Here is a 55,989-nt window from a genome sequence, read left to right as displayed (position 1 = left end):
CCGCCGCGGGGGAGCCGCCGCCCTCGCTCTCGCACACGATGCCCTGGACCCGTACGAGCTCCGCCTTGGGGGCCACCCCGTACTTCGCCCCGCCGATGACGCCCGCGACGAACGTGCCGTGGCCGGTGCCGGCCTCGCTGAAACAGTCACCGGAGTCCTTCGGGCCCACGAAGTCGGCGCCGAGGCGGGCGCGTCCGCCGAACTCCTTGTGGGCGATGTCCATTCCGGTGTCGATCACGTAGACGTGAACGCCCTTGCCCGTGGCCGTGGTGGTGAACTTCCCGTTGAGCGGCCGCGACCGCTGGTCGAGAATGTCGAGATTCCACGGCACCTGCCGAGTTGTGGCCCTCGCTGCGGCCGGCCCGGTCCCGGACGACATCCCCACGGTGCCGTGGGACGTCGGAGCCCAGCCGGAGGACGGCTTGTCCCCGAAGGGCGTCACGGTCGCCCCCTCCTTGTGCGAGGAGGGCGTCCCGCCTGCCGCCGCGCCGGCGTCCCCGCCGCAGGCGGAGGCCCCGAACACCGTTGCCATGGCCACCACCAGGAGACCGGCCTTCGTCACGTTTCGCGTCACAACTTCCCCCATGTTCCCGCCACGTACACAGTCAGCGCACAAGACGACCACAGCGGGCGGGCGGTTCCGACGGGGCGTGGGACGGGTCCGTCCCGTGCTCGCGGCCGATCCTGGAGCGCGCGGCCTCCCGGGTGGTGACGTGACGCCTACCAGTAGGTGCGCGTGACCTTGTCGGGCAGTCGCCCCTGCCGCTCCGCCTCCCGGAGGATCGCCGATGCGACGACCAGGAACGCACGGCCGAGTTCCGGGTCCGGGTCGGGGTTCTCCACGTTCCCGACGTTCTTGTCGAGGATCATCCCGCCGAGGGACATTCCCTCCGGTGTGCAGGCGCGGGCGACCGATGCCTGCGGATCGATCAGGACGTTCCCGGTGGCGCCCTCAATCGTTTCCCACGCGTAGACGGATCCCGCTTCGAAAGAAAGGATCTTCCTGCACGCCATTGATGCGGTCACGGCAATGTCCACCAGTTCACTCGTGCCAGGGACTTGATCACCTGAATCCTATGCAGTCCGCCGCGGGAGCCGTCTGGCCGCCGCGGACCCGCTCATGGGCTCTGCCCGTCGGCGGCATCGCGCAGTAGTTGCCGGACTCCGCGAACAGGGCGGTATCCGAAGGCGTTCACCGCGGCGGTCGAGTCGTAGACCCGGTCCAGACGATCCGGCACAGGCCATCCCCGGTCGCGGAATGCCTCGAAGACGTCCGGAGCCCGGCCGGCGAGGACCGCGCCCGCGTCATGGTGAAGGGCAAGGCAGTCCTCTCGGCGAAACGGGTGCGGCCCGGAGATGTTGAACCTGCCGGTCACCGAGGAGTGCGTCACGGCCAGCACCCCCGCCGCCGCGACGTCGGCCACGTCGACAGCCCGGTGCAGCAGGTGGCGGGCCCGTACAGACGGCGGCTCCGGAAAGCATCGCGCTATGCGCAGCGTGACCGAGGAAACGCCGCAGGCGGCGACCAGATCCTCGGCGGCCAGTTTGGTCTCGTCGTAGATGTCCCGGGGAAGAGGCATGAGCTGCTCGTCCACCCAGACCGCGCGGTCGGTGGGTACCAGGGCGTGTCCGTAGACGCTCGTGCTGCTGATGTAGAGGACACGCCGAACGTCGAACCGGGCGGCGTCGTCGAGCAGTTCTGCGGTCACGCCCACATTCACGGCGCGGAACTCCTCATCGGCCACGCGCCCGACGTGCGGGGCGTGGAGCGCGGCGGCATGGACCAGGACGTCGGCCGACCGTAACGCGGCCCGCCGCACGCGGCGATCTCGCAGGTCCGCGACGGCACTTGTCCAAGGTCCGGGCACCCGGTCCAGGCCACGGACCACCCAGCCGGCCGCGTCGAACGCCGCTGCCAGAGCCGATCCGACCCGGCCCGAACTTCCGGTGACCGCAACCACCCCGGCAGGGCCTCTTTTGCTCCGCTCCGAGCGCACCCACTGATTCTGTCACTCGCTCGCGCGGACGCGATCGGAGCAGGCCGTCCACCGCGGACCGGGCTGCTTCTCGCACACCTCGCTCACCCTCGCCGAACCGGTCGACGAACCGTCAGGTCCGCTCCTGATCGGCGTGTTTCGAGGGAAGGAGTTCACCTACGAGTGCTGCCACCTGTTCCACCTCGATGAGGAAGCCGTCGTGGCCGTAGGGAGATTCGATCAACCGGAGACCGTCGGCCGTGGAGATGCCTCCCGCCAGTTCCGCCTGCTGGGCCGGTGGATAGAGGCGGTCGGAGCCGACTCCGGCCACGAGGGTACGGGCGGTCACCCGCCGCAGAGCGGCGCGCACGCCACCGCGGCCCCGGCCGATGTCGTGGCTGTTCATGGCCTCGGACAGCACGACGTAGCTGCCCGCGTCGAAGCGCCTCACCAGCTTGGCCGCGTGGTGGTCGAGGTAGGACTCGACCTGGTACCGGCCGCCGTTCCAGGGGTCCTCCGCGCCCTGAGGCGTACGTCCGAAGCGGACATGGAGTTCCGGCTCGCTGCGGTAGGTGACATGGGCGATCCGCCGGGCCAGTCCAAGACCTGTGTGGGGGCCACGGCCGGTGTCGTGGTAGTTGCCTCCGAGCCAGTTCCGGTCGGAGCGGATGGTACGTAGCTGGATGTCGGCCCAGGCGATCTGCTCGGCGCTCGCCGAGGCGCTCGTGGCGAGCAGCAGGAGGGCACCGGTTCGTCCGGGATAGGAAACGGCCCATTCCAGAGCCCGCATCCCGCCCATCGAACCGCCGATCACCAGCGCCCAGCGGTCGATGCCGAGCGAGTCGGCGAGGCCTGCCTCGGCCGCCACCTGGTCGCGCTGTGTCAGAAAGGGAAAGCCACCGCCCCAGTGGCGTCCGCCCGGCGTGAGCGACGAGGGCCCGGTACTGCCTTGGCAGCCTCCGAGGACGTTCGGGGCCACGACGAACCAGCGGTCCGGGTCCAGGGCCCGTCCCGGTCCGACGAGCCCGTCCCACCAGCCGGGGGTGGGGTGCCCGGGTCCGGCCGGTCCGGCGACGTGACTGTCCCCGGTGAGAGCGTGCAGGACAAGGACGGCATTGGAGGCGTCCGGCGCGAGTCGTCCCCACGTCTCGAACGCCAGCCGCACACCCGGCAGTTCGCCGCCCGCCTCCAGCGGAAGAGGCTTTTCCAGCCTGTACCACCGGCGACGCCCCGGCGGGTCCCCCTCCCGCCAGGCACCGGTGGCCGGCGGGAGGGGTTCCTGATGAGGTGTCAGTACGGTGTTCAGGACGCGCCCTTGGCCGCGCGGAAGCCTGCCTCCAGGTCCGCCTTGAGGTCGGCGAGGTTCTCGATGCCGACCGACAGACGCACCAGACCGGGTGAGGTGCCGGTGGCCGCGAGCTGCTCGTCGTCGAGCTGGCTGTGGGTGGTGGACGCCGGATGGATGATCAGGCTTCGTACGTCGCCGATGTTGGCGAGGTGGCTGAACAACTCGACCGCGTCCACGAACCGTTTGCCCGCCTCCACCCCGTCCCGCAGCTCGAAGGAGACCACGGCACCGGCGCCGCGCGGCAGATACCTCCGGCCCGCCTCGTACCACTTGCTGGACTCGAGCCCCGGGTAGTGGACCGCGGCCACCTCGTCGCGCTGCTCCAGCCATTCGGCGAGTGCCTGGGCGTTCGCCGAGTGCCGCTCGATGCGCAGGCTCAGTGTCTCCACGCCCTGTAGCAGCAGGAACGAGGAGTGCGGGGAGAGCGCAGGTCCGAGGTCGCGCAACAGCTGCACCCGAAGCTTGACCGCGAAGGCACTCGGGCCGAGGGCCGGCCAGTACCGCAGTCCGTGATAACTCGGGTCCGGCTCAGTGAAGTCCGGGAACCGCTCGGCGTGCGCGCCGAAGTCGAAGGTGCCGCCGTCGACGACCACACCCGCGATGGTCGTGCCGTGCCCGCCCAGGAACTTGGTGGCGGAGTGCACGACGATGTCCGCGCCGTGCTCAAGGGGCCGCAGCAGATAGGGAGTCGGGACCGTGTTGTCCACGATCAGCGGCACGCCCCCGGCATGGGCGACGTCCGCGACGGCCCGTACGTCCAGCACGTTGCCGCGCGGGTTGCCCAGCGTCTCGGCGAACAGTGCCTTGGTGTTCGGCCGGATCGCCGCCCGCCACGCCTCCACGTCGTCGGGGTCGTCGACGAACGACACGTCGATACCGAACTTGGGGAGCGTGTGACGGAAGAGGTTGTACGTACCGCCGTACAGCGACGTACTGGAGACGATGTGATCGCCCGCACTCGCGAGCGTCAGGATCGCCAGTGTCTCCGCCGCCTGCCCGGAGGAGAGCGCGACGGCCGCCACACCGCCTTCCAGCGCGGCGATCCGCTGCTCGAAGACATCCTGGGTGGGGTTGTGGATGCGCGTGTAGATGTTGCCGGGTTCGGCCAGCGAGAACAGGTCGGCCGCGTGCCGGGTGTCCCGGAACACGAACGACGTCGTCTGGTAGATCGGCGTCGCCCGGGCGCCGGTCGTCGGGTCGGGCGTGGCTCCGGCGTGGATCTGCTTGGTCTCGAAGGACCATGCCGAGGTGTCAGGTCCGGCGGGTGCGTCCTCGGGGGTGTGGCCTGCGGTGACGGAGTCGATGGGCTGGCTCATGGTGCTGCTCCCTGTACGGAGGGTGAGAGAGGGAAGGCGCGAGGGAACCACGGCGCCGCGGACCACTGCCGGTACGGCAGCGGCGGGCAGCGTTATGCGGTGAGAGAGATGCTGGTCAGCAGGCCGGGCGTGACGTCAGCTCGCGGCGGGACAACCGGTGGTGGTGACACGCACGTAATCGACGTGGCGGCGGGTCACAAGGACGGTCATGAGCCCAGATAACCACATGACGGCGTCACGAACCAGCCGTACGGGGGTGTCTTGGGGGTGTCTCCTCCGTCGGAGTGCACGGTCGACGCGCTGTTCGGGGCGGGTGCCGAACCGGCGAGGGGACCGCCGTCCGCAGGTACGGGGCTCGGCGGAACGAGCCGCGCGTCTCGTTCCGCCCGCCCCGAGGACGGGCGCACGGGCCCGGGGCACGCCATCGGTCGGCGCGGAATCGATCGGCCGCTCCAAGGCGTCCCGGACAAACGGAGAAGCTCTCCGTGTCCGCCATGCAAGACCTGCCCCGATTTTCTTGACCACTGCTGTGGACGTCTGCTGAACTCCCGTCCCATGAACCCGCACGTGGACCTGACCCGGCGGCGCCACATCGATCTGGCGCTCGTCGCCAGCACGTTCTGTTGTCGCTGACCCGGCAAGTTGTCCCCGGCAGCGATCGGTGCGCATCGACTGCGCACGTCGGCCGGACGCGGTGTCAACCCGCCTGTGCCGCAAGGCTGTTCCGCGGGATCGTCGCATCCGGCTTCTGAGCCGTCGCTTGCACCGCCTGACCTCACACCTCTCTTTCCCGGCTGCGGGCAGAAGCGTGCGCAGCGCTGGGCGCGAAGGGGCGCGAAGGCTGTACGAGCGGGCAGAGACGGTCGTTGAAGAACGGGCGAGCCGTCAGCAGGTCTCAGGGCGATAAGACGGCCCGCCGTCGGGTTCGGCGAGCAGGCGTCAGCGTGCCGATGGTCCGACCTGCCCGGCCGCGCTTCCTGCGTGGCCGTCGGCTGCTTGTCTCCACGTCCTGACCGCCGGTGCCTGCCCCGACTCCGGTCGCACGGCCCGCGGGCCGGTCTGTCATCGCCGCCACCCATCCGCCGGCACACGGTGGTACGCCCACCTCCTCCGACAAGGACCTCCTCATGCCCGTGTCCCTCCGTAAGCTCACCGGCCGCATCGGCGCGGTGATCGAGGGCGTCGACCTCGCGGCGCCACCGGACGACCCCACGCTCACGGCACTGCGCGACGCCCTCAACGAGCACAAGGCCCTCGCCCTCGACAACGCGGCCCTCGACCATTCCGGACGCCGCAGCGAGCAACTCGTCGGTGAGGCCTCGCACTACACCAGGTTCCTGGCGGTGGCGGCATGACCGAGGTCCGCATTCCGGCGCCGGCCGTTCTCAAGGGCCCGGACGCCGCGACCGACAACGTGCGGGAACGCGAGGTGTTCCTTCCGCGCGACGCGCGCCGCCGGACGTCGCTCGCGACACTCCGTGACCGGCTGCGCTGGCCGCTGGGCATCTATACGACTCCGGTCGTGATCCTCGTGGTCTGGGAGGTTCTCGCCCGGGCCGGCGTGGTGACGAAGACCTACGCCCCGGCGCCGACCTCGATCGTGCGGTCCGCCGTCGATCTGTGGCAGCAGGGCGTGCTCGGGCCGGATGTGGCCGTCTCCCTGCAGCGGGCCGGTATCGGCCTCGCGATCGGCCTGTCGGTCGGCATCGTCACCGGAGTCCTCGGCGGACTGCTGCGCAGCGGCGAGTATCTGTTCAACGGCGTCGTACAGGTCCTCAACACGATCCCTCTGCTCGCGGTACTGCCCCTGATGATCGTGTGGTTCGGCATCGACGAGCTCACCAAGGTGCTGCTGATCTCCTTCGGCGCCGGCGTGCCGATGTACCTCAACCTGTTCGCCGCGATCCGCGGCGTCGACCAGCGGCTCATCGAGATGGCACGCACGACCGGAGCGGGCACCTGGCGCCTGGTGACGCGGGTGCTGGTGCCCGGATCGCTGCCGGGTTTCCTGGTCGGCCTGCGCTTCTCCCTCGCGTACAGCGTCCTCGGACTCGTCGCCGCGGAGACGGTCAACGCCGACAAGGGACTCGGCTTCCTCATCACCCAGGGACAGACCTACCTCCAGACCAACCAGGTCTTCGTGGGGCTGGTGATCTACTCGCTCCTCGGCCTGCTCGCCGATCAGTTCGTCCGTGCTCTCGAACGGGTGCTGCTGCGGTGGCGCCCGAGTTATGAGGCGTCATGAGCAGCACAGTCGCGACCGACCTCCGCCGGCAGACCGGCGTCGTCGTGGAGCGGGTCGTCCGGCAGTTCGGTGACCGGGTCGTACTCGACCGACTCGATCTCACCATCGAGGACGGGGAGTTGGTGATCCTGCTCGGCCCCTCGGGCTGCGGAAAGAGCACCCTCCTGCGGCTGCTCGCCGGACTGGACCGGCCCGACGGAGGACGCGTGGAGGTCCCGGCGAAGCGAGCGATCGTCTTCCAGGCCGACCGGCTGCTGCCGTGGCAGCGCGTCCTGCGCAACATCACACTCGGCCTGCACGGACCCGACGCGGACCAGCGGGCCCGCGACGTGCTCGCCGAGGTCGGACTCTCGGGCCGCGAGAAGGCATGGCCCAAGGAGCTCTCCGGCGGCGAGGCCCAACGAGTCTCGCTGGCAAGGGCGCTGGTCTCGGAGCCCGAACTCGTCCTGCTCGACGAGCCGTTCGCCGCCCTCGACGCCATCACGCGGCTGCGCATGCACGACCTCGTGCGCGCACTACGCACCAAACACCATGCCGCCATGCTGCTCGTCACCCACGACATCGACGAGGCGATCGCTCTGGCGGACCGCATCCTCGTCATGAGCAACGGCGGCATCGGCGCCGCACACACCGTTCACCTCTCCGCCGCGGACCGCGAAGCGAGTGTGGCGCGAGAGGAACTCCGCGCCCGGCTCCTGGAAGACCTCGGCCTCGCCGGGCAGCACTGACCCTCCCAAGATCCCCCAACACCCGTACCCAGCACAGAAAGCACAGGACATCCCATGCGCAAGACAACCTCCCGACTCATCGCCGCGGCCGCTCCCCTCGCCCTCGCAAGCACCCTCGTCGCCTGCGGATCGTCCTCCGACACCACCGCGCCGCTGAGCAACGCCGGCAACGCGAGCAGCGAGAAGCACCCCGAGTGGAGCAAGTACACCTTCACCATCGGAGACAACGGCGGTGACGGCAGCCAGGCCCTGGCGAAACTGACCGGCGTCTTCGACAACGCCCCCTACAAGGTGAAGTTCGCCCGCTTCACCTACGGCCCACCCCTCGTGCAAGCCGCGGCGTCGGGGGACATAGACCTAGGCAGCGTCGGTGACGTGCCGCCGATCACCGGTGCCGCGAAGGAGTACGGCTTCAAGATCGTCGCCGTGAACCGCTCGCTCACACCCGACCAGGCGGTGGAGAACATCATCGTGCCGAAGGGCTCGAAGCTGAGGACGGCCGCCGACCTCAAGGGCAAGCGGATCGCCGTTCCGCAGGGCAGTTCCGCCCATGGACTGGCCCTGAACGCACTGAAGAGCGTCGGCCTCGGCCCCAAGGACGCGAAACTGGTGTTCCTCGACCCGGCGGCCGCCGCGACGGCGTTCAACACCGGGAAGGTGGACGCCTGGTCGATCTGGAACCCGCAGTCGGCGATCGCGGTCAAGAACGGTGCGCGGATCCTGGTCAAGGGCCTCCCGCCGATCGACCAGACGAGCAGCTACTACGTCGCGAGTGACACGTCGCTGAAGGACAGGACCAAGCGTGCGGCCCTCACGGACGCCCTGAAGAGGCTCTCCCGCGAGTACGCCTGGGCCATCAAGCACCCTGATCAGTACGCGAAGGCACTCTCCCAGGAACAGGGCATCCCCCTGGCCGACGCCAAGACGTCCCTGGCCGCCTACTCGAACCGCGTGACCCCGGTCGAGAAGTCGGACATCGAGCTGGAGCAGAAGCTCGCGGACGCGTTCCTGGAAGCGGGCCAGATCACCAAGAAGGTCGACCTCGCGTCGATCACCGACAACCTCCTGCCCGCCGGGTACGACAGCTCCAAGCTGACCTTCAACTGACCCGCCATCCACCTCGACAAGCGAAGGAGACAACCCGTGACCCAGACACAGCGCCGGCTCCACCTCAACGCCTTCCTCATGGAGGCGGGCCACCATGAGGCGGCGTGGCGGCTCCCGCACAGCAACCCCCGGGCGGACTTCGACCTGCGGCACTGGATCGAGCTGGCACAGCTCGCCGAGAGCGCCAAGTTCGACTCGCTGTTCCTCGCGGACGGTCCGGCCCTCATGGGAACCGGCGAATTCCGGCCGCCGGGCCAGCTCGAGCCACTCACACTGCTGACCGCCCTGTCCCAGGCGACCAGCCGGATCGGCCTCATCGCGACCGTTTCCTCGACGTACAACGAGCCCTACAACCTCGCCCGCCGGCTCGCCTCCGTCGACCACGTCAGCGGTGGCCGCGCCGGCTGGAACATCGTCACCTCGGCAGGGGCGGACGAGGCCGCCAACTTCGGCCTCGACAACCGTCCCGGCCACGCCGAGCGCTACGCCCGTGCCGACGAGTTCCTGAAGGTCGCCAAAGCCCTGTGGGACAGCTGGGAGTCCGACGCCGTCGTTGCGGACCAGGCCGGCGGACGCTACGCCGACCCCGACGGGCTGCACCGGCTCGGCCACCAGGGCACGTACTTCAAGGTGGCCGGACCGCTCAACGTCCAGCGCCCGCCCCAGGGTTACCCACTGCTCGTCCAGGCCGGCTCCTCCGAGGACGGAAAGGAGTTCGCGGCCCGCCACGCCGAGGCCATCTTCACCGCTCACACGACCTACGAGCGCGCGGCCGCCTTCTACGCCGACATCAAGGCACGGACCAGGGCCGCGGGGCGCGACCCGGACGGCGTGATCGTCCTGCCCGGCATCGTCCCCTACATCGGGTCGACCGAGGCGGAAGCCCGGGCGCTCGCCCGGCAGTTCGACGAGCTGCGCGTCCCGGAGTACGGGCTGCGCCAGCTGGCAGCCGTGTTCGAGACCGAGCCATCGGCCTTCGAACTCGACGCGCCCCTGCCGGACTTCATCCTCGCCAGGCCGAAGCTGGAGGGGTCACAGAGCCGTTCCGACCTGATCATCGATCTCGCGGTCCGTGAAAAACTCACGGTTCGTCAGATCATCTCCCGACTCGGCGGTGGGCGCGGCCACTTCGAGTTCATCGGTACGCCCGAGCAGGTCGCGGACACGATCATCGCCTGGTTCGAGGGTGGGGCCGCGGACGGATTCAACATCATGGCGCCCGCCCTGCCCTCGGGCCTCGCGGCCTTCACCGAGCACGTCCTGCCGATCCTGCGCGGCAAGGGCCTGTTCCGCGAGGAGTACGAGGGCACGACCCTGCGCGAGCACTACGGCCTCCCGGTCCCGGCGAACCAGTTCCGGGCCTGACCGACCGCCGGGCTGCCCGATGGGTCAGCCCGGCACGTAGCCGAGGGAGGTGCCGAACAGGCGCCGGTGGCAAGGGTGTCGGTCGAGGCCGTGGCGGTCATCGGGGGTCCTCCGGCCGGAGCAGGGGCGGGTGCAGGGCGGTGGCCGGGCCGGCGCGATACAGCGCGGCGGGTTTGCCACGGCCGCCGGTCAGACGCGCGCCGCCGGGGACGGCCTCCACGAAGCCGGGGGTGGCGAGCACCTTGCGGCGGAAGTTGGGACGGTCGAGGCCCGTGTCCCAGACGGTCTCGTAGACGGCCTGCAACTCGCCGAGGGTGAACTCGGGCGGGCAGAAGGCGGGGGCCAGGCAGGTGTACTCCAGCCTGGCCCGGACCCGTTCACGGGCGTCGGCGAGGATGCGGTCGTGGTCGAAGGCGAGCGCGGTGGCATCGGCCTCGGCGAGCGGTACCCAGCGGGCCTGGGCGGCGTCCCCGCCCGCCGCGGGTTCGGGCAGATCGGGGATGAGCGCGGCGAAGGCCACGGAGACCACCCGCATCCGGGGGTCGCGGTCCGGGTCGCTGTAGGTGCGCAGTTGCTCCAGGTGGAGGCTGTCGACCAGGAGCTCCGGCAGGCCGGTCTCCTCGGCGAGTTCCCGGCGGGCGGCCTCCTCGGCCGACTCCCAAGGCAGCAGGAAGCCACCGGGCAGCGCCCAGGCGCCCGCGTACGGCTCCTGCCCGCGCCGGATCAGCAGCACGTGCAGGGAGGACGCTCGTACGGTGAGCACGGCGAGGTCGACGGTCACCGCGAACGGCTCGTACGCCGACGGGTCGTACGGAGCGGCGGCCGTCACCGGTTCTCCGGGAGCGGGTCGGCGAAGTGCCAGCCCTCGGCGAGCAGGCCGTCCACCGCCGCCACGGCGGTGCGCAGCCGCTCCTCGGGGCTGCCGGTGACCAGCAGGAACCGCCGGTCGGTGCGCTCCAGTTCCTCCCGGAACCGGCCGGTCATCCACGGGCGCAGGTGGGGCTCGTCGCGCAGGCCGTCGTCCTCGAAGGGCACGCCCTCGTGGTCGGTGAGCAGGTACAGGTGGCGCGGGGTGCGGGCGGCGACCGCCGCCACCTCGGGGCTGGGCGAGCCGAGGTAGCGCTCGTGCCAGATCGCGGTGGCGAAGGAGTCGGTGTCGCAGAAGAGTACGGGGGAGCCGCGGCGGGCCGCCCGCTGTTCGTCGTCGTCCTGGCGGCGGGCGATGACGGGGAACTCCTCGGAGGCGAACGCCACTTCGGACCAGTCGGCTCCGGGGTCGGTGGCCCGCAGGGCGGCGAGCTTCTCCTCGCTGTACGCGCGCCCGTACTCGGGCACCCAGCCGGTGTCCGTCCAGACGCCGCCGCGCGCCCGGTAGTGGGCTGCCAGCGCCAGGGAGAGGGTGGTGGTGCCGGTGGACTCGGCGCCGAGGACGACCACGCGCCGGGCGAGGGCGCCGCGCACGCCCGGGCCGAGGAACGCCCAGCTGCCCACCGGATCCTTGCGTACGGCCGTGCCGGAGACGGGGTACGTGGTGCGGTCCAGGTCCACGCCGACCTCGGCCGCACCGAACCGGCGGGCCAACTCGGTCCCGTAGGACTCGGAGGTGAACACGGCGTCCACCGGCTCCGGGACGGCCGTACGGAAGACCGTCATGTGGGCGTCCCACACCGCGGGGTCGTGCAGGTCGACCGCGTGGTCGTCGACGGCGCCGACGACCTCGGCCCCCGGGTGGGCCTCGCGCATCCACGCCACCCGGTCGGCGAGCGGCACCGATTCCACGGAGGCCGCGCAGACCAGAACGGTCAGCCGGTCGCACTGCGCCTGGGCGGTGCGGACGAGATGGTGGTGGCCCGCGTGCGGCGGATAGAACTTGCCGAGCACCAGGCCGTGCCGGTAAGGGCGGGCGGCGGTGCTCACGCGGTCACCGCCGTCACGGGCCGGGGGGCCGTGGCCACGAGGGTGCGCCGCCAGCCGACGAGGCCGGCCACGCACAGGGCGAGGAAGCCGACGTACAGCAGGGAGGTCAGGTAGAGGTCCTTGTAGGCGTACAGCGGGATGTAGACCAGGTCGGCGGCGATCCACAGCCACCAGGACTCCAGCAGCTTGCGGCACTGGCCGTAGGTGGCCGCCAGGGAGAGGGCGGTGGTGAGCGCGTCCCAGAAGGGGACGGTGGAGTCGGTGGCGCGGTCCAGCAGCAGCGTGAGGGCGGCGGTGCCCAGCACGCCGGCGGCGGCGAGCCAGGTCCATTCGGCACCCGTCGTACGGCGCACCGGCAGGGCGTCGGCGGCGGTCCGTCCGCTGCCGCGGGCCCAGGTCCACCAGCCGTAGGCGGCCAGCGCGATGAAGACGACCTGGAGACCGGCGTCGGCGTACAGGCCGGCCTGGAGGAAGAGCACGATGAAGAAGACGTTGTTGGCAATGCCCACGGGCCAGTTGGCGATGTGCTGGCGGGCCACCAGCCAGACACAGACGGCGCCGGTGGCGAAGCCGAGCGCTTCGGTCCAGCTGAGGTTCCAGTTCACGGGGCGACTCCTTAATAGTCGCCATGACTATAAATAGCGGGACGGGTGGAGGGCAAGGGATTTAGCCCGCGACGCCTGAGGCGGCGCGGGCCTCTCGGGGTGAGTCGGTCGGGTCTCGCTCGCGGTTGCGACCGTGGTCCGGGACGTGGTCGGGGGAGGGGACGGGAACTGCCGGACCTGCGTGGGGCGTTCCGGCGGCTCGGCTCGGCTCGGCTCGGCTCGGCTCGGCGCTGATCGCGAACGCGCCGGCGTCTGCGGTCGGACCGCCCGTCCTCGTGGGCGGTGCCGTCAGTGGCGGCTGGCAGCATGTCCCCATGACTCGCGAGGATCTTGACATACTGTTCGCCGACCCTGCGGCCCTGCTCGCCGCCGAGCCCGAGGCCCTTCGGGACCTGCCCGCCACGGGCGGGGGAGCGGGCCGCGAAGCCTACGCCCAGGCCGTCGCGATCCTCGACCGAGCCGAGGTGCCGCGGGCCGAGTTCGCCTCGTGGCTGCACTTCGGCGCGAAGATACTGGGCCACGACGCCTACGCCGACCTGGTCGCCGAGGCCGAGCCGGACATGCCGTGGCGAACCGTCTGGGCCTGGTGGCGCCCGGTCGGTGCCTACCGGGCCAAGCCGAACTTGAGCGGGGACGCCGATGTGGAGGTGCACGAGGCGTCGGACGGCCGTCTCCTGCTGAAGGTGTGGTCGCTGTGGACCCGGGAGCACTGGCTCGATCCGGCCACCGGCCGGCGGGTCCCCGCCCCCGCCGACGGCGAGTTCGGCGAACGGCCCTACGACGCCCCCGTCGAGGGACCCGTCCTCTTCGACCCGGACGACGACCACGGCCTCTACCAGCCCGACGCCTGGGAGGAGCCCGCACCCCTCGGAGACGACCGCGTCATGTTCTTCGACCCGCGCGGCGTGGTGGTCCTGGAGCGCAATGGCGCGGCGGCCGACGGGCCGACGGGTTCCGAGGCGGTTTCCCGGGGCCAGGGTGATCCCTGGTTCGCGGAGCCGACGGCAGCCGAAGCCCCGCTGGATGCCGCCCGCTTGGAGGAGGCGTTCGGTCCGGACGGGTTGGCGCTGCTGACGCGGGACCAACTGCCCGCCGCGCTGAAGCACGCGCCCACACGGGAGTTGGCCGCCACGGCGGGGCTGCCGACGTGGTTCGCCGCGGGAGTCGCCACGTTCACCCTGGCCTGGAAGGACGGGAAGGCGCGCGGGCTGGAGCCCGACGAGAACGGCCTGCTGCACCTGGGCACCTTCGAGCTGGCGTACGCCGACACCGGCCGGGTGCTCGTCCACTCCGAGACGGGCGCGGTGTCGATGGTGCGCAACGGCCAGGGCCCGTTCCCTCTCGCCCGGGACACCGAGACCTTCGTACGACTGCTGGAGGCCGTGTACCGCTTCATGGGTGCCTGCTGGAACCCCTACCCGGGCGAGTGCGGCACGCGGGACTTCCTTCGCGAGGCCGCCGCTCTCGAACCGCTCTCGGTGAACGGGGAAGCGCCCGCCCAGGACGTCTGGGGGCACCTGTTCGCCGCCATAGTCGAACTCAGCCCGTGGGGCTACTGACCGGGCGAGCGGGGCGGCTCGGTCGTCGTACGGGGAGCGGGATCCGCGGTTATGGCCGATCCTGTGGGGGAGACTCCGGCCCGATGGGATCGTCATGTCCGATGCAGCCTCGCGTGCGGAGCGGCGGGTCGCGCTGGTCCGGGACGACGTGCCCGGACGTCTGACGCTGGCGCAGGAGTTCTACACGCACTCCTCCGAGCCCCTGCGCCGGTACGGTCACGCCGAGCTGAGCTTTCTGCGCTGGTCCGCGGCGCGCGGGGTGCTCGCGCCGCGGTCCGCCGCCTGTCCGGGCAGCGCCTGGTGGCGTTCCGTGAACGAGGGGCTCCTCAGGGACAAGGTGGAGGCGGGCCTCCTGTGTGCCGGTGCCCCGGGGCAGGCGAGCGCCAGGAGCGTCGAGTACTGGGTGGACTGCGTGCGGGACCCGTCGCCCGCCGCCTGGTACCGCGCCCACAACGCCAGCATCGTCGCCGGATATCTGCGCCATGAAGACCTGGCCGTGCCGGAGTCGCAGGTGGAGCGGTTCATGATGAACGTCGCCCTGCTGCGCGTGCTGTTCACTCACGCCATGCTGCTACGGCCGCGCCTCGCGCTCGGATGGCTGGGGCCGCTCGGGCCGCGGCTGGTGGATCCTCGCTACCGGACCGTGAAGTGGTTTCTCGACCTCGGCCGGTCCTTCCCGGCGGTGTACCCCGTCACCCTGCCCACCGTGGACACGATCCTCGACGAGCACGCCGTCGCCCGGATGCTCGACTACGGCGTCATCGCCCCCCGGCTGTCGGCGCTGTACGCGTTCTCGGCCGCCGCACTCGAAGAACCCCGGCTGGTGGCCTTCCTGGACGCGGGTGTGCCGGCCTACGTCTGGACCGCGGCGGAGCGACCGCTCTGGTACGTCGGCAACACGGGCGCTCACCTGCGGTTCATCGCCCGGGTGACAGGCGCACGCCTGACCTGGCCTCCGTCACGGGCCGGCCGTCGCAGGAGTTCACGGCACGGGTCGACTTGACCCGGCCCTAGTGGACCGGGCTTGGAGGCAGTGCCCAACTGGTTGCCGGGTCGACTCCTCCGTCCAGACACCCCCTATGGGGTGACAGGGACGCGTGACTCACGCCCCGCAGTCCACACGGCAAGCAGGAGAGAAGCGCCCGATCCAAGGGCGCTTCTCTCCTCGCCGTTTCCGGCAAGTGGCAAGATCTCAGCACCGCAGAGGTGGGAGGAAGTCTGTGTCAAAGCAGGTCATACGTCCGAGCGATGTGAACCCCTCGGCTGAGATGGCTGAGTTCCAGTTCTGGAAGTGCCGTCAATGCGGAGCCGAGCCCTTGGGCCTGTTCGTCGACGAGCGGGGCCGGTACCACTACCGGCACGACGACCCTGATGGCCTGGACCCACACACGGATGTCGTAGCCCTCGGGTACGTGGACGGGGTACTGACCCGGTTCTGAGCACGGACACGCAGCGGCCCTGGATTGCCGAGGCAGCCAGGGCCGCACCCTTGGGCCAATGCTGTGACCGGGAAGGTCCACTGGGTCGCTTCGCTGGTCGCGCTCTGGGCTCGTAGCCTGGTCGGATGCCCGATGACTGTTCGCCCTGTGGCCCCTGGCGCCCGCATCTGAGACCGATTGGCTCGCCCGGCTCTCCCAGGACGACGGCCTCACTGGCTACGAAGCACCCGGGCTGCCCGACGCCGCCCGGGTGCTCGGCGGTATGTACGAGCGCGGGGGAACCGCGGGGATTCGGTCAACGACGCCCAGAGCCGGGACGAGCACCCCGGCCCGGGTTGGGAGCGGTTGCGCTGGGCGGAACTGATCGTTGCGGGCCTTGCGGCAGATACGCCGACGCAGGCCGAGACGCTGGCACAAAAGGCAGGAAGCACCCGTCACAACTCGATGGCTGCCTGACTGCTGCACCCCGAGAAGCCCCGGCAGGTCGTGGTCCGAGCATGCTCATGCGATCCGCCGGACTGGCCCCGTGCGTCGCTGCTCCCCAGCAGGACGATGTACGGGGCCTTTCGCTATCCGCGGGTCCCGTTGACTGCGGTCTGCCGCTCGGCCGGGACCGGCGCCCCAGCGCCGCAGCCCGGACGAACGGCAGACCCATCGCACTCGGAGGATGGAATGAGGGACTCGCATCAGACTCTGGGCAGCAGGACATCAGCTTGGGAAGCTCATGTGCCGAGTTGCCGACGATCACGTAATTCCTCACCGGTAGCCTCAACGTCCCTGCCCGAGCGTTCGATCTGGACGAGCTCATGCGCGTTCATCGCCCGGCGGGAATGGGCGCGATGTCGCCGTGCGGGGTTCGCTCCTCTGCGGCGGCCAGCCAGAAGAAGACCGGCGGCAGGCTGAGCTCGATGACCGCCAGCGCAATCTGGAACCAGTGTGGCCAGCCGTGCAGGGCGAGCGAGAGCAGTCGGCTCACGCCGCCCAGCAGGAAGACGCCGGCCAGCCAGCGCACCGTCCGAGCTGGGATCGGGCGCTGTCGCGCGGCCCAGAGCCAGGCCAGCCCGTAGCCGACGAAACCGGCCCCCATGAACCGGCCCCAGCTGTCGATCGTCGCGCCGGCGGAATCGGCGCCGGGGATCGCCGCGTTGCCGAGTGCCACGTGGAGCAGGCCGATTGTCACGCAGGTCCAGCCCATCAACTGCGTGAGTACGCGCAGAGCCCTGGCCATGATCCCTCCAAGTCGTCTTGGCGGAGCTTGATTGACATGTGTCTACTACAGTGGATGTGCCAGTAGACCCATGTCAACTAAACTTCGTGCGTGCCTCCCCGTAAGCGACTCACTCCCGCCGACCGCCGCGCCCAGCTCCTCGCCGTGGGCGCAGGGCTCTTCGCCGCACGCCCGTATGCCGACGTGTTGATGGAGGAGGTCGCCGAAGAGGCCGGTGTCTCGCGGGCTCTGCTCTACCGTCACTTCCCCAGCAAGCACGCCCTCTTCGCGGCGGTCTACCGGCAAGCCGCGGACCAGTTGCTTGCCGAGACGCGGCTCGACCCCGCCGACTCCCTGGTCGAGCAGCTCATCCAGGGCATGGACGTCCATCTCGACTACTTCGTGGCGAACCGCAACGCCGTCCTCGCCGCGAACCGGGTCCTCGCGGGCGACCCGGTGATCCAGACGATCATGACGAACGAGCTGGACGCGCTCCGTGCGCGGCTGCTGGCCGTACTCCCACTCGCGGACGATAGCTCCCGCGAGGCCGTGTCCGGCGTCCTCAAAAGCTGGCTGGTCTTCGTCCAGGTCCTCTGCGTCGACTGGCTCACCCAGGCGACCTGTACCCGCACCCAGCTCCGCGACGTCTGCGTCGGCGCGATTCTCGGCGCCCTCAGGCCACTGCTCGCCGAGGACCCCGCCCCCGACTGGCCGTCACAAGGGTCCGGCGCGGGCACCTGGAGCCTGCCCGCCGGATGAATGGCGCGTAGAGAGCGGTCCGCCGCCGATGGCGGTGAAGAATCACAGGCATAGGGGTAGGACCATCACGGGGGAGGGATCCAGATCATGGCTGATGTGCAAGTCCGTAAACACACGAAGCCTGTTGTCCAGAGCGCCGTGGCAAGTCTCGGCGGCTATGACCATGTGGATGCGGTGGCCGTGGATCTCCCCGCAGGTACCAGCGCAATCGAGTTCACTCGTATGGTCTTCACCGGGACTCCTGAGTGGGTGCACAGACTGCTCACCCTGCGCGACATGGTGATGGCGCCCTTCGGACTCCAGTCGCAGAAGCGCGTCCCGGTGCAGGACATCCGGATCGAGCCCGGTCTCAAGATGGGGCCCTTCCGATTGCTGACCGTGACCGAAGACGAGGTCTTGTGCGGAGACGACGACAAGCACCTGGACTTCCGTACCTCTTTCGCGGTTCGTCCGTCTTCCTCCGGTGAGGGGTGGGACGGCGTGTGCACGACGGTCGTTCGGTTCCACCGCCCAGTCGGACGCTTGTACTTCAAGGCGATCCAGCCATTTCACAACCTGATCATTCCCCGCGTTGTCGCAGGTGCGGTCCGTGTCTGACAGCGCTTTCTGTGCGCGGTCTACGTGCTCCAGTTGGCCGGCACCCGGGCCCGCAAGTTCGCCTTCGGCAAGGCCTGGGCCGTGGAGTCGCTGAGCGCGGCTGACGTCCGCCGCTTCCTTGCCCGGCCGGAACAGCAGACGACCGCGGCTACCGCGAAGGAGACGCACAAGGTTCTCCGTACGGCTCTCTCGGCCGCCTGCCGTGAGGAGCTGATCGCCGCGAGCCTCGTCACCCTCATCGACGCGCTTCTGGTCGAGCCCAGCAGGCTCGATCCCTGGAGCATCGCCGGGAGGTCAGCGACTACGTGTTCACCACGCGAACGGGGCGGCCGATCGAGCTGCGCAACGTCTACCGCTCCTTCCCGCGTGCTGCGGTTCGAGCAGGATGGCTCTTTGGTTGTGCTTGAGGGACTGCAAGACGGTCAGTAGCCGAAGAAGTGCGGGGCCGGGTCTCCGACCTGCACCCCTGCAACCGATCAACGCTGCGACCTGCGGCTTAGCCGTCGACGGTTGTCAGCGGTGGTCGTCGTTGAGCACCCTCGGACGGCCCAGGGACGGCCCGGAGGGTGCTCAACACGATGACGGATGAAGCCTCTCGATACCAGAGCCCTACCAAGAGAGATAGATCGCTCTTGTGGCGCTTCGCCACTGTCAGAGCTGAGTGGATCGGTCCACGGTTTCCCGCATGATCGGGCATGGCTGAGTCGTGAACCTCTTTGTCCCAAAGTCACTTGAGTGCCACACGACTCGGCAAACGGAGACCTAGGGTTCTCGTATGGGGGAGTTCGTAGTGATGGCGTTGCTCGGCGTGGTGTTCACCGGCGCCACCGTTGCAATGGGGCGCGATACTTGGCGAGTTCATAGAATTCGTCGGCGGGGGATCCAGGCGACTGGCATTGTCGTTGGCATTCGGGAATCGACGGACGATGATGGGGACACCCAGCTGTACCCTCAGGTCCGCTACGCGCTCGCTGATGGACGAGAGGTCACGGGTGAGAGTGGAGCACACACGGTGCACAGCCCACTGTCAGAGGGTGACGGGGTAGAGCTTCTGTATCGGCCAGAGGATCCCGAGCGGATCATCCTGATCGCCTACGACAAAAACATGAACATGTGGGTCTACGGTGGGCTCTCCCTGCTCCTGGGAGCCATAGCACTGCTCTGGGTGCTCTCGGCGATCGTCTCCTTGCTGCGATCCGCCTGAATCATGCTGTGTGTTCCCCTGTGTTTCTCATAGGCACCGGCGTCCGCCCGCGGGCTGCCCTTCCAACGACCACCGCTTTAGGAGCGAGGTTGGGCGATCCCAGGCGTGACCTGCGGATTCCCTGGCTTGGGAACAGGTCGGCGGTATTGCCCTGGCAACCCCCGACACCCCGTGAGCCCCCGTGCGTTCTGGCACGAGAGTGGCACGGCCCGGGACCGTGATCCCCTGGAGGACCTCAAGGTCGCCCCTTTTTGAATCGGCACTCAGTCCCGTGCGAGCCATCTCTTGACGTTATCGGCCTCATCCGTCGTGAGTTCGCCGTTCCTGAGCATGAACTGGGCAAAATTCCTGATCGCTGAAGCGCGGTGAGGACGCGGCACCGCCAAAACCGACAGGTCCTCCTGGTTCTTCGTTCCGACGATGATGACGTCCCCCGTCGGAGACATCGTGGCAAGTCCTTCCAACGCGGGCCCGTTGATGGTCTCCCTGTTGGAGCCGGCAACGGTCCATTGCGCCTGGAGTCGCACTCGCGCCCAGTAAAGGTCACTGTCGTATGGTTCGTCGTCGTGCAGATTGACCATGAGGAGGAACTCTCCGCTCTCCCCGAACAGCCCGAATCGCGATGCCAGACCAAACCAGGCGTCGTCGACCTCCTGGAGAGGATCGGGACTGTCGTATGCGACGACGATGTCGACGCGCCCGTCTTGCGGTCCACATGACGTTGCATGAGCCGCTTGGGGCGGACAGGAGGTCACCGTTCGCTCGACAGCGAGCAGAGTGACCCCCGACGAGGCAAGTATCCTGGACAGTTCCTCAAACGTCTTCAGGGCTGCCTCCCAGCAGAAGCGTGCGAATTCGAACTGCACGAGCTTCCCACAAGCGTGGCCCCAGACCGCCGTTCGCTTTCCTGCCACAGTGACGCCAAGGCGAACGGCATTCTCGGGTCCCGTCTCCTGGACCGCCTCTTCGGGGAGTGACCGCTCAAGCCGAGTCAAAAGGGCCGCCCTTCGGGCGCCCACTCGCCGTGGGAGCTCCCGCACGCGGGCGCCTACTGGGTAGCGGGTAGTGGGGTCCCCAGTAGAAATGCCCCAGTAGAGGCCTCGGAGCGCCGTGACTGGGGTGCCTACTGGGTAGTGGGGTGCCGTCCCTCATTACCCAATGGCCCCGCCAGGCCCGCTCTCTGGAGACACCCAGGTGTTTTCGGCGGGATGTATGAGAGCCAGTGGAACGGCGGATTCTGGAGCCACGTTGGGCCATCCGTGAGGGGAATGGACAACGGCACAGCATCATGATCGGCGGCGGAAACGGGAGCCGCCCCTATCGCAGGGCTTCGGCGTAGTCGGCGGGCGTCCGTTTCGTAATCACTTGAGATGAAGAGAGGGAGAGCGGGCGGTTCCTGCTCACGTCCCGTTGTGCCTCGGAGCGCTTACGTCTCCCCCTGCACCGTCGGGTGGAGCGAGCCGACTGCGTTAGGAGATGATCCCGTGCGTGGCTGAAGAGGCAGGGACAGATGCGGACGACGATTATGTATGGACAGATACGGACGACGCTTGTGCATGGGCTGAGCGACTGGGTTGGGCGTTCGGGCTCATCGCGGAAGACCCGGCTGCGAGAGGTGCAGCGCTCGTCCATCTGGCCGAGGCCCAGAGGAAGGTCACGGACGCCCTCGCCCGGTACCACGAGATGTGGCGACTGACGCAGCCCCTGGGAGTGGACGAGCAGTACCGGGAGCCGGCCTTTCGACAGGCACTCCAGAGGAAATGGCAAGCCCAGAAGCATTCGCTGCCTGACGGAGTGTGGAATAGCCCTGTGGGCAGGGATCTGGCGACGTGGCCGGGGCTGCCCTATGCGTTGCTCTTCCTGGAGTGGGAGGCGAGGTACCCGCTGGAGTGGACGCAGCATGCGAAGGCGTGGGGTACGAAGCAGAGCCTGATCCGTGAGGTGGCCCGTGCTGCCCAGGAGGAGGCGATCAAGGCGAAACTCACCGACCTGGTCGAGCTCGTCGTCCACCGGGCGTATCGCTGCAAGGATCGCGAATACGTGCGGGTAGCCCGGGCTGTCGACAGCGCTGACCTACGGGACAGGCTCGATCGGGCAGCCGATTCGGACAGTCCGTGGGCCCGGTGCCACGCCGGGTATGTGCTCTGGCTCCTGGACCGCCCTGACCTGCCGAACACCCTTCGTGTCTGGCAGACCTGGGTGGCGGGCGGGGCTGCGTCGTTGTTGTGACCGGGGGCGAATGCAGGAAAGGTTCACGTGATCATGGAGTGCTCTACGCCCCGTGCCCTGCCTGGAAGACCGTGCCTGCCGACGCATCACCCCTGATTCCGCCTGCCCTTGACCGGCTCCGCGAGCAGTCCGACGTCGGGCCAGGGAAGGTGCCCGGCCTGCTGGAGCGGCTGGCTCAGGTGCCGGATCCGCACGATCCGCGCGGCGTGCGCCATACCCTGGCCGTCGTGCTCACGCTGACCGCGTGCGCGGTGCTGACCGGCGCGACCTCGCTGCTAGCGGTCGGCGAGTGGATCGCGGACGCGCCGCCGCACCTGCTGGAGCGACTCGGCGTGCGCCCCGATCCGGTACTGCCCCGGAGGCTGGTGCCCTCGGAGGCGACGGTCCGCCGACTGCTCGCCCGCATCGACGGTGACGCCCTGGACAGGGCAGTGGGCGGATGGCTCGCCGACCGCCGGCCCGAGAACACCGGGCTTCGCGGACTGTCCGTGGACGGCAAGTCCCTGCGCGGTGCGGCGAAGGCCCAGGGGAGGAGGATCCATCTGCTTGCCGCGGTGGAGCACACCACCGGGCTGGTCCTGGCCCAGCTCGACGTCGGCGAGAAGACCGGTGAGGTCACCCGCTTCCAGCCGCTGCTCGACACGGTCGCCGACCTGGCCGCAACCGTGGTTACCAGCGACGCGCTCCATACGCAACGCGAGCACGCCACCTACCTCCTGAGCTGCGGGGCCCATTACATCGCGATCGTCAAGGGCAACCAGAAGAAGCTGCGCAAGCAGCTGAAGTCCCTTCCCTGGAAGGACATCCCCTTCCAGGGCCGCACCCGGGGCACCGGACACGGCCGCGCGGAGATCCGCCGGATCAAGGTCGCCACCGTGAACAACTTGCTCTTCCCCGGCGCCCGCCAGGCCATCCAGATCAAGCGCCGCCGCACCGACCGCAAGACCGACAAGACCACCATCACGACCGTCTATGCAGTCACCAGCCTGACCGCCGAGCAGGCCAACCCCGTCCAACTCGCGAGACTGATCCGCGACCACTGGAAGATCGAGGCCCTGCACCACGTCCGCGACACCACCTTCGCCGAGGACGCCTCCCAGCTGCGGACCAGCAACGCACCCCGCGCGATGGCGACCTGGCGCAACCTCGCCATCGGTGCCCTCCGGCTGAGCGGCGTCAAGAACATCGCCGCCAGCCTCCGTCGCAACGCACGCGACGCCCGCCGACCACTCGCACTCCTCGGCCTCGCATGATCACAAAACGGGTGCCCGCCGACTACGCCGAAGCCCTGGCCCCTATCGGGTGACTTCGGTCAGCCCGGTTTGCATGCGGGAGTGTCTGCGGCGGGGATGTGGCCTTGGGCCGGTAGCTTGTGGGCCCCGGGCCCTGCCGGTCCGTGTCCCTGACGGGCGCGGTCGGGGAGGGCCCGGCCTCGTTCTGCGGTGGCGAGTGGTGGGTCGGAGGTCCTAGGTCGGGCTTACGTCTCCAGCCCGTTACGCCACCGTGGCGTCCTGCCTACTATCCATGTCATGGATACGACAGGGACTCTGGATGAGGCGCTTGAACGACTGCACAACTCGGGGCCCGAGCGGCTTGGACGGCTCACCAATCACGCGCCGATGGCCGTCGAGGCCCTCGCTACTCGCGGACAGGCACATTCGGTGCACCGCTGGCTCGACCTGTACGCACGCAAGCTTGAGGAGTTCCCGTCCCGTGTCGAGCCAGTCACGGACGGCAGTTGGTTTTCCGCGCTTGGCGATCCGCGTCGCGCGGCCGACTGGATTGGCTACTTCGAGCGCGAGATCGCTGAGCGTCCGTGGCGCGAGGTGCTCACTCAGTGGTGGCCCCGTCTTCTGCCCGGCATGTACGGCGGCTCGACACATCCGGTGATTCGGGTGGGCCACGCCGTGCGCACATTGCTGTCCGGCGAGGTGACCGAACCTCGTCTGGCTGAACTTGCTCACGGTCTCGGCTACTGGGCCGCGCGCCACCGCCCCGTCGCGGTTCTTGCCCCGCTGCCCGGCGCCGACAGCGCAGCTGCCGCCCTCGACACGATATCGCCCATCGCCATACAGGACGGTGGCTTCTCCGCCCGGCTGGACCGCGTCACGGCCCTGCCGGTGTGGGCGGCCTCGGTAACGGAACCGAGCGACGCATACGGCCACCTCGCCGAACTGGTGCGGGCGGCAACACACCGATATGCCACCCACGGCCACGGCGAGGAAACGATGCTGGTCCACGCGGCCACGGCTCCCAACGCTGTCCTGCGCACCCTGCCCGCGCTCCCCCACGCCCTGTGGCTATCGAGCCTGCGGGCAGCCTGGACGGCCTCCGCGGCAGTGACCGCGATGTACGCACCGGTCACCTCGGTTGCATACGCCCCGCCCGGCACCTTCACTCCCGAAGAGGTTTTTGAACGGGCCTTGGCGCACGGCGATGAACACGTCATCAAGCTGACAGATACAGCCCTCGATGTCGGCGATGAACCGGCCCTTGCGGCGGCTTTGCGTTCCATGGAGCTGAGCGCCCCGTTGGGATGAGCGCAACCGCCTGCACCGGGTGCGGAGGTGCATGCCACGGACATCACCGTTTCTTGCTCTGGCGTTCGTCCTGGGTGGCCTGGTAGCGGTAGGAGTCGGTGCCGGTCTGGATGAGCGTGCAGCGGAAGGTGATCCGGTCGGCGATGGCCGCGCAGAGCCGGGGGTCTCCGAAGGTCTTGTCCCACTCGGCGAACGGGGAGTTGGTGGCCACGGCGGTCGCCTTGCACTCCTCCCGCTCGGTGCACGTGGTGCAGCAGCTCAAGCTAAGCCTGAGCAAGGCCGTGTTCGCGCCCCCGAAGGGCGGCAAGCTCCGTGACGTCCCTCTCTGCCCGACCCTGTGGCAGAGGCGCTACAGGAGCACATCAAGCGGTTCCCGCCTGTGGAAATCAAGCTCCCGTGGATGCGAGCGAACGGCCAGCCGGTGACCCGGCGCCTCATCTTCACGGGCCCCAATGGTGGGCACGTCTGGCGTACGTCGCTGAACGAAGACCACTGGAAGCCCGCGCTCGCCAAGGCCGGCGTCATCCCCAGGGCCAAGAGCCGCGAGCACGCCGCCGCTCGGGAGCACGGCATGCACGCGCTCCGGCACTTCTACGCGTCCGTGCTTCTGGATGCCGGGGAGAGCATCAAGGCCCTCGCGGAGTACCTCGGGCACTCCGACCCGGGCCTGACGTTGAAGGTGTACGCGCACCTCATGCCGAGCAGCCGGGACCGGGCCCGGAAGGCTCTCCGGCCGCAAGATCACGAGGGCTGAGGTTCCAGAGATGTTCCACAGCATGAAAATGCCCCCGATCTGCGCCGTTAACGCAGGTCGGGGGCGTGATCACATTCTCTACTTCTTCTTGCCCTGGGTCTTGTCGGGGATCTTGGCGACCTGCTGCTTCCCAGCTCAGGGACGGTGGGCTCGGGCTCCTGGTCGTCGTCGTTGGTCGTCCTTGGCCACTGTTGAGCAACATCGGACGGCCCAGAGACGGCCCAGCTTTGCCGCGCGCGACTGACGGCCGGCATCCTCGATGCGCGCCGTCTGAACCTCAGCCGACGACAGTCAGCCACGACGGTGGGTGCCCCACCCGACCACGCAGCAGACCCCAGCGATCTCTGGCAGATCAGCCCAAAGCTGGTGGTATGCGGGCTAGCCTGCTACTCCAATGCCTTGGGGGATGTATGGGACTGCGCATCAACAAGTCGTTCAAGATCGCGCCAGGCGTGCGCGTTCGACTCGGCAGCAAGTCGAGCAGCCTGAGTATCGGAGGCAAGGCCGGGCGGGTCACCATGAACAGTCGCGGGCGTCGGACCACGACAGTGCGCCTTGCCCCTGGAGTGTCCTACTCCACCTCTACCTCTAGCTCTCGCTCGGGCTCTAGCCCTACAAAGCCCAAGCCGGCCTGCCCTGTTCCAGAAGTCCCATCGGCTCCTACGGTGAGCGCTCCCCTTGGTCCGCTCATCGCACCGCGCCGAAAGACGATTGACGGCTGGGTTGCGGCAGACCTACGTGGCGTCGTCGTCCACCGGCGTGCCCTTGACGACGTGCGTATCCCGTTGGCCCAGCTCGTCAGTGCAGAACTGGACGGTAAAGAACTGACTCTGAAAACCTCAGACGTGGTGACGTACCGCCTGATGCTGACCACGTTCTCCGCCGCACGAGATCTCCACTTCGTAGAGACCTTGGCTCGTGCCGCGCGACTGACTCAGAGCTGACCTCAGCAACAATCTGGTCTCCTGCGACACCCGCTTTAGAAGTCATCTCATTTGGAGTGTTCGGTAGGCTTCCGGTGTGGGGATCGTTGAGCGGCTGGTGCCGGATGAGTTGTGGGAGTTGTTCCAGCGGGTGGTGCCGGAGGCGCCGAGTCGGCCTCAGGGAGGCGGTCGGCGTCGGCACGGTGATCGGGAGGTGCTGGCCGCGATCGTGTTCGTGGCCACGTCGGGCTGTACGTGGCAGCAGCTGCCCTCCGCCTCGTTCGGACCTTCGGGAGCGACAGCCCACCGGCGTTTCGCCGAGTGGTCCAAGGCCCGGGTGTGGGCGAAACTCCATCGCCTGGTCCTGGACGAACTCGGTTCCCGCGGGGAACTGGACTGGTCCCGCTGTGTGATCGACTCGGTGAACATGCGGGCCACGAAAAGGGGGATCTGACAGGTCCGAATCCTGTGGATCGCGGCAAGTACGGGTCGAAGATCCACTTGATCACCGAACGGACCGGGCTGCCCCTGCCGGTCGGCATCTCGGGTGCGAACATGCACGACAGTCAGGGCCTTCAGCCGCTCGTGCGGGGCATCCCGCCGATCCGCTCGCGACGCGGTCCGCGCCGCCGCAGGCCCGGCAAGCTGCACGGCGACAAGGGGTACGACTACCGCCACCTGCGGCAATGGCTCCGCAGCCGGGGCATCACCCATCGCCTGGCCCGGCGCGGCATCGAGTCCTCCACCCACCTGGGCCGCCACCGCTGGGTCGTAGAACGGTCCGTCGCCTGGCTCGCCGGCTGCCGCAGACTCCACCGCCGCTACGAGCGCAAAGCCGAACACTTCCTCGCCTTCGCCGCCATCGCCTGCACCCTCATCTGCTACCGCCGACTCACCAAATGAGATGACTTCTTACGGAACGATCCTCAACCGGTCCCGCCACAGAAGTCGCCCAGGACACCCGGGGCGGAGGCGCCCCCGCTGCTGCCGCCACTGACCGCGGCCGACGACCTGTCCGTCAATCGTCCTGGTGAGTCTTTACGTGACAAATCAGGGCCAGGCCTGATCAAGCGAGTTGTCTCGCAGCTCCTACGACGACCTGCTGAGTGGGAATCCTGGCGGAAAGGCCTGACGGGGGAGCAGAGGGTGGGAGCTGAGCTGAACCGCTTGGCGCGGCACGGCTGGCGCGTTCTGCACTCCATTCCCCTGGGCGAAGAGGTGGATGTCGATCACCTGCTGATCGGGCCTGGTGGTGTGTTCAGCGTCAATACGAAGTACCACAACAATAGGGCTGTATGGGTCGGCGATGACTCCGTGAAGGTCGATCACGGAAAGCCGGCGCCCTACGCGCGCAAGAGCCGGGCGGAGGCCAAGCGAGTAGCTCGAGTGCTTGAGCGTTATTGCGGCTTTCCTGTACCGGTGGAGCCGGTGCTCGTCTTCGTCGGCGTGACCGATTTGAAGGTGGTCGCCACGCAGCTCAGCGTGCGCGTCTACCAGGAACGAGAGGTATCGGCGCTGGCGCCGCTCTCAGGAGTGCTGACGGCCGAGCAGGTGTACGGCGTTGCACGCCATCGCCAGGCCTGGAGCCAGGTCCCGCCGACGGCGACATGACCTCTGCTCGTGTTTGAGGTCTGTGGCGTGATGCCCAGGGGCCTCGTTGTTTCTCTGGCCCGTCAAGCAGGCCGGGTCGCCCGGGCCTGTTCGGAGGCGAGCAGGCGTTCAAGGCTCCTCCGCTCGCTATCGAGCGCAGCGAGTATCCGCGTGCAGGTGCGTTCGAAGTCGGGCTCGACCTCGACGCCGAGGTCATGGCGCAGAGTGACCCGCAGCAGATACACCCCGTCGGACATTGGACCGCTGAACCAAGCTTTGGCACGGTTGTACGACTCGTCTGGGTCAGGACTGTTCGGCAACTGCTTGACCACGGAGTACCCGACTCCGAGCGCCCCATTGAGGATCGAAACAATCTCGTGGACATACTTCGGCAGCGCCATCTGCGCCGAAGAGTATTGCTCCAACCAAGCGTCCCTGGCAGTGTCAAGGACTGCTGGCTCGACGGTTTCACCACGCTCGGCTGCTCGGACGGAGTCTCGGGCAGCGACCCGGTAAGCGCGAGCCGTGGTGTTCAGGCGGGCGTAGAGATCCCGTCTGGCTTCCTGCGCTCGGTCGTGACGGTCCTCTGCTCGTTCACGATCCGCGCGCTGGTTCTGCTCCCGGGTAACGCGCTGGCTGAGCAGCGCCCCACCCAGAGTTCCGCCCAGCGTTCCGCCGACGCCGATGAGCGCAACTGCAAGCGTGGTCACGTCCACGAGATCCCCCACCTCGTCCGATTGGCTGTCCGCCGCCCCGCGGCGATCGAAGGCGGCGCGGCCGCACCAAGCAACGCTCAGGCTTCCCATCCTCGGCGCCATCCAATACCGGGACGACGATAACGAGGGGCGCAGCTGCTCGGCTTCGATGTGCAGCGTCACCTGCGGGAATGTCTCAAGATCCCGTCCACGCCTCGTCCACAGACCTCGACATAGAGCCGCTTCGGGCGGCATCTGGCTGCATATACGCGAAGACCCCGGCCTCAGCGTTTCCGCTGGTGACGGGGTCTTTGGGCACCTCATAAGGGGTGCCCCCGGCAGGATTCGAACCTGCGCACACGGCTCCGGAGAAGCCTCGCGCACCGCCGCCGCCCCGGGACGGCCGCCCCGAATCGCGGTCTGGCACGCTTGTGGGGTGCAGCCCATCCCCGTCACGCCCGAGGCGCCGGTCGCCGTGCGCGACCCGCTCCTCACCCAGCGATGGCTCGACCTCGCGTTCCTCCACTGGGCCGTCGATCCCGAGGCCGTCGCGCCGCTGCTGCCGCACGGACTCGTTCCCGACACGCGCGACGGCGTCACCTACGTGGGCCTTGTCGCGTTCCGGATGGACAAAGTGGGGTGGCTCGGCCTTCCCGGGGTGCCGTATCTCGGCTCCTTCCCGGAGACCAACGTGCGCCTCTACTCGGTCGACGAGTACGGACGCCGAGGAGTCGTCTTCAGGTCCATGGACGCCTCGCGGCTCGTGCCGGTGATCATCGGACGCCTCGGTTTCCGGCTCCCGTACCTCTGGTCCCGTATGCGGGTACGGGCCGACGGCGACATGGTCACGTACAGGAGTTCCCGGCACCGGCCCGGCACCTCCCGGGCGTACAGCCGGATCGCCGTGAGAGTCGGCCGGCCCATCGCGGAGCCCACCGAGCTGGAGCATTTCCTCACGGCCCGATGGGGCATGCACAACGCCTTCTCCGGCGGAACGGGCTACGTCGCCAACGAGCACCCGCGCTGGCCGCTCCACCACGCGGAGCTGGTCTCCTGCGAGGAGAACCTTCTCGCGGCCGCCGGAATCCCGGCACCCGACGATCCACCGGTCAGCGTCCTGTACTCGCCCGGGGTCCCGGTACGCCTCGGGAGACCCACCGGCCCCACTCCCCGCGGACCGGTCCCCGTCCCGCCCACCGCCCAGGGACGGCTGCGGACCGCCGGGTGAAGCCGGGTGCCCTCCCCACGACTCGGCCGAGGCGCGGGCCGGTTCCGATCCGGACGCGGTGAGCGCCTGCTCGCGTCCGGAACAGGCTTCCGCAACCCCGGTCCGTGCCGTCACGGACCGGGGTTCACCTGCACGTCATGGCCGAAGACGAGTTCTTCGGCCGGCCTCAGCCGACAACGCGGACCCTTCGGTGTGGACGCGAGCGCCCGTACGGTACCGGCCTCGGTGAGAGGCCTACTTGCTCAACGCGAAGCGCATCAGGGCGCTTTCGTCACCCTGCTTGATCTTTCCCGTCACGTTGATCACTTCGAGCTTCCAGGCACCGTCGACCCGCACGGCCTTGGCCACGGCGCAGGCGTTGTCCTGGGTGAGCAGGCTGGGCCAGACGTCCGCGACCTGCTGGGTGCTGCCGCCGGTCGCGTCGTAGACCTTGAAACTGATGTTGCGTGCCTTCTGGAAGGAGCTTCCCTTCTTGAAGGCGGCGGCGACGAACACGATGGACGTGATGTGCGCGGGGACGCGTGCGAACTCCACCGAGACGGTTTCGTCGTCGCCGTCGCCGTGCCCGGTCTGGTTGTCGCCGCTGTGTATTAGGGAGCCGTTGCCCATGGGGTCGAGTGAATCGAGGCCGGCCAGGCGTACCGGGTCCGGGCCGTGCATGGCGACGGCGATCAGATCCAGGTCGGTGCCGCTCTTGCGGCGGAGCATTCCCACGACTCCTCCGCTGCTGCCTGCCGTGGCGTCCCAGGACACCCCGATGGACAGGCGAGTCACTCCGTCCAGGTCGGCGGGTCCGTCTTCCTTGGTGAGCGTGATCATGGGTGGGCCATCCTCCGGTGAAAAGGGACTACACCTCGCAGAGTGTGCCTTGTCCCCGATCGGTTCCCCGCTCGGGGTCCGGAGTTGTGCCGCGCCGGAGTTCCGGGACCGTCCGAGGGCACCTGCCCCTGTGCCGCCTTCCATCGTCCGGCCTCTGGTCCACCGATGGGCGACGCGCCGATCCCAACGCCTCTGGCCCGGCCGCCCGCTGTGTCAGGCAGTGCCCAACAGGCCCTGAAAACAGGGCCGTTCAGCCCAACGGCCGCAGACCTTCGGCATCCGGCACCGCCCGGCGTCCGGGACGAGAGTGGGCGACGTCAGACAACGAACCCGCTGCCCCGAAGGGAACCATCACCATGGCCGTGCACGAGCAGCCCCGCCGTAGCTCCGGCTTCCACCTGCCGTCGTCCCGCGGGACCCGGACCACCCCCGCCTCCGGGTCGGCCGTGTCGGCAGGCACCGACACGAGCACCGCGCGGGCCTACGCGCTCGCTACCCTGCGTCTGCTCACCGGGTTCGTCTTCCTGTGGGCCTTCCTCGACAAGACCTTCGGCCTCGGCTACGCCACCCCGTCCGGCAAGGGGTGGACCGACGGCGGATCGCCGACCAAGGGCTTCCTCGGCTCCGTCGCGGCGGGACCGATGAAGTCCACCTTCCACTCCTGGGCGGGGGACACCTGGGCCGACTGGCTTTTCATGCTCGGCCTGCTCGCCATCGGCCTCGCTCTGGTCGCGGGCGTCGCGCTGCGGATCGCCGCCGTCGCGGGCACCGCGATGATGGGGCTGATGTGGATCGCCGAATGGCCCCCCGCCAGGCACCTGGCGGACGGCTCGCCGACCATGTCGACGAACCCGTTCGTCGACTACCACGTCGTCTACGCCGTCGCCCTGATCGTGCTGGCCGCCGTCGCCGCCGGTGACGTACTGGGCCTGGGCAGGCTCTGGGCGAGGCTGCCGATCGTCCGCGACCACGGCTGGCTGCGTTGACCCTCGCGGCGCGGTGGGCTTCGGAAGTCCCGTCCGAAGCCCACCGCGCCGACACGTGCTCCCCGCCGGGGTCAGTCGACGGGGTCGTCGGACCGTGCCAGGTTGGCTCCGGAGGCCGGGTCGAAGACGTGCATGTGAGCGGTGTCCACCCAGAGTTGGGCCCGGCCGCCCTCGCGCACCCGCGTGGCGGCGTTGAGACGGGCGACGATCTGGTGCCCGCCCGCGCCGGTGTCGGTGATCCCCGAGTCGGCCGCGAGCTCGGCGAGTTCGGAGGTTTCGGTGGGCTGCCATTCGTCCTCGGTGAAGTAGGCGTAGACATCGGATCCCAGGGACTCGATCACGTCGATGTCCACGCCGAAGGTCGTACCCGATCCGGCCTTGCCCTGGTCCACCAGGGCGGCGTCCTCGAAGGCCTCCGGGCGCAGTCCCACGATCAGGTCCCTGGGGGCGTCGTGCCGTTCGAGGGCGCGGCGCAGCCGGTCGCCGAGTTCGAGGTCGCCCACCGAAGTGCGCAGGCGGCCTCCCTCCGCGGTGGCGTGCAGGAAGTTCATCGAGGGCGAACCGATGAACCCGGCGACGAAGAGGTTCCTGGGCTGCTCGTAGAGGTGTTGCGGGGTACCGATCTGCTGCACCACTCCGCCGCGCAGCACCACTACCCGGTCGCCCAGCGTCATGGCTTCGGTCTGGTCATGGGTGACGTAGACCGTGGTGCTGCCCAGGCGCTGCTGGAGGCGGGAGATCTGGGTGCGCATCTGGACGCGGAGCTTCGCGTCCAGGTTGGAGAGCGGCTCGTCCATCAGGAACGCCTTCGGGTCGCGCACGATGGCCCGTCCCATCGCCACCCGTTGGCGCTGACCGCCGGAGAGGTTGGCGGGCTTGCGGTCCAGATGCTCCGTCAGGTCGAGGATGCGGGCGGCCTCTTCGACCTTCTCGCGGATGGCCGCCTTGTCCACCTTGGCCAGCCGGAGCGCGAAACCCATGTTGTCGCGCACGCTCATGTGCGGGTAGAGGGCGTAGCTCTGGAAGACCATGGCGATGTCGCGGTCCTTCGGGCTTCTGTCGTTGACGACCTGTCCGTCGATCAGGAGGTTGCCCTCGGTGATGTCCTCCAGCCCGGCGATCATGTTGAGGGTGGTGGACTTACCGCAGCCGGACGGACCGACGAGGATGACGAACTCGCCGTCCCCCACAGTGAGGTTGACGTCCTTCACCGCCACCGCACCATCGGGGTAGCGCTTGGTGATGCCTTCGAGAACGATCTCTGCCACGGTCGGTCCTTCTTGTCCTGACGAACGGCTGCCGCCGGTCAGCCCTTGACGGCTCCGGAGGTGAGCCCGGCCACGATGCGCCGCTGGAAGAGCAGCACGAAGACGATGATGGGGATGGTGATCACCACGGCGGCGGCGGCGATCGAACCGGTGGGCTGGGCGAACTGACTGCTCCCGGTGAAGAAGGCGATGGCCGCCGGCACGGTCCGGGCCGCCGAGGTCGAGGTCAGCGAGATCGCGAAGAGGAAGTCGTTCCAGCAGAAGATGAACACCAGGATCGCGGTGGTGAACACGCCCGGCGCCGCGAGCGGAGCGATCACCAGCCGGAACGCCTGCGCCGGGGTGGCCCCGTCCACCTTGGCCGCCTTCTCCAAGTCCCAGGGGATCTCCCGGAAGAAGGCCGACAGGGTGTAGATGGCGAGCGGCAGGGAGAAGGTCATGTACGGGATGATCAGACCGGTCCAGGTGTCGAAGATGCCGATGATCCGCTCGATGTTGAACAGAGGCGAGACCAGAGAGATGGGCGGGAACATGGCGATCAGCAGCGACATGCCGATCAGCAGGCTCTTGCCGGGGAAGCGGAGCCGGGCGACGGCATAGGCCGCCATGGTGCCCAGCACCACCGCGATCACCGTGGAGATCAGGGCGATGCCGATGGAATTGATCAGCGCGCGGGTGAACTCGGAGGTCTGGAAGATCCCGCGGTAGTTCTCCCAGGTCCACTTGGTCGGGATGAAGCTGCCGTCGGTGAGGGTGCTGGGGGCCTTGAAGGACAGAGAGATGATCCAGCAGACCGGGAACAGGGCATAGACGATCACGATGATGTTGACCAGGGCCCACCCCGTCATCCGTCGTCGTCCGGCGGCGGACATCAGCGTCCCCCTTCCTGGGAGCCGGGAGCGGCCGCCCCGAACAGTTTGATGAAGGCGAAGGCGATCAACGCCACGCACAGGAAGATGAGTACGGAGATGGCCGAGCCGATGCCGAGGTTGAGCGCGGTGAAGAGGTTGTCGTAGCCCAGGATGGACACCGAGCCGGTGTTGTGCGCGCCGGACGTGAGGATGTAGATGTTGTCGAAGATCCGGAAGGCGTCCAGGGTCCGGAAGAGCAGGGCGACCAGGATGGCCGGCTTCATCAGGGGGACGGTCACGAGGAAGAAGCGCTGCCAGGCTCCGGCGCCGTCCACCTGGGCCGCGCGCAGCGTCTCCTCCGGCACCAGGGCGAGGCCGGCGAGCAGCAGCAGGGCCATGAACGGGGTGGTCTTCCACACCTCGGCCAGGATGATCAGGCCGATGGCAGGCCACTGTTCGGTGAGGGGAGCGTCACCGGAGGGCAGGAGATCGGCCAGGTAGCCGGTTTCCGGGGTCCAGGCGTACTGCCAGGAGTAGGCGGCGACCACCGTGACGATGCCGTACGGGATCAGGATGGCGGTGCGAACCGTCCCGCGGCCGAAGATGGTGCGGTGCATCACCAGCGCCAGGGCGAATCCGAGGACGAGTTCCACGAGCACGGAGATCACGGTGATGAACACCGTCACCCACAGAGCCTGCCACCAGAACTCCGAGGACAGCACGGCGCCGTAGTTGCTGAGGCCGACGAACTCCGCTTGTTGCGGGAAGCGCAGGTCATAGCGCTGGAGTGAGAGGTAGATCGCGTAGACGATGGGGTAGGCGGTGACGGCGAGCATGACGATCACGGCCGGTGCGCACAGCAGCCAGCCCAACCGGCGCTCCTGCCGGGCCCCTTCGGACAGAGCGCGGCCGTCCTTGGGTCCCGTTGCCTTCTTGGGGGCGGTCGGAGCCGACGAGGTCATGGGATCAGCCCCTTCGAGTTGAGGGCGTCCTTGATCTGGCCGCTGATCTTCTGCACGTCCGGTCTGGGCTCGATCCCGTTCGGCGGCGACAGGGTGTGCGAGATCGCGATGGACACGTTCTGGTAGGCGGGGGTCTTGGGCCGGATGCTGGCGTTCTCCAGGGCCGCCAGAACGGTGGAGGCGAAGGGGTAGTTCTTGACCAGGGCGGGGTCCGAGTAGAGCGGGCGGAGCGTGGGCGGGAGCCCGCCGTCGAGCGCCGCGGTCAACTGGTTCTGCCGGTTCCGCAGGCACAGCGCCGCCTCGAAGGCGAACGCGGAGTGGCGGGAGTAGGCGCCGATGGCCAGGTCGATGCCGCCGATGGTGGGCTTGGCCGGCCGGCCCTTTTCGACCCCGGGGTAGGGCGCCCACCGGAACTGCTCGAAGAGCTTGGGGTTGTTGGCCTTCATGGAGGGATACACGAAGGGATAGTTGATCTCGAAGGCCGCGCTGCCGGACTCCATGGCCAGCCGGTTCTGGTCCTCCATCTGATTGGACAGGGAGGGGTCGGCTGCCGCCGAGGTGGCCAGGGTCTTCATGACGGAGGCCGCGCGTACGGCGGGTGGGCCCAGCCTGGGAGCCGTGGCGGTCGCGTTCAGGATGGAGCCGCCGGAGCTCTCCACCAGCGTGTTGAACCAGACCGTGAGTCCTTCGTACTGTGCGCCCTGGATCTCCACGTAGTGCGGCTTGCCCTGCTTCGCCAGGCGGCCGGCCATCAGGATCATCTCGGCCCAGGTCTCGGGCGGCGTGGGGACCAGATCCTTGCGATACCAGAGCAGTTGGGTGTTCGTGTTGTACGGGACGGCGTACAGCCGGCCCTTCCAGGTGGCCGTCTGCAGCGGGACCTCCAGGGTGTCCCGGGTGGCCGCGGCGCGGTTGCTCCCGGTCCACGGCAGGATCCACTTGGCTTCCGCGAACTCGGCTGGCCAGGTGACGTCCAGCCCGATGATGTCGACCGTGTCGTCCTTGGCGGCCAGCCGGCGCACCAACTGCTGGCGCTGCCCGTCCGCCGTACGGGGCAGTTTGTTGTAACTGATCCGGTAGCGCCCACCGGACTGCTTGGAACAGGCGCTCGCCGCACTGGCCAGCGCACCGGAATCATCCGGGAAGTTGTACCAGTTGAGGGTCACCGGCCCGCCGCCTCCGCTCCCGCAGCCGGCGAGCAGAACCGCCGACAGGCACAGAGCGAGCAGAACCCGCAGGAGGCCACGGATGCCGGACGACAGCGACACGCCCACACTCCTTCCGGACCACTACGAGAAATCCGGACAGACAGAGGAAGACCGGACGGCGACAGGCTAGGCCCGCGACCGGCATCACCCCTCACGCCTCACCGACCCGTCATCCGATCGGCCGCGGAGAAGGCCTTCTGGGAGGGGCGTTCGCTCGCCGCTGCGTCCGGCCCCGCACACCGGCCCCGCGTCGGTGCAATGTGATTGACTTCGCAGTTCAGTAGAACGTACGTTCGCTGGTATGGCTGATGACGAACCCACACGTGCGGCACGACTGCTGGACGCCCAGGCCAAGGCTGAGCGGCTCTTCACCGAGATCGAGGCGCGCGGCCTGGTCGCGGCCGGAGAGGGCGAGCGGGCGGTCAGCGACAAAGTGCGCGATCTCGCGAACGAACTCTTCGGCACCACCCGCCACTGGCACAAGCGGATCGTGCGCTCCGGCCCGAACACCCTGGCGCCGTACCGGGACAACCCTCCGGACCGCGTCATCGCCGCGGACGACATCGTCTTCGCCGACTTCGGGCCGATCTTCGAGGAGTACGAGGCCGACTTCGGCCGCACCTTCGTGCTCGGCGACGATCCGCTCAAGCACCGGCTGCGGGACGACCTGCCCAAGATCTTCGCCGCCGGCAGACGATACTTCGCCGAGCACGACGACATCACCGGGAAGCAGCTGTACGCGGAAGTGGAGCGGCTGGCCGCAGAGGCCGGATGGGAGTTGGGCGGCTGGCACGCCGGACACCTGGTCGGGGAGTTCCCGCACGAAGTGATCGACGGCGCCGACACGGAGTCGTACATCACCCCCGCCAACGACACCCCGCTGCGCCGCACCGACAAGGCCGGCCGCACCTGCCACTGGATCCTGGAGATCCATCTCGTCGACCGGGAGCACCGGTTCGGCGGGTTCCACGAAGAGCTCCTCACCCTCTGAGATCAAAAGGGCTCGTGGCACGGCCGGTTCGCCGCCCCTACGTGATGCACGGGGACGGCGGTGGGCACGGCCTGCCCGAAGCCGTACGCCGGCGCACCGGAACCCTGAGGGGGAGCGTATGTTGCTGCGTCAGTTGGAATACCTGGTCGCGCTCGCCCGCGAGCGTCACTTCGTCCGCGCGGCGGCGGCCTGCTACGTCTCCCAGCCGTCGCTGTCCGCCGCGATCCGCCGCCTCGAACACGAGCTGGGCGTCCCGATCGTGCGCCGGGGCCGCAAGTATGAGGGCCTCACCCCGGAGGGTGAGGTGGTGCTCGCGTGGGCGCACCGCATCCTCGCCGAACGTGACGGTCTGCGGCAGGAGTTGTCGGCCCTGCGGGACGGGCTGACGGGCACCCTGCGGCTGGGCGTCATCCCGACGGCGCTGCCCACCGCGTCTTTGCTGACGAACCCGTTCTGCGAGAGTCATCCGCTCGCCAGGGTGAGCATCGAGTCCCTGTCCTCCGCGGAGATCAGACACGGTCTGACGGAGTTCGAACTGGACGCGGCCATGACCTATCTCGACGACGAGGAACTGGCCGGCCTGGGTCGACTGCCGCTGTACGAGGAGCGCTACGTCCTGCTCACTCCCGTCGACAGCCCGGTCGCGGGGCTGTCCACCGTCCGCTGGGCGCAGGCCGCGAACCTCCCGCTGTGTCTGCTCGGGTCCCGGATGCGCAACCGCCGCATCATCGACGAGTGCTTCGCGGCCGAAGGAACCAAGGCCGCCCCCGCGATCGAGTCGGACACCGTCGCCGGGCTGTACGCGCACCTGCCCGGCGGACGCTGGTCCAGTGTGATCTCGCACGCGTGGCTGCACATGTTCGGCGTGCCGGACGGGATGCGGGTGGTGCCGCTGGAGGGTCCCGCGCACGGCCCGCGCGTGGGCCTGGTCGTCGGGCCCGGCGAACCACCGTCCCTGCTCGCCGGAGCGCTGCTGGCGGTGGCCCGCGAGGCGGGGGTGCGGGGTGCCCTGGACGCACTCCTGCGCACCTATCTCGGCGAACACCCCTGATAGCCGCCACCTATACGGGTATAGCGAGGATCGCTTTGACCAGGCCGTTCGGTGCCAGGGATCGTGAACTTCACCTTCCTGTATGCCAGTTGAGGAGCCGGGACATGGCCAAGGTGCTCTGCGTCCTGTACGACGACCCCACCGACGGATACCCCACCGAGTACGCCCGCGACGGCGTCCCCGCGATCGCCGGCTACCCCGGTGGCCAGACCGCTCCGACCCCCGAGGCGATCGACTTCATCCCCGGTCATCTGCTGGGCAGCGTCTCCGGTGAACTAGGCCTGCGCGGCTTCCTGGAGAAGGCCGGCCACACCCTCGTCGTCACCTCCGACAAGGACGGCGACGGCTCGGTCTTCGACCGTGAGCTCGCCGACGCGGACGTCGTGATCTCCCAGCCGTTCTGGCCTGCGTACCTCACCCCGGAGCGCATCGCCGCCGCCAAGAACCTCAAGCTCGCCGTCACCGCCGGCATCGGCTCCGACCACGTCGATCTCGACGCCGCCGTCGCCCACGGCATGACGGTGGCCGAGGTGACTTTCAGCAACAGCATCAGCGTCGCCGAACACGTGGTGATGACGACGTTGTCCCTCGTACGCAACTACCTCCCCTCTCACCAGGTCGTCCTCGACGGCGGCTGGAACATCGCCGACTGCGTGGCCCGCTCGTACGACCTGGAGGGCATGCATGTCGGCACGGTCGCCGCCGGCCGTATCGGGCTCGCAGTCCTGCGCCGTCTCGCGCCCTTCGACGTGACGTTGCACTACACCGACCGGCACAGGCTGCCGCGCGAAGTGGAGACGGAACTGGGCCTGGTCTTCCACGAGAGCGCGGCCGACATGGTGCCCCACTGCGACGTCGTCACCGTCAACGCACCGCTCCACCCGGAGACCGAGGGTCTGTTCGGCGACGATCTGCTGGCCACGATGAAGCGCGGCGCGTACCTCATCAACACCGCCCGGGCGAGGATCGTCGACCGGGACGCCGTCGACCGTGCTCTGCGCGGCGGCCGGTTGGCGGGCTACGCGGGCGACGTCTGGTACCCGCAACCGGCCCCCGCCGACCACCCCTGGCGAACGATGCCGCACCACGGCATGACCCCGCACATCTCCGGTTCCTCCCTCTCCGCGCAGGCACGCTACGCGGCCGGCACCCGGGAGATCCTGGAGTGCTGGTTCGCGGGCCGGCCGATCCGCGACGAATACCTGATCGTCGACGGCGGCGCGCTGGCCGGAACGGGTGCCCACTCGTACTCGGTGAGCGAGTGACTTCCGGAGGCCGCCGCGAGGCCGGTCCCGGCACGGTGCGGGCGCTGCGCACCTGGCGGTGACTTCACCCTGGCGGTGGCCTCCGTTCCGGCTTCGCGGGCCGCGACCGTGTCCGGCCGACCGGCGTGCGGGTATGGGCGAGGTGCCGGCGGGGTTCGCCGACCGTGTTCGGGTGCGGGGGCGGGTGGTGGCACGTCGTCCGACGAGCCGCTCGCCTTGGTTAGCATCCAGCCATGGCACCTGACACCAGCCCGTACGGACGTGAGCGAACAGCCCGGAGCACCCCCGGGGCCGGTACAGGATCGATCTTCGACGTCGTCGTCGACCGCAGGAACAGCAACTCCATGAAGTGGGCCAGTGCCCACGAGTTCCTGACGCCCGACGAGATCGCGGCCGACCCGCTGCCGATGTGGGTCGCGGACACCGACTTCAAGGCACCCCAGGCGGTGATCGACGCGCTCCACGAGGCCGTGGACCACGGCGTCTTCGGCTATCCCGGGGGCGCGACCGACAGCTACCTCGACGCCGTGACCGGCTGGCAGGCCAAGCGGTTCGGCTGGGAGGTCCCCCGGGAGTGGGTGATGCAGACCTCCGGAATCATCACCACGCTCAAGACGGTCGTGCAGGCGTTCTCCGCACCGGGTGACTCGGTCCTCATCCAGCCCCCGGTCTACGTACATTTCCACGAGGACGTCCTGCTGAACGGCCGTCACCTCGCGTTCGCGCCGCTGCAGCGGACCGACGACGGTTACCGGTTCGACGCCCGGGTGTTCGAGGCCGCCATCCGTCCCGACACCAGACTGTTCATCCTCAGCCATCCGCACAACCCGACCGGGAACGTGTGGACCGAGGGCGAACTGCGGACCATGGGCGAGATCTGCGCCCGGCATGACGTCCTGGTCATCTCCGACGAGGTCCACCAGGACCTCGTCCTCAACCCGGACCTCAGACACGTTCCGTTCGCCTCGCTCGGCGAGGAGTTCGCACGCAACAGCATCACCTGCACCTCTCCCAGCAAGACGTTCAACCTTCCCGGCCTCCAGAGCGCCAACGTCCTCGTGCCGGATCCCAGGCTGCGGGCAGAGCTGGAGCGCCAGTACGACCGCAACGTGTTCCCGCTGGTCAACGTGCTGGGCATGGTCGCGGCCGAGGCGGCCTACACGCACGGTGAGCCGTGGCTGGAGGAGTTGCTCACCTACCTGCGCGGCAATCACGCGCACTTCGCCCAGGCGGTCAACTCCGCGACCTCCAAGGTGCGGGTCCTGCCGGCCGACTCCCTGTATCTGGCGTGGATGGACTGCCGGGGACTGGGGATGGACGCCGAATCGCTGGACAGGTTCATGCTCACCAGGGCCCGGCTGTGGCTGGACAAGGGGCAGAAGTTCGGGACCGATGGCCACGGCTACATGCGGGTGAACCTGGGCTGCCCCCGCTCCACGGTCGACGAGGCCGTGGACCGCCTGCTCACGGCCGTCGAGAAGCTGTGAGTACGGTGCGCGAGCCGTGGCCCGGGCCTTCAGGGACGCCGTGACCATCGCTACGGGCCCCGCACGACGTGCGGGGCCCGTAGCAGGGAGTCGTGGTGCGGCTCAGGGACAGCTGAGGCGGGTGTCACCGGTGTCCGTCGTGCAGGTGTCCGTATGAGGGCCGCCGTTGGCCGTGTCGTTGCCGGACACGTTGTCGACGGTGTCGAGGTTGTCGGTGCCGGATTTGCACTCACCGGACGCACGAACTCCATCCGGGTGGGTGAGCGAGGCCGGCACGGCTCCGCGCACGGCTGTCCGGGCGCGCCGACACGATGCCGGTTCGCGTCGGAACGCGCCGGATGCTCCATCGCGGCCAGGCACCGGTCCAGGCCCTGGCCCAACCCTGGCCCTGGCCCAGGCTCTCCAAGACGAGGAACACTGCGCAGAGTTCAGGAGTAGGTCATGGGGCAGCCGCGCCGCAACGAGTGCTGGGCGGCGCGCAGAAACACGGCGACGTAGAAGGCTGCGTCCAAGTCGTCGCTCCAGGGGCCCGGCCGGGCGGCGGCCAGTCGCTCCGCCGCTCCTTCCCTGAACCACATGGTCAGGTCGAGGTTGTCGCACATGTGAGGTGTCTCGGCCGGGAGGCCGACGGCCGCCGCCAGCCTTTCGGCTATCGCCAGTACCTGGGGAGCGCCGGCGACCGCGGTCGACGCCTCCGTGTAGCCGGAGCCGAGGGGCAGCAGGATCGTCTCGTCGAGCGAGAACGGCACCAGTACGGTCCAGCCGCAGATGGTCTCCTCGTCCTCTCGGGACAGGTGAGCCCGGCACAGCGCCACGAACCCGTCCATCGAAGGACTCATCTTCTCCTCGAAGGCCTGCCCCGAACCGCGAACGAAATCCGTCTCCTCGGGCACGGACTCATAGGGCGGCAGCCCCTGTCGCCGCAGCTCGTCGTTCAGCGCCGTGGCGATCTCCCCCCACCCGTCCTCGCCCTCGGTAGACCAGTCCTCCGCGCAGACACTGACCAGATAGACACCCATGGCCGCAACGTACAGCGCGCCACTGACACTCCGGACGCCTGGCGGATTGTCCGTCAGAGCCCGTAGCTCTTGCCGATCACGTCCCGCTGGATCTCGCTCGTCCCGCCGTAGACGGTGGAGACGACCGCCGCCCGCAGATGGCGTTCCATGTCGTACTCGGTGGCGTAGCCGTAGCCGCCCATCATCTGCATGCCTTCGAGGGCGGCCCGCTTCGCGGTCTCCGTGGCCTTGAGTTTGGCCATGGACGCCTCGCGGGGGAAGAGCCGGTCCGGTTCGGCGTCGCAGTCCGCGGCCACCTCGCGGACCAGCAGCCGGGTGCACTCGATCTCCGTGGCGAGGTCGGCGATCCGGTGCCGCAGCGCCTGGAACGAGCCGACGGGCCGGCCGAACTGTTCGCGCTCACGGACGTAGGCGACAGCGTCGTCGAAGGCGCGGCGTGCCAGGCCGAGCATGTTGGCGGCGAGGAAGAGCCGCTCGTGGTTCAGTCCGGCCATCAGCTGCCGCCAGCCGTTGTCGACCTCGCCGACCACGGCGTCCGCGGGCAGCCGCACGCCGCTGAAGAAGACGTCGTTGACCTCCCGGCCGCCCATGGTCTCGATGCCCCGGATCTCCACCCCGGGCGTGCCGGCCGGAACGTGGAACATGGTCAGGCCGGCGTGCTTGGCCGCGCCGGTGCGCGCCACGAGCAGGATGCTGTCGGCCACATGGGCGTTGGAGATCCAGGTCTTCTGACCGTCGATCAGCCAGTCGCCGTCCGGTCCTCGTCGCGCCCGGCAGCTCAGGGCGCCCACGTCGGAGCCCGCCCCGGGTTCCGACATCGCGATGGCGAGGACCGCGCCCCGCACGGCGCCGGCGAGCACCTCGGCCTTCTGCCGTTCGGTGCCGAACCGCTCGTACGCCTTGGCGGTGATCACGGTGGTGATGAAACCGCCCGCGGGGACCATTCCGTAGGACGTCTCCTCCAGGAAGAGACAGGCGTCGGACAGCCCGCCGCCTGCCCCTCCGTACTCCTCCGGCAGGCACACCCCGAGCCAGCCGAAGCCGGCGAGCCTGCCGTAGACCTCGGCGTTGTGCGGATCACGGCCGTTCCCGGTCAGCGCGTCGCGCTGTTCACGCGTGCCGCACTCGCGCTTGGCGAAGTCGCGGACGGCGGCGACGAAGTCGGCCTGCTCCGGGGTGAGTCGAGTGCCCATGGGGTCCTCCGGTTCCGGGTGAGTTACCAAGAAATGCGGTGTGTCTCATGGCTTCTTGAGCGTGACCGAATCCGTGTCTCGTCGCCGTCCCGCCTGGACGCGAAGGTGCCTGTGGACCAGGGCGCACGGGACGGATATGACGGCGCCGCGTTTCCCGTGCGGACGACCCGCCCCCTGGGTATGGGTCCGGTATGGACGCAGCTGTCACTCATGAGAAGTCCCTTTCGCAGGGCTGGGGGCGATGGCTGCGAGCTTTCGGGAGTCGCCGATGAGTCGAAGATACAAAAACTATTGACTTGTTTCACGGGGCACGTCAATACTCCGGACACAACGGAGAAACGGAAGCGTCATGGCTCCTCTGCCGCACCTGCCCACCCAGCCGAACCCCGCACAGTCCAAGGGAGTTGAGACGTCCTCCGCAGTGAGGGCACCGCGTCGGGGCGGAACGGCCTGGCGGTACTTCGGGGACGCCCGCTCCACCCTCATGGCGCCCCAGCTGCTCCTGCTCCAGGTCGCGCACCCCGTCGTCGGCGCCGGTGTCGAGGACCACAGCAACTTCCGCGCCGAGCCCTGGCCCCGGCTGATGCGCACCCTGTTCTCGCTGAGCACCGTGATCTACGGAGGGCAGCGCGCAGCCACCGAAGAGGCGCGGCGCCTGATCCGGGTGCACGCCGGAATGAAGGGGACCGACTCCGCGGGCCGCCGCTATCGCGCACTCGATCCGGAGGCCTATCACTGGGTGCACGCGACCCTCGTCAAAGGGCCCGTCGACGCGCAGAACGTGTTCGGCAAGGGCATGACCGCACAGGAGACGGAGGAGTACTACCGCGAGATGCGGGACGTCGGACGGGTCTGGGGCCTCAAGGACCACCAACTGCCCCCGGACTGGGCGGCGTTCAGTGCCTACTACGACGACATGGTCGACAACCGACTGGAGTACAACCAGTCCGTTCGGGACGTCGTCGACGAACTCACGCACCCCGCCAAGCCGTTCCGCCTGCTCCCGGACCCGCTCTGGCGGCCGTTCGCCCGGATCGCCGCCCATTACGCGCTGCTGGTCACCGTCGGTACCATGCCACCCCGCCTGCGCGACCGGCTCCACCTCGGCTGGAGCCCGCGGCAGCAACGCGCACTGCGGCGCTTCGCCCGCGCCGTGAGGTTCGTGATGCTGCTCGTCCCGCCCCCGCTGCGCATCAGCGGCACGCTCGCCATCGCCTACTGGGCCACCCACCGACCGGGCACCGATCCCGCCGCGCGGCGCCCGCTGGGGGCGAGGTGACATGGGGTCCACCACCGGGCCCGTCCGGCTCGTCCCCGGGCAGGCCGACGCCGGTCGGAGGTCACTCGCGTACGCCCGCGAGCTCCACCGCCGGGCGGCGCAGGGAGAGGACGGCCGGAGCGACCGCCGAGATCACGGCGAGCACCGCGCAGGCCCCCAGAGCCGCTGCGAGCGCCGCCCACGGGATCTCGATGGGCGCCTGTACGGAGAGCAGGCCCAGCGCACTCCACATGCTCACCAGGTTGATCCCGGCGACCAGAGCTCCCAGTAGTCCGCCGACCGCGACCACCATCAGCGCCTCGGCACCCACCAGCCGCAGCACCTGCCACCTGGTAGCGCCGGCCAGCCGCAGCACAGCCAGCTCGCGGACCCGGTCGGAGGTCGCCATGACCATCGTGTTGGCCAGCGAGATGCCGGTGTAGAGGAGAGCGATTCCGAGGACCAGGAAGAGGCCCATCCGGGTCGTCCGGTTGGTCTTCGGGTACGTCGCCCGCACCCAGGTGTCCCTGGTGAGGACCTGCCCGCCCGACGCCCGCAGTGCCTGACGCAGACCGGTGGCCACGGCGGCCGGGTCGACGCCGTCCGCGAGGCGTACGTCGACCCGGTCGACGGGCGCGGCGGGGGCGTTGCGCGGGGTGACGTAGACGCCGTTGTCGCCGGTGCCGATGGTCATGACCGCGGCGATCTTCAGGGACCTTCTCGTGCCGTCTCCGAGCCACACGTCCACCCGCCGGCCCACGGTGTGCTTCTCCCACTCCTCGTTGACGATGATCGAGCCGTCGTCCAGGTCGCTCACCTTCCCCGCCGCGAGCGGGAGACGCGCCGTCGCCGCGAGCGGTCCCGGCTCGACGGCCCTGGCGTCGGACCTGGTGAGCGCCACGCCGTCCTCCAGGACGTACACGGCGCTCGACGAGCTCGCCGAGACCTCGGCACCGGACACGGCCCGAAGCCGTCTCAGCGTCGTCTCGTCGAAACCGGCGGCGCCCGCCGGAGTGACGACGAAGTCGGCGGCCGTCAGCTCGCGCACCTCGGTGGCCTTCGCCTCGTCGAGGGTCGCGGTGGCGCCCAGCAGCGAGCCCGCCAGCGCGACCGTTACCAGCACGGGCGCCGCGACGGCGGCGGTGCGGCGCACCCCCGCGGCGGCGTTCTCCCGCACCAGCATCCCGCCGGCGCCCGGCAGTTGGGCCGGTAGCCAGCCGATCAGCCTGGTCAGTGGCCGCACCAGCACCGGCGCGAGCAGCGCGACCGCGGTGATCAGCAGCATGGGCCGGCTGACGTAGGTCTTGCGCCGCAGCAGGTCGCCCGGGTCCGTCACCAGGGCCAGGGCCAGCGTCACCGCGGCGGTGATCAGCAGGGCCGCGCCGAACAGCCGGCGGCCCGGTGTCATCGCCCGGGTGTCCACGGACGCCTCGCGCAATGCCTCGGTGGGACCGGTGCGACCGGCCTGCCAGGCTGCTGCCAGCACGCCGCACAGGGCCACGAACAGGCCCGTGCAGAACGCCATGTGGTAGGGCCAGGTGTAGTCGCCGAGGATGAACCAGCGGGGCGCGAGACTCTCGTCGACCACCCACTCGGCGAGCCTCGGAGCCCCGTAGGAACCGAGCACACAGCCGGCGGCCGAGGCGAGCACACCCACCACGAGCGCCTCGGAGACGACCATGCGGCGGATCTGCCCCGGGGTCGCCCCGGCGGTGCGCAGCAGTCCGAACTCGCGGCGCCGCTGGGCCACCGCGAACGCGAAGGTCGAGGCCACCACGAACACCGACACGAACGCGGTGACGCCGCCGGCCGTGCCGAACATGGCGTTCATCGCGGTGAGTGCCTCACTGTCCCGGTCGGGGTCGGCGTCGGCGTACCGGCGTGCGTCCCCGGTCAGGACCTGGACGCCCTCGGTGCCGCGCAGGGCCTCGCGCACGGCCGCCGCGTCGGCGTCGACCACGAGCTGGAGGCTGCGCGGCGACAGTTCGGCGGCCCGGGCGTCGGTGGCGAACACGGCGTTCTCGAAGCCCGGCCCGGCCACGGTGCCGACGACGCGCACGGTGCCGCCGTCGGTCCGCACCCGGGTGCCCGGACGGGCCCAGTCGCCGCTGATGACGACCTCGTCGGCGGCCTCGGGCGCGCGTCCCGCGTCGAGTGTGTACGGCGCGAAGGCCGCGGTGGACCAGGGGTGGCCCACCAGATCGGCGGGCCCGCCCTCGGCCCGCACGGCGAACGAACGGTCCTCGACGACGGCCCCGAGGCGCCGCAGCTTCGCGACCGCGTCGTCGGGCACGGGACGCGGCTGTGCGAGCTTCTGGGCGCGGTCGCCGATCGAGGCGGGCACCTCGAGGGTGTCCTGGCCCTTGACCACCACCGGGGCGGCGGCGAACCGCTCCGGCCGTCGGTCAGGTGCGTCCAGAGAGGACGCCAGGGCCAGCCCCATCACGGCGATCAGCGCCACGCCCAGGGAGAGGGCGACGAAACTGCCGACGAAGGTGACCCAGCGGGTGCGCAGGGTACGCAGCGTGGTGCTCAGCACGGCGCCACCTCGAGTTTGGTCATGCGCGCCGCGATGTCCTCGGCGGAGGCGCCGACCAGCTCGCCGTTGACATGGCCGTCGACAAGGAAGACGACGCGGTCGGCGTAGGAGGCGGCGACGGGGTCGTGGGTGACCATGATGACGGTCTGGCCGTCCCGGTCGACCAGGCCGCGCAACAGGGTCAGCACCTCGCGGCCGGTCTGCGAGTCCAGCGCGCCGGTCGGCTCGTCGCCGAACAGCGCTTCGGGCCGGGTGATCAGGGCGCGGGCCAGGGCGACCCGCTGCTGCTGCCCCCCGGACATCTCCGTGGGCCGGTGCCGCGCCCGGTCGCCGAGTCCGACCTGCTGAAGCGCCTCGCGCACCTGTGCCTTCCCCGGACGGCGGCCGGCCAGTCTCAGCGGCAGGGCCACGTTCTGCTCGGCGGTCAGCGAGGGCAGCAGGTTGAACGCCTGGAACACAAAGCCGATGCGCTCGCGGCGCAGCAGGGTCAGCTTGGTCTCGCTCAGGCCGGTCAGCTCCGTGTCGCCCATGGTGACCGAGCCCGACGTGGGCCGGTCCAGGCCCGCGGCGCACTGCAGCAGGGTCGACTTGCCGGACCCGGACGGGCCCATCACGGCGGTGAACGTCCCTCTCGGGAAGGCGAGCGACACCTCGGCGAGGGCGGTGACGGACGTGCCGCCCGAGCTGTACCTCTTGGTCACGGAGCGCAACCGGATCGCGTCATTGGTCATGTGTCCCCCCACCAGCACCTGCTGCTCGGCATCGTCGATGCCCCTACGAAACCCCGGAAGCCCCTCGTGACGCAGTAAGGCCAGAACGAGACCTGGGGTAGGGCCAGGCCTACCCCCGATACGGACACTGGGCCGATGGAACCGGCCGATGAGACCACTTACGGTCATGCACATGCACCCTCGAAATGTGTGGCAGGCCATGTCCCGGCCGGGCTTCCTGCTGTCGGCCTGGCCCTGGCGCTCCGCCGCGTACCTGCTCACCGGCGTGATGACCGGCGCCGGTGCCCTGGTGGGGATCGTGACCGTGGCCACGGTCTGCGGTGCGCTCGCCATCGTCCTGGTGGGGCTGCCGTTGCTCGTCCTGGCCGCCCTCGGCGGGATCCCGGTGGCCGAGGTGGAGCGGCGCAGGCTGCGCCTGATCGACCGCGACCCGGCGCCCGGCCGGCACCTGGTGCCGGCCGGGCCGGGACCGTGGGTCTGGCTGACCACCCGGCTGCGCGAACAGGCGACCTGGCGGGAGCTCGGATACGCCCTGCTGTTCGCCGTGCTGCTGTGGCCGGTCGATGCCCTGGTGATCACGGTCGCCCTGATCTTCCCGCTGTCCATGGTCGCCACCCCGCTGCTGATGGCCACGGCCGGCGACGGGCACGAGGCGAAGGTGCTCAAGCAGTGGACGGTCACCACCTGGCCGACCGCGTTCGGTGTCGCCGTGCTGGGCCTGCTCCTGATGACCCTGTGCGCGTACGTGCTCGGGGTCACGGCGGGCGCCCGTGCCGAGCTGGCCCGGCTGCTGATCGTTTCCGGTGAGGGCGAGTTCGGCGCCAAGGTCGTCGAACTGGCCCGCTCCCGTGTCCGGTTGGTCGAGGCATTCGAGGCCGAGCGGCGCCGTATCGAGCGCGATCTGCACGACGGCGCCCAAGAGCGCCTTGTGGCCCTGACGATGACCCTCGGGCTGGCCCGCCTCGATGCCCCGCCCGGCCCGCTCGCCGACCAGCTCGCCAAGGCCCACGAGGAGGCGGGCAAGGCGCTCGCGGAGCTGCGCGAGCTCATCCACGGCATCCACCCCAAGGTCCTCACGGACTACGGCCTTCACGCTGCGGTCGCCGACGCCGCCGATCGCTGCGTGGTCCCCGTCGACGTCGACCTCCAACTGCCGGGCCGACCGGCCCGGGCGGTCGAATCCGCGGCCTATTTCGTGGTCTGCGAGGCGCTGGCCAACGTCGCCAGACACAGCGGGGCCGACCGCGCGCAGGTGAGCGGCGGTCATCGCGACGGACGCCTGTTCCTTGAGGTACGCGACGACGGCTGCGGCGGTGCGGACACCTCGGCAGGCAGCGGCCTCACCGGTCTCGCGGACCGGGTGTCAGTCCTGGATGGCAGACTTGCCCTCACCAGTCCGCCGGGTGGACCGACTCTGTTGCGTGTGGAGTTTCCTTGCCAGTTGACCAAGTCGGCCGATCACTTCGCGTAGTGCTGGCCGAAGACAGCGTGCTGCTGCGGGAAGGGCTCATCGGCCTGCTCAGCCGCTGCGGTCACACGGTGGTGTCAGCCGTCGGGGACGCGCAGGCGCTGGTCGCCGCGGTCGAGGAGCATGCCCCCGACATCGTGGTGACGGACGTACGCATGCCGCCCGGTTTCCAGGACGAGGGGCTGCACGCGGCAGTGCGGCTGCGCGCGAAGCGCCCCACACTGCCGGTCCTGGTCCTCAGCCAGTACGTGCAACGGACGTACGCCGCGGAACTCCTGGACTCCGGAGACGGATCGGGCGTCGGCTATCTGCTCAAGGACCGTGTCGGCCAGGTCGAGGAATTCGTGGAAGCGCTGCGCAAGGTGGCGGACGGCGGGACGGTGATCGACCCCGAGGTGGTGCGCCAGTTGCTGCGCCGCCGGCGCGATCCGCTGGAGCAGCTCACCCCGCGCGAACGCGAGGTGCTGGCACTGGTCGCCGAAGGCAAGTCCAATGGCGCGATCGCCAAGGAGCTGGTGGTTTCCGAAGCAGCGATCGGCAAGCACATCGGCAGCATCCTCACCAAGTTGGACCTGCCTCCGACGGACAAGACCCACCGCAGGGTCCTGGCCGTCCTCACTTACCTGCGGGCCTGACCCCGACCGGGTGCACCGTACGGCGTTCATCGCTGCTGCCTGCCACGGCCACCAGGAACTCGCTGACACGGCGGGGTCTGGTCGGCAACCGCTCGATGCCGCACCACCTGACCGCGACTCGCGCAAACGGTCCTTCGGGTGAGCAGGATCGATCGCGGCGGCCGGCCTCGCACCGATCCCGGACTCGTGGCTGTGGCGGACGGAGGCGGTCGCCTATCCGTGGTCCGGATCCGGCTGGTCGGGGTCGTCCTGGGCTGTTCTGGGGCTGGTGTGGAGGACTTCGCGGGCCTGTTCGGCGGCCCGGGTGATGCTTTCGCTGATGAAGTCGAGGAAGCGGGCGACGTTCTCCAGGCGGGCGGCGGCGGGGGTGTCGCGGCCGAGGACGGCGACGCCCTGGCGGGCGGTCTTGACGAGTTCGTCGTTGGCCCGGGCGCTGGCGATCGTCGCCTGGTAGAAGAGCTCGCCGTCGACGACGTAGCGGTCGCGGCGGCCCTCGTCGCGTTCCCGGCGGACCAGGCTCTGGCTCTCCAGGAACGTGATGGCCTTGGAGATGGACGCCGGGCTGACCTGGAGGCGCTGGGTGAGCTGGGACGCGGTGAGGCTGCCCGTGTCCGCAGTGAACAGACAGGTCAGCACCCGGGCCGGGATCTTGGGCAGACCGGAGCCCATGAGGACGGTGGTGAACGTCTCCTCGTACTCGGCCACGGCCTCGGCATCACGTCCGTGCGGCTGGGGAACCGACTCCGGCCCGCGGGAGGTGGCGGTCCTGCGCCGGTGGGCGCGGCGTTCGGTGGCGCGGTGGGCCAGATTGGCGCGGTAGGCGGTGGGACCGCCGTTGCGCATGACCTCACGTGTGACCGTCGAGGTGGGACGGCCCAGGCTCCGGGCGATCTCGGCGTAGGGGAGGCTGTCGGCCAGCCCCAGCGCGATCTGCTGGCGTTCCTGCTGGGTGAGTCTGCCTCCCGGCATCGCGGTCTCCTCGGTGATTCCTCGCGGCGGTCCCTGCGCCCCTCACTATAGCGTTCACGGCTCACCCATTGCAATGATCAAAGCGGGTGACGTTGCGTTCTCTTCAGGGTTGTTGCAACAGTTTCCAACTCGCTAGCTGCGTAAATGCCGAATCTATGCAACGAACATGTTGCCTGGTACGGGAAGGCAACGTAGCGTTTCCAATGTCAGAAACAATTGGTGAGCAAGGGAGACCCGTGAAGAAGAACAGCACCCCCTCGACCGGCTCGACATGGACCGGCATGGTCCCCGTCGACGACACGGCCCTGGCCGTCACCGACACCGGCGGTCCCGGCGTCCCCGTCGTCTACCTCAACGGTCAGTTCGCCACCCAGGGCTACTGGCGGCGGGTGATCGCCGAGCTGGGGCCCGGATGGCGCCACATCACCTATGACGAACGGGCCCGCGGCAAGTCGAAGCGCTCGGCGGACTACTCCTTCGAGGCGGCCGTCCGGGACGTCGACGCGGTCCTCGCGGCCCGGGGCGTGGACCGCGCGCTGGTGGCGGGCTGGTCCTACGGGGCGTTCGTCGGAGCTCACTGGGCCCACCGCAACCCCTCACGCGCCGTGGGCGCGGTCCTGGTCGAGGGGGCGCAACCCTACGACTGGCTGGACGAGGCCATGGAGCGGCGGATCCGGAAACTGTTCCGGCGGATGGGCTGGTTCCTGCCGCTGCTGCGCCCGACGGGCCTGACCCCGCGGATGGACGCCCGGCAGATGGCGGAGACCAACATCGAGCTCGGCCGGCTCGCCCGCGAGCGCGAACTGGCCCCCGTGCTGGACGGCATCACCGTTCCGGTGCGCTACGTGGTCGCCTCGGGCGCGTCCCTGGGGAGCAAGGGTGATGAGCAGGAACGGATCCGCGCCGCCCTCGACGCGGTGACCGTCCGCAACCCGCACATCCGGATCGGCGCGAAGGTCGCCAGCAATCACGACGCGATCCTGAAGAAGGACTTCATGGCCATCGCCGAGGCCGTGCGCGAGGTCGCCGCCCTCGACGGCGGCGGGAGCTGAAGCCGCGGCGAGCGGGACGGGTTCCGTCCCGTTCGCCGCGCGCCCGTCCGCTGTAGCGTTCACCCTGTTTCATTGCAACAAGTTGGGTGAGGTTTGTTGCGTTAGGGTCATAGCCATTGCAACAATTTCATGCCTTTCACCTGCGAATTCAAGGGACCTTCGCAATAAATGAGTTGCAGCGTTCATGAACGCAACGTAGCGTTTCCAATGTAGGAAACGATGGTGAGAAACGACGGCGAGGCGGAGCCTCGCGGGTCGGGCGGACGGACAAAGGGGTGGGGACCATGGAAACAGCACAGAGCCAACGGCAGGCCGCCGCTCCCGGCGCCTTCACCGCCTTCGCCCGCTTCGTGCTCTGCGGCGGGGGAGTGGGGCTCGCCTCCAGCTTCGCCGTGGCGGCCCTCGCCGCCTGGATTCCCTGGGGCCTGGCCAACGCCCTGATCACCGCGGCCTCCACTCTTCTGGCCACCGAACTGCACGCCCGCTTCACCTTCGGTGCGGGCGGGCACGCGACCTGGCGCCAGCATGTGCAGTCGGCCGGGTCCGCCGTGGCCACCTATGCGGTGACCTGCGCGGCGATGCTCGTCCTGCACCAACTGGTGGCGGCGCCCGGCGCGGTGCTCGAGCAGGCCGTCTACCTGTCCGCCTCCGCGCTCGCCGGTGTCGCACGGTTCGTGGCGCTGCGTCTGGTCGTCTTCGCGCGCGGCCACGCACAGGATGCGGCCTCCGTCCGGCGCGACTCCGCGTCGGACGCGGCTTCCGTCCACCGCGACCTCGCGCAGGACGCGGCCACCGTCCGCGCCACCCGCCCCGTACCCGCGACCGCGGCCCGCGTCACGGCACCGGCGGGTCAGGCGGCGCTCTGTCGCGCCGCCTGACCGCTTCGCCGTGCGGGCTGCCGGCCGGAGTGTCACATCCGCGGGTCGGGCTTCAGCAGGGCGAACGCCGCGCCGAACGGGTCCGCGAGCCAGGCGATGCGGCCGACGTCCGGGACGTCCGCCGCAGGCATCAGGACGGACCCGCCGTTCGCCGTGGCCGCCGCGGCCGTGGCGTCGGCGTCCTCCGCGTGGAAGTAGGGCACCCAGCGGGGCCGTTCGCCTTCGCCGCCGCCCAGCGGCGCGACCCCGCCGAAGGAGGCGTCCTGCTGGTCGCCGTCCTTGGTGCTCAGTACCCGGTACGTCATGCCGGGCACCTGCATCTCCTGGCTGCGCCAGCCGAACAGGCCCTCGTAGAAGGCGATGGCGGCGAGCGCGTCGGGGACGTGCAGCTCTGCCCAGAGCAACGTGTTCGGGGCGGAGGCGACCTCCAGTCCGGCGGTCTTGCCGGGCTGCCAGAGCGCGAACTCGGCGCCCTGCGGGTCGGTGGCCTGTGCCAGATGGCCCTCGCCCATGACGTCCATGGGCTCCATCCGGACGGTGCCGCCGCCGGCCGTGATCGCGGTGACGGTGGCCTGGATGTCATCGGCCTTGAAGTGGATCATCCAGGCGGACTTCGCGCCCTCCTGGGTGAGCGGCCCGAGCGCGGCGACCGTCTTCCCGCCGGTCTGGAAGAACCCGTACCCGCCCGCTTCCGGTCCTGCGGAGACGAACTGCCAGCCGAAGACGGCGCCGTAGAACGCGGCGGCCGCCTCGGTGTCGGGGCTGCCGAGGTCGAGCCAGTTGGGCGATCCGATGCTGAAGTCTGTGCCGAGCATGAGGAGTCCTCCGGGGGCGTCGGTCGAACGGGCGGGGGCAACGATGCCGACCCGGTCCGCGGAGGGCCACCCGTAACCACCGGCGGCCCCCCGGGCTTCACTCGTACGGAGCAACCCACGGCCCGCTCCGGTGCCGAAAGCGCGACCGGCGCCCGATGGTCCTTCCGGGCCTCGACGGCCGGGACGAGCGACGCGCCCGCCGGTCGCGGCCGGTGGCCCTACCGCGCGGCCGGGTGCCAGAACTGATCTATGGGCCCGGATCGTGCCGACACTCCGTTGGTCATAGCGTTCACCTTCATTCATTGCAACGTATCCTGTGGAAGGGTGTTGCGTTAAGTTTGCGATCGTTGCAACAAATTTTGGGTATCTACCTGCGAATATCAGTATCTGGCGCAACAGGCGTGTTGCCGTATCCGTGAATGCAACGTAGCGTTTCTGTCATCGGAAAACAGCGGGCCGACAAGGGCGCGCGACGCCGGAGAAGGAGAGCATCATGCAGAAGTTCGACACCCCCGCCCCCGTCTCCGCGATCATCGACATTCCCGCCGGACGCATCCAGTTCATCGCCGCCGACCGCGCCGACACCACTGTCGAGGTCCTGCCCGCCAACCGTGCCAAGAACCGCGACGTGAAGGCGGCCGGACAGGTCCGGATCGACTACGCCGACGGTGTCCTGCGCGTCGAGACCCCGGAGGCGAAGAACCGGCTGCTCGGCCCGTCCGGGTCCGTCGAAGTGACCGTGCGGCTTCCGGCCGGCTCCCGTGTCGAGGCGAAGGCGGCCGCCGCCGAGTTCCGCGGCGTGGGACGGCTCGGCGAGGTCACCTTCGAGGGCGGCCACCGCTCGGTCAAGCTCGACGAGGCCGACAGCGTCCGCCTGACCGGCCTCGACGCCGACATCACCGTCGGCCGCCTGAACGGCCCCGCCGAGATCAGCACCCAGAAGGGCGACCTGAACGTCGTCGAGGCCGCCCGCGGAACACTCACGCTGAGCACGCAGATGGGGAACATCACCGTCGGCGCCGCCCCCGGGGTCTCCGCGGCCCTGGACGCCGGCACCACCTTCGGCCGGGTCAGCAACACGCTCAAGAACGCCGACGCGACTCCCGGCCTGACCATCCACGCGACCACCGCCCACGGCGACATCACCGCCCGCAGCCTGTGACCGCCGCCTCGACGAAGGAGCACTCCATGACCGACCCGGCCATCGCCGCACAGGGGCTGCGCAAGTCCTACGGCGACAAGACCGTTCTCGACGGCATCGATCTGACCGTCCCGCAAGGAACGGTCTTCTCCCTGCTCGGCCCGAACGGCGCCGGCAAGACCACCGCCGTCAAGATCCTCTCCACGCTGATCTCCCCCGACCCCGGCTCCGGCCCGATCCACGTCGGCGGCCACGACCTCGCCACCCAGGCACAGGCGGCACGTGCCGCGATCGGGGTCACCGGCCAGTTCTCCGCCGTCGACGGCCTGATCACCGGCGAGGAGAACATGCTCCTCATGGCGGACCTGCACCACCTGTCCAAGTCCGAGGGCCGGCGCGTCAGTGCCGAACTCCTGGAGCGCTTCGACCTCATCGAGGCCGCGAGGAAGCCCGCCTCCACCTACTCCGGCGGCATGAAGCGCCGCCTGGACATCGCCATGACCCTGGTCGGCAGCCCCCGCATCATCTTCCTCGACGAACCGACCACCGGCCTGGACCCCCGCTCCCGCCACACCATGTGGGGCATCATCCGCGAACTCGTCGCCGACGGCGTCACCGTCTTCCTCACCACCCAGTACCTGGAGGAGGCCGACGAACTCGCCGACCGCATCGCCGTGCTGAACAACGGAAAGATCGCAGCCGAAGGCACCGCGGAGGAGCTCAAGCGGCTGATCCCGGGCGGACACGTCCGGCTGCGCTTCACCGACCCGGCCGCCTACCGGTCCGCCGCCGCCGCGCTGGGAGACGTATCCCCTGACGACGAGGCCCTGGCCCTGCACCTGCCCAGCGACGGCAGCCAGCGTGAACTGCGCGCCGTCCTCGACCGCCTGGACGCGGCCGGCGTCGAGGCCGACGAACTGACCGTGCACACCCCCGACCTCGACGACGTCTTCTTCGCCCTGACCGGCGGCACCGTACCGAGCCAGCCGAACAAGTCGAACCAGCCCGACCAGCCTGAGGAGGCTGTCCGATGAGTTCCTTCTCCCTCGCCGTGCGCGACTCGTCCACGATGCTGCGCCGCAACCTCCTGCACGCCCGCCGCTACCCCTCGCTCACCCTGAACCTGCTGCTCACCCCCGTGATGCTCCTGCTGCTGTTCGTCTACATCTTCGGCGACACCATGAGCGGCGGCGCGGGCCGCTCCGCCTACATCGCCTACATCGTCCCCGGCATCCTGCTGATGACCATCGGCTCCACCGTCGTCGGCACCGCCGTCTCCGTCTCCACCGACATGAACGAGGGCATCATCGCCCGCTTCCGCACCATGGCCATCCACAGAGGCTCCATCCTGTTCGGACATGTTGTCGGCAGCGTGCTGCAGGCGGTCGTCAGCGTCGTTCTGGTCGGTGCCGTCGGCGTCGCCATGGGCTTCCGTTCCACGGATGCCACCGTCGTGGAATGGCTGGCGGCCTTCGGACTGCTCGCCCTGTTCGCCCTGGCCTTCACCTGGATCGCGGTCGGCATGGGCATGGGCAGTCCCAACGCCGAAGCCGCCAGCAACAACGCCATGCCGCTGATCCTGCTGCCCCTCATCTCCAGCGCCTTCGTCCCGCTGCACTCCATGCCCGGCTGGTTCCAGCCGATCGCCCAGTACCAGCCCTTCACCCCCGCCATCGAGACCCTGCGCGGTCTCCTCCTGGGCACCGAGATCGGCAACAACGGGTGGATCGCCCTGGCCTGGTGCGTGGGCCTGAGCCTCCTGGGCTACCGCTGGTCGAAGGCCCAGTTCGACCGCGACCCCGCATAGCCGGCATGCCACCGCGGCCCTGTCCCGCACACCCGTCCCACCCCAGGGCGGCGCGCCCCGGCACCCCGCCGGAGTGCGCCGCCCTGCCGGTTATCCCTTTGCGCCCGCGCCCCCACGACACCCACACTGTGCCGGTGCTGATCCGACGCGAAGCGCCCACCGACATCCCCGCCGTACGCGCCCTCACCTCGGCCGCGTTCGCCAAGCAGGGGACGACGACCCCCGTCGAGACCACCCTGCTGGACGAACTGCGTGACTGTGACGG

Annotated in this window: 55 protein-coding genes and 3 pseudogenes (2 of these 58 running past the window's edge); 35 read left to right on the top strand and 23 right to left on the bottom strand. The window is 69.3% G+C overall.

The features are described 5' to 3' along the window. From OG780_RS02220 to OG780_RS02200, 5 genes are all read right to left on the bottom strand, one after another. On the bottom strand, positions 1-574 hold the 5' portion of the coding sequence (locus OG780_RS02220; RefSeq protein ID WP_328444072.1) for a S8 family peptidase. The gene continues 542 nt to the left of window position 1, outside the view; 574 of the gene's 1,116 nt are visible here — the first part of the coding sequence; the start codon lies at positions 572-574; the stop codon falls past the left edge of the window. A 146-nt stretch (positions 575-720) separates the two neighbouring features. Further along, positions 721-1,026 carry a hypothetical protein gene (locus tag OG780_RS02215; protein WP_328444070.1) on the bottom strand — a complete coding sequence of 102 codons (306 nt, stop codon included), beginning with the start codon at positions 1,024-1,026 and terminating at the stop codon, positions 721-723. Positions 1,027-1,118: 92 nt separating this feature from the next. After that, complete coding sequence (locus OG780_RS02210; protein ID WP_328444068.1) at positions 1,119-1,961, bottom strand: NAD-dependent epimerase/dehydratase family protein; 843 nt, start codon at positions 1,959-1,961, stop codon at positions 1,119-1,121. A 148-nt stretch (positions 1,962-2,109) separates the two neighbouring features. Continuing rightward, entirely contained in the window at positions 2,110-3,282 is a 1,173-nt protein-coding gene (gene metX / locus OG780_RS02205) for a homoserine O-acetyltransferase MetX (protein WP_328457839.1), read from the bottom strand. Beyond that, complete coding sequence (locus tag OG780_RS02200; RefSeq protein WP_328444066.1) at positions 3,279-4,640, bottom strand: bifunctional o-acetylhomoserine/o-acetylserine sulfhydrylase; 1,362 nt, start codon at positions 4,638-4,640, stop codon at positions 3,279-3,281. Before OG780_RS02200 ends, metX begins: the two co-directional genes overlap by 4 nt. A gap of 1,127 nt (positions 4,641-5,767) precedes the next feature. Between OG780_RS02200 and OG780_RS02195 the strand changes: the two genes are divergently transcribed. Genes OG780_RS02195 through OG780_RS02175 form a run of 5 tightly spaced genes read left to right on the top strand, consistent with a single transcriptional unit; the run spans position 5,768 to position 10,085 of the window. Beyond that, positions 5,768-5,995, top strand: coding sequence for a hypothetical protein (locus OG780_RS02195; protein WP_328444064.1), 228 nt, complete (start codon positions 5,768-5,770; stop codon positions 5,993-5,995). Beyond that, positions 5,992-6,885, top strand: a complete 894-nt coding sequence (locus OG780_RS02190) for an ABC transporter permease (protein WP_328444061.1) — start codon at positions 5,992-5,994, stop codon at positions 6,883-6,885. The genes OG780_RS02195 and OG780_RS02190 overlap by 4 nt, the downstream gene beginning before the upstream one ends. After that, positions 6,882-7,613 carry an ABC transporter ATP-binding protein gene (locus tag OG780_RS02185; protein WP_328444059.1) on the top strand — a complete coding sequence of 244 codons (732 nt, stop codon included), beginning with the start codon at positions 6,882-6,884 and terminating at the stop codon, positions 7,611-7,613. Before OG780_RS02190 ends, OG780_RS02185 begins: the two co-directional genes overlap by 4 nt. Positions 7,614-7,667: 54 nt before the next feature. Then, positions 7,668-8,720 carry an ABC transporter substrate-binding protein gene (locus tag OG780_RS02180; RefSeq protein WP_328444057.1) on the top strand — a complete coding sequence of 351 codons (1,053 nt, stop codon included), beginning with the start codon at positions 7,668-7,670 and terminating at the stop codon, positions 8,718-8,720. 36 nt (positions 8,721-8,756) lie between these two features. Continuing rightward, a complete protein-coding gene (locus OG780_RS02175) occupies positions 8,757-10,085 on the top strand; it encodes an LLM class flavin-dependent oxidoreductase (protein WP_328444055.1) in 1,329 nt (442 codons plus the stop codon). Between the two features lie 97 nt (positions 10,086-10,182). On the opposite strand, the gene OG780_RS02170 is transcribed toward OG780_RS02175, so the two are convergent. The 3 genes from OG780_RS02170 to pnuC are packed head-to-tail and all read right to left on the bottom strand — an operon-like array spanning position 10,183 to position 12,607. Further along, a complete protein-coding gene (locus OG780_RS02170) occupies positions 10,183-10,914 on the bottom strand; it encodes an NUDIX hydrolase (protein ID WP_328444053.1) in 732 nt (243 codons plus the stop codon). Further along, positions 10,911-12,002: an AAA family ATPase gene (locus tag OG780_RS02165; protein ID WP_328444052.1), complete on the bottom strand. Its 1,092-nt coding sequence runs from the start codon at positions 12,000-12,002 to the stop codon at positions 10,911-10,913. Before OG780_RS02165 ends, OG780_RS02170 begins: the two co-directional genes overlap by 4 nt. Then, positions 11,999-12,607, bottom strand: a complete 609-nt coding sequence (pnuC, locus tag OG780_RS02160) for a nicotinamide riboside transporter PnuC (RefSeq protein ID WP_328444050.1) — start codon at positions 12,605-12,607, stop codon at positions 11,999-12,001. The genes OG780_RS02165 and pnuC overlap by 4 nt, the downstream gene beginning before the upstream one ends. Positions 12,608-12,921: 314 nt before the next feature. Between pnuC and OG780_RS02155 the strand changes: the two genes are divergently transcribed. From OG780_RS02155 to OG780_RS02145, 3 genes are all read left to right on the top strand, one after another. Further along, on the top strand, positions 12,922-14,166 hold the full coding sequence (locus OG780_RS02155; RefSeq protein WP_328444048.1) for an SUKH-4 family immunity protein: 1,245 nt from the start codon (positions 12,922-12,924) through the stop codon (positions 14,164-14,166). Positions 14,167-14,260: 94 nt separating this feature from the next. After that, complete coding sequence (locus OG780_RS02150) at positions 14,261-15,169, top strand: hypothetical protein (RefSeq protein ID WP_328444046.1); 909 nt, start codon at positions 14,261-14,263, stop codon at positions 15,167-15,169. A gap of 265 nt (positions 15,170-15,434) precedes the next feature. Then, on the top strand, positions 15,435-15,605 hold the full coding sequence (locus tag OG780_RS02145) for a hypothetical protein (RefSeq protein ID WP_328444044.1): 171 nt from the start codon (positions 15,435-15,437) through the stop codon (positions 15,603-15,605). Between the two features lie 814 nt (positions 15,606-16,419). Here OG780_RS02145 and OG780_RS02140 read toward each other — a convergent pair. Beyond that, positions 16,420-16,833 (bottom strand): DUF4345 domain-containing protein, encoded by a 414-nt coding sequence (locus OG780_RS02140; RefSeq protein ID WP_328444042.1) that lies wholly within the window; start codon positions 16,831-16,833, stop codon positions 16,420-16,422. A 90-nt stretch (positions 16,834-16,923) separates the two neighbouring features. Between OG780_RS02140 and OG780_RS02135 the strand changes: the two genes are divergently transcribed. From OG780_RS02135 to OG780_RS02120, 4 genes are all read left to right on the top strand, one after another. Beyond that, a complete protein-coding gene (locus OG780_RS02135; protein WP_328444040.1) occupies positions 16,924-17,571 on the top strand; it encodes a TetR/AcrR family transcriptional regulator in 648 nt (215 codons plus the stop codon). Positions 17,572-17,658: 87 nt separating this feature from the next. After that, on the top strand, positions 17,659-18,168 hold the full coding sequence (locus OG780_RS02130; protein WP_328444037.1) for a DUF2867 domain-containing protein: 510 nt from the start codon (positions 17,659-17,661) through the stop codon (positions 18,166-18,168). 24 nt (positions 18,169-18,192) lie between these two features. After that, positions 18,193-18,597 (top strand): hypothetical protein, encoded by a 405-nt coding sequence (locus OG780_RS02125; protein WP_328444035.1) that lies wholly within the window; start codon positions 18,193-18,195, stop codon positions 18,595-18,597. Between the two features lie 346 nt (positions 18,598-18,943). Then, the gene (locus OG780_RS02120; protein ID WP_328444033.1) at positions 18,944-19,372 is read left to right on the top strand and encodes a DUF3592 domain-containing protein; all 429 of its coding nucleotides are present in this window, start codon (positions 18,944-18,946) and stop codon (positions 19,370-19,372) included. 263 nt (positions 19,373-19,635) lie between these two features. Here OG780_RS02120 and OG780_RS02115 read toward each other — a convergent pair whose 3' ends face one another. Continuing rightward, entirely contained in the window at positions 19,636-20,238 is a 603-nt protein-coding gene (locus tag OG780_RS02115; RefSeq protein ID WP_328444031.1) for a hypothetical protein, read from the bottom strand. 622 nt (positions 20,239-20,860) lie between these two features. Between OG780_RS02115 and OG780_RS02110 the strand changes: the two genes are divergently transcribed. The 3 genes from OG780_RS02110 to OG780_RS02095 all read left to right on the top strand — a co-directional run bounded on the left by OG780_RS02110 (position 20,861) and on the right by OG780_RS02095 (position 24,141). Continuing rightward, positions 20,861-21,601, top strand: a complete 741-nt coding sequence (locus OG780_RS02110; protein WP_328444029.1) for a hypothetical protein — start codon at positions 20,861-20,863, stop codon at positions 21,599-21,601. Beyond that, positions 21,598-22,854, top strand: coding sequence for an ISAs1 family transposase (locus OG780_RS02100; protein WP_443062091.1), 1,257 nt, complete (start codon positions 21,598-21,600; stop codon positions 22,852-22,854). The genes OG780_RS02110 and OG780_RS02100 overlap by 4 nt, the downstream gene beginning before the upstream one ends. Before the next feature lie 276 nt (positions 22,855-23,130). Next, complete coding sequence (locus OG780_RS02095) at positions 23,131-24,141, top strand: questin oxidase family protein (RefSeq protein ID WP_328444027.1); 1,011 nt, start codon at positions 23,131-23,133, stop codon at positions 24,139-24,141. Between the two features lie 43 nt (positions 24,142-24,184). Here OG780_RS02095 and OG780_RS02090 read toward each other — a convergent pair. Beyond that, a pseudogene (locus tag OG780_RS02090) lies at positions 24,185-24,382 on the bottom strand (ATP-binding protein); the annotation flags it as partial. Here OG780_RS02090 and OG780_RS02085 point away from each other — a divergent pair. The 5 genes and pseudogenes from OG780_RS02085 to OG780_RS02065 form a co-directional block, all read left to right on the top strand. Next, positions 24,372-24,895, top strand: a pseudogene (locus OG780_RS02085) (tyrosine-type recombinase/integrase); the annotation flags it as partial. The pseudogenes OG780_RS02090 and OG780_RS02085 overlap by 11 nt on opposite strands. 371 nt (positions 24,896-25,266) lie before the next feature. Next, positions 25,267-25,458: pseudogene (locus tag OG780_RS02080) on the top strand (DUF4236 domain-containing protein); the annotation flags it as partial. A gap of 102 nt (positions 25,459-25,560) precedes the next feature. Continuing rightward, a complete protein-coding gene (locus OG780_RS02075) occupies positions 25,561-25,839 on the top strand; it encodes a hypothetical protein (RefSeq protein ID WP_328458772.1) in 279 nt (92 codons plus the stop codon). An 82-nt stretch (positions 25,840-25,921) separates the two neighbouring features. After that, positions 25,922-26,721, top strand: a protein-coding gene (locus tag OG780_RS02070; RefSeq protein ID WP_328457835.1) for an IS5 family transposase whose coding sequence is annotated in 2 segments (ribosomal slippage) — positions 25,922-26,257 and positions 26,260-26,721 — 798 coding nt in all. Because the reading frame shifts where the segments join, the coding sequence is not laid out codon by codon here. Between the two features lie 78 nt (positions 26,722-26,799). Beyond that, positions 26,800-27,429, top strand: a complete 630-nt coding sequence (locus tag OG780_RS02065) for a nuclease-related domain-containing protein (protein WP_328457834.1) — start codon at positions 26,800-26,802, stop codon at positions 27,427-27,429. A gap of 62 nt (positions 27,430-27,491) precedes the next feature. Here OG780_RS02065 and OG780_RS02060 read toward each other — a convergent pair whose 3' ends face one another. After that, positions 27,492-28,286, bottom strand: a complete 795-nt coding sequence (locus tag OG780_RS02060) for a hypothetical protein (RefSeq protein WP_328444023.1) — start codon at positions 28,284-28,286, stop codon at positions 27,492-27,494. A gap of 253 nt (positions 28,287-28,539) precedes the next feature. Between OG780_RS02060 and OG780_RS02055 the strand changes: the two genes are divergently transcribed. Further along, the gene (locus OG780_RS02055) at positions 28,540-29,331 is read left to right on the top strand and encodes a YqjF family protein (protein ID WP_328444021.1); all 792 of its coding nucleotides are present in this window, start codon (positions 28,540-28,542) and stop codon (positions 29,329-29,331) included. 234 nt (positions 29,332-29,565) lie between these two features. On the opposite strand, the gene OG780_RS02050 is transcribed toward OG780_RS02055, so the two are convergent. After that, positions 29,566-30,150: a TerD family protein gene (locus OG780_RS02050; RefSeq protein WP_326783243.1), complete on the bottom strand. Its 585-nt coding sequence runs from the start codon at positions 30,148-30,150 to the stop codon at positions 29,566-29,568. 356 nt (positions 30,151-30,506) lie between these two features. Between OG780_RS02050 and OG780_RS02045 the strand changes: the two genes are divergently transcribed. After that, a complete protein-coding gene (locus OG780_RS02045) occupies positions 30,507-31,136 on the top strand; it encodes a hypothetical protein (RefSeq protein WP_328444018.1) in 630 nt (209 codons plus the stop codon). A 71-nt stretch (positions 31,137-31,207) separates the two neighbouring features. Here OG780_RS02045 and OG780_RS02040 read toward each other — a convergent pair whose 3' ends face one another. From OG780_RS02040 to OG780_RS02025, 4 genes are read right to left on the bottom strand one after another with little or no spacing between them, the layout of a single operon-like run. Continuing rightward, on the bottom strand, positions 31,208-32,404 hold the full coding sequence (locus OG780_RS02040) for an ABC transporter ATP-binding protein (protein WP_328444016.1): 1,197 nt from the start codon (positions 32,402-32,404) through the stop codon (positions 31,208-31,210). Positions 32,405-32,442: 38 nt separating this feature from the next. After that, positions 32,443-33,276: a carbohydrate ABC transporter permease gene (locus OG780_RS02035; RefSeq protein WP_328444013.1), complete on the bottom strand. Its 834-nt coding sequence runs from the start codon at positions 33,274-33,276 to the stop codon at positions 32,443-32,445. After that, positions 33,276-34,217 (bottom strand): carbohydrate ABC transporter permease, encoded by a 942-nt coding sequence (locus OG780_RS02030; RefSeq protein ID WP_328444011.1) that lies wholly within the window; start codon positions 34,215-34,217, stop codon positions 33,276-33,278. Before OG780_RS02030 ends, OG780_RS02035 begins: the two co-directional genes overlap by 1 nt. After that, positions 34,214-35,485 carry an ABC transporter substrate-binding protein gene (locus tag OG780_RS02025; RefSeq protein WP_328444009.1) on the bottom strand — a complete coding sequence of 424 codons (1,272 nt, stop codon included), beginning with the start codon at positions 35,483-35,485 and terminating at the stop codon, positions 34,214-34,216. Before OG780_RS02025 ends, OG780_RS02030 begins: the two co-directional genes overlap by 4 nt. A 241-nt stretch (positions 35,486-35,726) precedes the next feature. Here OG780_RS02025 and OG780_RS02020 point away from each other — a divergent pair, with 241 nt between their 5' ends. From OG780_RS02020 to OG780_RS02005, 4 genes are all read left to right on the top strand, one after another. After that, positions 35,727-36,416 carry a M24 family metallopeptidase gene (locus OG780_RS02020; protein WP_328444007.1) on the top strand — a complete coding sequence of 230 codons (690 nt, stop codon included), beginning with the start codon at positions 35,727-35,729 and terminating at the stop codon, positions 36,414-36,416. Between the two features lie 118 nt (positions 36,417-36,534). Then, positions 36,535-37,467, top strand: coding sequence for a LysR family transcriptional regulator (locus OG780_RS02015; RefSeq protein ID WP_328444005.1), 933 nt, complete (start codon positions 36,535-36,537; stop codon positions 37,465-37,467). Between the two features lie 104 nt (positions 37,468-37,571). Continuing rightward, positions 37,572-38,732, top strand: coding sequence for an NAD-dependent formate dehydrogenase (locus OG780_RS02010; protein ID WP_328444003.1), 1,161 nt, complete (start codon positions 37,572-37,574; stop codon positions 38,730-38,732). A 233-nt stretch (positions 38,733-38,965) separates the two neighbouring features. Next, complete coding sequence (locus OG780_RS02005; protein ID WP_328444001.1) at positions 38,966-40,219, top strand: MalY/PatB family protein; 1,254 nt, start codon at positions 38,966-38,968, stop codon at positions 40,217-40,219. Positions 40,220-40,647: 428 nt separating this feature from the next. On the opposite strand, the gene OG780_RS02000 is transcribed toward OG780_RS02005, so the two are convergent. After that, positions 40,648-41,238 (bottom strand): hypothetical protein, encoded by a 591-nt coding sequence (locus OG780_RS02000; RefSeq protein ID WP_328443999.1) that lies wholly within the window; start codon positions 41,236-41,238, stop codon positions 40,648-40,650. A 53-nt stretch (positions 41,239-41,291) separates the two neighbouring features. After that, positions 41,292-42,431 (bottom strand): acyl-CoA dehydrogenase family protein, encoded by a 1,140-nt coding sequence (locus tag OG780_RS01995; RefSeq protein ID WP_328443997.1) that lies wholly within the window; start codon positions 42,429-42,431, stop codon positions 41,292-41,294. Between the two features lie 349 nt (positions 42,432-42,780). On the opposite strand from OG780_RS01995, the gene OG780_RS01990 reads away from it, so the two are divergent. After that, the gene (locus OG780_RS01990; protein WP_328443995.1) at positions 42,781-43,710 is read left to right on the top strand and encodes an oxygenase MpaB family protein; all 930 of its coding nucleotides are present in this window, start codon (positions 42,781-42,783) and stop codon (positions 43,708-43,710) included. Positions 43,711-43,771: 61 nt separating this feature from the next. Here the strand turns inward: OG780_RS01990 and OG780_RS01985 are convergent, their stop codons facing one another. Together OG780_RS01985 and OG780_RS01980 are read right to left on the bottom strand one after the other, a co-directional pair. Beyond that, positions 43,772-46,228, bottom strand: coding sequence for an FtsX-like permease family protein (locus tag OG780_RS01985; RefSeq protein ID WP_328443993.1), 2,457 nt, complete (start codon positions 46,226-46,228; stop codon positions 43,772-43,774). Continuing rightward, entirely contained in the window at positions 46,222-46,959 is a 738-nt protein-coding gene (locus OG780_RS01980; RefSeq protein ID WP_328443991.1) for an ABC transporter ATP-binding protein, read from the bottom strand. Before OG780_RS01980 ends, OG780_RS01985 begins: the two co-directional genes overlap by 7 nt. 172 nt (positions 46,960-47,131) lie before the next feature. Between OG780_RS01980 and OG780_RS01975 the strand changes: the two genes are divergently transcribed. Further along, positions 47,132-48,430, top strand: coding sequence for a sensor histidine kinase (locus OG780_RS01975; RefSeq protein ID WP_328443989.1), 1,299 nt, complete (start codon positions 47,132-47,134; stop codon positions 48,428-48,430). Next, positions 48,430-49,062: a response regulator transcription factor gene (locus tag OG780_RS01970; protein WP_328443987.1), complete on the top strand. Its 633-nt coding sequence runs from the start codon at positions 48,430-48,432 to the stop codon at positions 49,060-49,062. The genes OG780_RS01975 and OG780_RS01970 overlap by 1 nt, the downstream gene beginning before the upstream one ends. A gap of 213 nt (positions 49,063-49,275) precedes the next feature. On the opposite strand, the gene OG780_RS44515 is transcribed toward OG780_RS01970, so the two are convergent. Continuing rightward, on the bottom strand, positions 49,276-50,031 hold the full coding sequence (locus tag OG780_RS44515; RefSeq protein ID WP_443062090.1) for a helix-turn-helix domain-containing protein: 756 nt from the start codon (positions 50,029-50,031) through the stop codon (positions 49,276-49,278). A 236-nt stretch (positions 50,032-50,267) separates the two neighbouring features. Between OG780_RS44515 and OG780_RS01955 the strand changes: the two genes are divergently transcribed. Further along, positions 50,268-51,083, top strand: coding sequence for an alpha/beta fold hydrolase (locus tag OG780_RS01955; protein ID WP_328443985.1), 816 nt, complete (start codon positions 50,268-50,270; stop codon positions 51,081-51,083). A gap of 284 nt (positions 51,084-51,367) precedes the next feature. Beyond that, a complete protein-coding gene (locus OG780_RS01950) occupies positions 51,368-51,961 on the top strand; it encodes a hypothetical protein (RefSeq protein WP_328443983.1) in 594 nt (197 codons plus the stop codon). 32 nt (positions 51,962-51,993) lie between these two features. On the opposite strand, the gene OG780_RS01945 is transcribed toward OG780_RS01950, so the two are convergent. Beyond that, positions 51,994-52,776, bottom strand: a complete 783-nt coding sequence (locus tag OG780_RS01945) for a VOC family protein (RefSeq protein ID WP_328443981.1) — start codon at positions 52,774-52,776, stop codon at positions 51,994-51,996. A gap of 493 nt (positions 52,777-53,269) precedes the next feature. Here OG780_RS01945 and OG780_RS01940 point away from each other — a divergent pair, with 493 nt between their 5' ends. From OG780_RS01940 to OG780_RS01925, 4 genes are all read left to right on the top strand, one after another. Further along, positions 53,270-53,938, top strand: a complete 669-nt coding sequence (locus OG780_RS01940) for a DUF4097 family beta strand repeat-containing protein (RefSeq protein WP_328443979.1) — start codon at positions 53,270-53,272, stop codon at positions 53,936-53,938. A 26-nt stretch (positions 53,939-53,964) separates the two neighbouring features. Further along, positions 53,965-54,951, top strand: a complete 987-nt coding sequence (locus OG780_RS01935) for an ATP-binding cassette domain-containing protein (RefSeq protein ID WP_328443977.1) — start codon at positions 53,965-53,967, stop codon at positions 54,949-54,951. Next, positions 54,948-55,724, top strand: a complete 777-nt coding sequence (locus OG780_RS01930; RefSeq protein ID WP_328443975.1) for an ABC transporter permease — start codon at positions 54,948-54,950, stop codon at positions 55,722-55,724. The genes OG780_RS01935 and OG780_RS01930 overlap by 4 nt, the downstream gene beginning before the upstream one ends. A gap of 134 nt (positions 55,725-55,858) precedes the next feature. Next, positions 55,859-55,989: the 5' portion of a GNAT family N-acetyltransferase gene (locus tag OG780_RS01925; protein ID WP_328443973.1), read on the top strand. It continues 385 nt past the right edge of the window; only the first 131 of its 516 coding nucleotides appear in the window; its start codon is at positions 55,859-55,861; its stop codon lies off the right edge, out of view.

The organism is Streptomyces sp. NBC_00386, assembly GCF_036063235.1.
Lineage (GTDB): Bacteria > Actinomycetota > Actinomycetes > Streptomycetales > Streptomycetaceae > Streptomyces.
Note: the sequence above shows the minus strand (reverse complement) of the source record. Positions and strands in the feature narration are given on the sequence as shown.

Excerpts from the sequence above, each read along its gene's own strand:
- OG780_RS02015 (WP_328444005.1), top strand. The coding sequence starts at position 36,535 with ATGTTGCTGCGTCAGTTGGAATACCTGGTCGCGCTCGCCCGCGAGCGT.
- OG780_RS02035 (WP_328444013.1), bottom strand. The coding sequence starts at position 33,276 with ATGTCCGCCGCCGGACGACGACGGATGACGGGGTGGGCCCTGGTCAAC.
- OG780_RS02020 (WP_328444007.1), top strand. The coding sequence starts at position 35,727 with ATGGCTGATGACGAACCCACACGTGCGGCACGACTGCTGGACGCCCAG.
- OG780_RS02180 (WP_328444057.1), top strand. The coding sequence starts at position 7,668 with ATGCGCAAGACAACCTCCCGACTCATCGCCGCGGCCGCTCCCCTCGCC.
- OG780_RS02030 (WP_328444011.1), bottom strand. The coding sequence starts at position 34,217 with ATGACCTCGTCGGCTCCGACCGCCCCCAAGAAGGCAACGGGACCCAAG.
- OG780_RS01940 (WP_328443979.1), top strand. The coding sequence starts at position 53,270 with ATGCAGAAGTTCGACACCCCCGCCCCCGTCTCCGCGATCATCGACATT.
- OG780_RS02010 (WP_328444003.1), top strand. The coding sequence starts at position 37,572 with ATGGCCAAGGTGCTCTGCGTCCTGTACGACGACCCCACCGACGGATAC.
- OG780_RS02195 (WP_328444064.1), top strand. The coding sequence starts at position 5,768 with ATGCCCGTGTCCCTCCGTAAGCTCACCGGCCGCATCGGCGCGGTGATC.
- OG780_RS01995 (WP_328443997.1), bottom strand. The coding sequence starts at position 42,431 with ATGGGCACTCGACTCACCCCGGAGCAGGCCGACTTCGTCGCCGCCGTC.
- OG780_RS02120 (WP_328444033.1), top strand. The coding sequence starts at position 18,944 with ATGGGGGAGTTCGTAGTGATGGCGTTGCTCGGCGTGGTGTTCACCGGC.
- OG780_RS01930 (WP_328443975.1), top strand. The coding sequence starts at position 54,948 with ATGAGTTCCTTCTCCCTCGCCGTGCGCGACTCGTCCACGATGCTGCGC.
- OG780_RS01980 (WP_328443991.1), bottom strand. The coding sequence starts at position 46,959 with ATGACCAATGACGCGATCCGGTTGCGCTCCGTGACCAAGAGGTACAGC.
- OG780_RS02185 (WP_328444059.1), top strand. The coding sequence starts at position 6,882 with ATGAGCAGCACAGTCGCGACCGACCTCCGCCGGCAGACCGGCGTCGTC.
- OG780_RS44515 (WP_443062090.1), bottom strand. The coding sequence starts at position 50,031 with ATGCCGGGAGGCAGACTCACCCAGCAGGAACGCCAGCAGATCGCGCTG.
- OG780_RS02145 (WP_328444044.1), top strand. The coding sequence starts at position 15,435 with ATGGCTGAGTTCCAGTTCTGGAAGTGCCGTCAATGCGGAGCCGAGCCC.
- OG780_RS02155 (WP_328444048.1), top strand. The coding sequence starts at position 12,922 with ATGACTCGCGAGGATCTTGACATACTGTTCGCCGACCCTGCGGCCCTG.
- OG780_RS02130 (WP_328444037.1), top strand. The coding sequence starts at position 17,659 with ATGGCTGATGTGCAAGTCCGTAAACACACGAAGCCTGTTGTCCAGAGC.
- OG780_RS01990 (WP_328443995.1), top strand. The coding sequence starts at position 42,781 with ATGGCTCCTCTGCCGCACCTGCCCACCCAGCCGAACCCCGCACAGTCC.
- OG780_RS01950 (WP_328443983.1), top strand. The coding sequence starts at position 51,368 with ATGGAAACAGCACAGAGCCAACGGCAGGCCGCCGCTCCCGGCGCCTTC.
- OG780_RS02190 (WP_328444061.1), top strand. The coding sequence starts at position 5,992 with ATGACCGAGGTCCGCATTCCGGCGCCGGCCGTTCTCAAGGGCCCGGAC.
- OG780_RS02150 (WP_328444046.1), top strand. The coding sequence starts at position 14,261 with ATGTCCGATGCAGCCTCGCGTGCGGAGCGGCGGGTCGCGCTGGTCCGG.
- OG780_RS02140 (WP_328444042.1), bottom strand. The coding sequence starts at position 16,833 with ATGGCCAGGGCTCTGCGCGTACTCACGCAGTTGATGGGCTGGACCTGC.
- OG780_RS02095 (WP_328444027.1), top strand. The coding sequence starts at position 23,131 with ATGGATACGACAGGGACTCTGGATGAGGCGCTTGAACGACTGCACAAC.
- OG780_RS02000 (WP_328443999.1), bottom strand. The coding sequence starts at position 41,238 with ATGGGTGTCTATCTGGTCAGTGTCTGCGCGGAGGACTGGTCTACCGAG.
- OG780_RS02005 (WP_328444001.1), top strand. The coding sequence starts at position 38,966 with ATGGCACCTGACACCAGCCCGTACGGACGTGAGCGAACAGCCCGGAGC.
- OG780_RS01975 (WP_328443989.1), top strand. The coding sequence starts at position 47,132 with ATGCACCCTCGAAATGTGTGGCAGGCCATGTCCCGGCCGGGCTTCCTG.
- OG780_RS02200 (WP_328444066.1), bottom strand. The coding sequence starts at position 4,640 with ATGAGCCAGCCCATCGACTCCGTCACCGCAGGCCACACCCCCGAGGAC.
- OG780_RS02050 (WP_326783243.1), bottom strand. The coding sequence starts at position 30,150 with ATGATCACGCTCACCAAGGAAGACGGACCCGCCGACCTGGACGGAGTG.
- OG780_RS01945 (WP_328443981.1), bottom strand. The coding sequence starts at position 52,776 with ATGCTCGGCACAGACTTCAGCATCGGATCGCCCAACTGGCTCGACCTC.
- OG780_RS01935 (WP_328443977.1), top strand. The coding sequence starts at position 53,965 with ATGACCGACCCGGCCATCGCCGCACAGGGGCTGCGCAAGTCCTACGGC.
- OG780_RS02045 (WP_328444018.1), top strand. The coding sequence starts at position 30,507 with ATGGCCGTGCACGAGCAGCCCCGCCGTAGCTCCGGCTTCCACCTGCCG.